The 54,584-nt window shown below is 60.6% G+C and carries 58 protein-coding genes and 1 pseudogene; 23 read left to right on the top strand and 36 right to left on the bottom strand.

Features of this window, described 5'->3' with window-relative positions; all coding sequences use genetic code 11:
* Window positions 1-5 precede the first annotated feature (5 nt).
* Window positions 6-959: a homoserine kinase gene (locus L6D63_RS22485; protein WP_131671845.1), complete on the top strand. Its 954-nt coding sequence runs from the start codon at window positions 6-8 to the stop codon at window positions 957-959.
* Between the two features lie 84 nt (window positions 960-1,043).
* Here L6D63_RS22485 and L6D63_RS22480 read toward each other — a convergent pair whose 3' ends face one another.
* Window positions 1,044-1,964, bottom strand: a complete 921-nt coding sequence (locus L6D63_RS22480) for a zinc ABC transporter substrate-binding protein ZnuA (protein WP_095669264.1) — start codon at window positions 1,962-1,964, stop codon at window positions 1,044-1,046.
* A 66-nt stretch (window positions 1,965-2,030) separates the two neighbouring features.
* Between L6D63_RS22480 and L6D63_RS22475 the strand changes: the two genes are divergently transcribed.
* Genes L6D63_RS22475 through L6D63_RS22460 form a run of 4 tightly spaced genes read left to right on the top strand, consistent with a single transcriptional unit; the run spans window position 2,031 to window position 4,830 of the window.
* The gene (locus L6D63_RS22475; protein ID WP_041073695.1) at window positions 2,031-2,513 is read left to right on the top strand and encodes a Fur family transcriptional regulator; all 483 of its coding nucleotides are present in this window, start codon (window positions 2,031-2,033) and stop codon (window positions 2,511-2,513) included.
* Window positions 2,513-3,298 (top strand): zinc ABC transporter ATP-binding protein ZnuC, encoded by a 786-nt coding sequence (znuC, locus tag L6D63_RS22470; RefSeq protein WP_041073697.1) that lies wholly within the window; start codon window positions 2,513-2,515, stop codon window positions 3,296-3,298. Before L6D63_RS22475 ends, znuC begins: the two co-directional genes overlap by 1 nt.
* On the top strand, window positions 3,291-4,079 hold the full coding sequence (gene znuB / locus L6D63_RS22465) for a zinc ABC transporter permease subunit ZnuB (RefSeq protein ID WP_041073699.1): 789 nt from the start codon (window positions 3,291-3,293) through the stop codon (window positions 4,077-4,079). The genes znuC and znuB overlap by 8 nt, the downstream gene beginning before the upstream one ends.
* 37 nt (window positions 4,080-4,116) lie before the next feature.
* On the top strand, window positions 4,117-4,830 hold the full coding sequence (locus L6D63_RS22460; RefSeq protein WP_041073701.1) for a PA5502 family lipoprotein: 714 nt from the start codon (window positions 4,117-4,119) through the stop codon (window positions 4,828-4,830).
* A 76-nt stretch (window positions 4,831-4,906) separates the two neighbouring features.
* Here the strand turns inward: L6D63_RS22460 and katE are convergent, their stop codons facing one another.
* The gene (katE, locus tag L6D63_RS22455; protein ID WP_131671844.1) at window positions 4,907-7,048 is read right to left on the bottom strand and encodes a catalase HPII; all 2,142 of its coding nucleotides are present in this window, start codon (window positions 7,046-7,048) and stop codon (window positions 4,907-4,909) included.
* A gap of 260 nt (window positions 7,049-7,308) precedes the next feature.
* Here katE and L6D63_RS22450 point away from each other — a divergent pair, with 260 nt between their 5' ends.
* The 3 genes from L6D63_RS22450 (at window position 7,309) to L6D63_RS22440 (ending at window position 9,839) form a co-directional block, all read left to right on the top strand.
* Window positions 7,309-8,316 carry a methionine ABC transporter ATP-binding protein gene (locus L6D63_RS22450; protein ID WP_095667904.1) on the top strand — a complete coding sequence of 336 codons (1,008 nt, stop codon included), beginning with the start codon at window positions 7,309-7,311 and terminating at the stop codon, window positions 8,314-8,316.
* Window positions 8,316-8,990 (top strand): methionine ABC transporter permease, encoded by a 675-nt coding sequence (locus L6D63_RS22445; protein ID WP_041073706.1) that lies wholly within the window; start codon window positions 8,316-8,318, stop codon window positions 8,988-8,990. Before L6D63_RS22450 ends, L6D63_RS22445 begins: the two co-directional genes overlap by 1 nt.
* Before the next feature lie 78 nt (window positions 8,991-9,068).
* Window positions 9,069-9,839 (top strand): MetQ/NlpA family ABC transporter substrate-binding protein, encoded by a 771-nt coding sequence (locus tag L6D63_RS22440; protein WP_095667903.1) that lies wholly within the window; start codon window positions 9,069-9,071, stop codon window positions 9,837-9,839.
* 190 nt (window positions 9,840-10,029) lie between these two features.
* On the opposite strand, the gene L6D63_RS22435 is transcribed toward L6D63_RS22440, so the two are convergent.
* From L6D63_RS22435 to L6D63_RS22415, 5 genes are read right to left on the bottom strand one after another with little or no spacing between them, the layout of a single operon-like run.
* Window positions 10,030-10,665: an SCO family protein gene (locus L6D63_RS22435; RefSeq protein WP_007962772.1), complete on the bottom strand. Its 636-nt coding sequence runs from the start codon at window positions 10,663-10,665 to the stop codon at window positions 10,030-10,032.
* Window positions 10,662-11,561 carry a heme o synthase gene (gene cyoE / locus L6D63_RS22430; RefSeq protein ID WP_047297465.1) on the bottom strand — a complete coding sequence of 300 codons (900 nt, stop codon included), beginning with the start codon at window positions 11,559-11,561 and terminating at the stop codon, window positions 10,662-10,664. Before cyoE ends, L6D63_RS22435 begins: the two co-directional genes overlap by 4 nt.
* Window positions 11,549-12,628 (bottom strand): COX15/CtaA family protein, encoded by a 1,080-nt coding sequence (locus L6D63_RS22425; protein ID WP_047297466.1) that lies wholly within the window; start codon window positions 12,626-12,628, stop codon window positions 11,549-11,551. Before L6D63_RS22425 ends, cyoE begins: the two co-directional genes overlap by 13 nt.
* A gap of 10 nt (window positions 12,629-12,638) precedes the next feature.
* Window positions 12,639-13,232 (bottom strand): hypothetical protein, encoded by a 594-nt coding sequence (locus L6D63_RS22420; protein ID WP_047297467.1) that lies wholly within the window; start codon window positions 13,230-13,232, stop codon window positions 12,639-12,641.
* Entirely contained in the window at window positions 13,198-13,938 is a 741-nt protein-coding gene (locus L6D63_RS22415; RefSeq protein WP_047297468.1) for an SURF1 family protein, read from the bottom strand. Before L6D63_RS22415 ends, L6D63_RS22420 begins: the two co-directional genes overlap by 35 nt.
* A 71-nt stretch (window positions 13,939-14,009) precedes the next feature.
* Here L6D63_RS22415 and L6D63_RS22410 point away from each other — a divergent pair, with 71 nt between their 5' ends.
* On the top strand, window positions 14,010-14,213 hold the full coding sequence (locus tag L6D63_RS22410) for a twin transmembrane helix small protein (RefSeq protein WP_041073718.1): 204 nt from the start codon (window positions 14,010-14,012) through the stop codon (window positions 14,211-14,213).
* A 7-nt stretch (window positions 14,214-14,220) separates the two neighbouring features.
* Here L6D63_RS22410 and L6D63_RS22405 read toward each other — a convergent pair whose 3' ends face one another.
* From L6D63_RS22405 to coxB, 4 genes are all read right to left on the bottom strand, one after another.
* Window positions 14,221-15,108, bottom strand: a complete 888-nt coding sequence (locus L6D63_RS22405; RefSeq protein ID WP_047297469.1) for a cytochrome c oxidase subunit 3 — start codon at window positions 15,106-15,108, stop codon at window positions 14,221-14,223.
* A 25-nt stretch (window positions 15,109-15,133) separates the two neighbouring features.
* Complete coding sequence (locus L6D63_RS22400; protein WP_047297470.1) at window positions 15,134-15,685, bottom strand: cytochrome c oxidase assembly protein; 552 nt, start codon at window positions 15,683-15,685, stop codon at window positions 15,134-15,136.
* 129 nt (window positions 15,686-15,814) lie between these two features.
* A complete protein-coding gene (ctaD, locus tag L6D63_RS22395) occupies window positions 15,815-17,401 on the bottom strand; it encodes a cytochrome c oxidase subunit I (RefSeq protein WP_041074772.1) in 1,587 nt (528 codons plus the stop codon).
* Window positions 17,402-17,483: 82 nt separating this feature from the next.
* Complete coding sequence (coxB, locus tag L6D63_RS22390) at window positions 17,484-18,611, bottom strand: cytochrome c oxidase subunit II (RefSeq protein WP_047297471.1); 1,128 nt, start codon at window positions 18,609-18,611, stop codon at window positions 17,484-17,486.
* Window positions 18,612-18,981: 370 nt separating this feature from the next.
* On the opposite strand from coxB, the gene L6D63_RS22385 reads away from it, so the two are divergent.
* Entirely contained in the window at window positions 18,982-19,632 is a 651-nt protein-coding gene (locus L6D63_RS22385) for a hypothetical protein (protein ID WP_095667899.1), read from the top strand.
* Window positions 19,633-19,756: 124 nt separating this feature from the next.
* On the opposite strand, the gene L6D63_RS22380 is transcribed toward L6D63_RS22385, so the two are convergent.
* From L6D63_RS22380 to L6D63_RS22370, 3 genes and pseudogenes are all read right to left on the bottom strand, one after another.
* Window positions 19,757-21,283, bottom strand: coding sequence for a SulP family inorganic anion transporter (locus tag L6D63_RS22380; RefSeq protein WP_131671843.1), 1,527 nt, complete (start codon window positions 21,281-21,283; stop codon window positions 19,757-19,759).
* Between the two features lie 90 nt (window positions 21,284-21,373).
* A complete protein-coding gene (locus tag L6D63_RS22375) occupies window positions 21,374-22,105 on the bottom strand; it encodes a carbonic anhydrase (protein ID WP_047297474.1) in 732 nt (243 codons plus the stop codon).
* 238 nt (window positions 22,106-22,343) lie between these two features.
* A pseudogene (locus L6D63_RS22370) lies at window positions 22,344-23,377 on the bottom strand (PA0069 family radical SAM protein).
* Between the two features lie 226 nt (window positions 23,378-23,603).
* Here L6D63_RS22370 and L6D63_RS22365 point away from each other — a divergent pair.
* Entirely contained in the window at window positions 23,604-23,906 is a 303-nt protein-coding gene (locus tag L6D63_RS22365; protein WP_095667896.1) for a hypothetical protein, read from the top strand.
* Between the two features lie 72 nt (window positions 23,907-23,978).
* On the opposite strand, the gene L6D63_RS22360 is transcribed toward L6D63_RS22365, so the two are convergent.
* From L6D63_RS22360 to L6D63_RS22350, 3 genes are read right to left on the bottom strand one after another with little or no spacing between them, the layout of a single operon-like run.
* On the bottom strand, window positions 23,979-25,280 hold the full coding sequence (locus tag L6D63_RS22360; RefSeq protein ID WP_131671842.1) for a c-type cytochrome: 1,302 nt from the start codon (window positions 25,278-25,280) through the stop codon (window positions 23,979-23,981).
* A 12-nt stretch (window positions 25,281-25,292) separates the two neighbouring features.
* Entirely contained in the window at window positions 25,293-27,077 is a 1,785-nt protein-coding gene (locus L6D63_RS22355) for a GMC family oxidoreductase (protein WP_041074761.1), read from the bottom strand.
* A gap of 2 nt (window positions 27,078-27,079) precedes the next feature.
* Complete coding sequence (locus L6D63_RS22350) at window positions 27,080-27,826, bottom strand: gluconate 2-dehydrogenase subunit 3 family protein (RefSeq protein ID WP_131671841.1); 747 nt, start codon at window positions 27,824-27,826, stop codon at window positions 27,080-27,082.
* Between the two features lie 305 nt (window positions 27,827-28,131).
* On the opposite strand from L6D63_RS22350, the gene L6D63_RS22345 reads away from it, so the two are divergent.
* On the top strand, window positions 28,132-28,776 hold the full coding sequence (locus tag L6D63_RS22345; RefSeq protein ID WP_131671840.1) for a dual specificity protein phosphatase family protein: 645 nt from the start codon (window positions 28,132-28,134) through the stop codon (window positions 28,774-28,776).
* Between the two features lie 45 nt (window positions 28,777-28,821).
* Here L6D63_RS22345 and L6D63_RS22340 read toward each other — a convergent pair whose 3' ends face one another.
* Both L6D63_RS22340 and prlC read right to left on the bottom strand, forming a co-directional pair.
* Window positions 28,822-29,106: a YheV family putative zinc ribbon protein gene (locus tag L6D63_RS22340; RefSeq protein ID WP_007962808.1), complete on the bottom strand. Its 285-nt coding sequence runs from the start codon at window positions 29,104-29,106 to the stop codon at window positions 28,822-28,824.
* Complete coding sequence (gene prlC, locus L6D63_RS22335; protein WP_236170392.1) at window positions 29,103-31,181, bottom strand: oligopeptidase A; 2,079 nt, start codon at window positions 31,179-31,181, stop codon at window positions 29,103-29,105. Before prlC ends, L6D63_RS22340 begins: the two co-directional genes overlap by 4 nt.
* 62 nt (window positions 31,182-31,243) lie before the next feature.
* Between prlC and L6D63_RS22330 the strand changes: the two genes are divergently transcribed.
* Together L6D63_RS22330 and L6D63_RS22325 are read left to right on the top strand one after the other, a co-directional pair.
* Entirely contained in the window at window positions 31,244-31,789 is a 546-nt protein-coding gene (locus L6D63_RS22330; RefSeq protein ID WP_131671838.1) for a gamma carbonic anhydrase family protein, read from the top strand.
* A gap of 28 nt (window positions 31,790-31,817) precedes the next feature.
* Window positions 31,818-32,468 carry an HAD family hydrolase gene (locus L6D63_RS22325; RefSeq protein ID WP_047297481.1) on the top strand — a complete coding sequence of 217 codons (651 nt, stop codon included), beginning with the start codon at window positions 31,818-31,820 and terminating at the stop codon, window positions 32,466-32,468.
* A 54-nt stretch (window positions 32,469-32,522) separates the two neighbouring features.
* Here L6D63_RS22325 and L6D63_RS22320 read toward each other — a convergent pair whose 3' ends face one another.
* A complete protein-coding gene (locus L6D63_RS22320) occupies window positions 32,523-33,599 on the bottom strand; it encodes an aminopeptidase (protein WP_131671837.1) in 1,077 nt (358 codons plus the stop codon).
* A 58-nt stretch (window positions 33,600-33,657) separates the two neighbouring features.
* On the opposite strand from L6D63_RS22320, the gene L6D63_RS22315 reads away from it, so the two are divergent.
* Window positions 33,658-34,080, top strand: coding sequence for a PA0061/PA0062 family lipoprotein (locus L6D63_RS22315; RefSeq protein ID WP_047297483.1), 423 nt, complete (start codon window positions 33,658-33,660; stop codon window positions 34,078-34,080).
* Between the two features lie 40 nt (window positions 34,081-34,120).
* On the top strand, window positions 34,121-34,540 hold the full coding sequence (locus L6D63_RS22310; protein WP_047297484.1) for a PA0061/PA0062 family lipoprotein: 420 nt from the start codon (window positions 34,121-34,123) through the stop codon (window positions 34,538-34,540).
* Window positions 34,541-34,546: 6 nt separating this feature from the next.
* Here L6D63_RS22310 and L6D63_RS22305 read toward each other — a convergent pair whose 3' ends face one another.
* A complete protein-coding gene (locus tag L6D63_RS22305) occupies window positions 34,547-34,786 on the bottom strand; it encodes a DUF1161 domain-containing protein (protein WP_047297485.1) in 240 nt (79 codons plus the stop codon).
* A gap of 242 nt (window positions 34,787-35,028) precedes the next feature.
* Entirely contained in the window at window positions 35,029-35,460 is a 432-nt protein-coding gene (locus L6D63_RS22300) for an OsmC family protein (protein ID WP_131671836.1), read from the bottom strand.
* Window positions 35,461-35,700: 240 nt separating this feature from the next.
* On the opposite strand from L6D63_RS22300, the gene L6D63_RS22295 reads away from it, so the two are divergent.
* Entirely contained in the window at window positions 35,701-36,702 is a 1,002-nt protein-coding gene (locus L6D63_RS22295) for an LLM class flavin-dependent oxidoreductase (RefSeq protein ID WP_236170391.1), read from the top strand.
* A 166-nt stretch (window positions 36,703-36,868) separates the two neighbouring features.
* On the opposite strand, the gene L6D63_RS22290 is transcribed toward L6D63_RS22295, so the two are convergent.
* Window positions 36,869-37,093: a DUF1161 domain-containing protein gene (locus L6D63_RS22290; RefSeq protein ID WP_047297488.1), complete on the bottom strand. Its 225-nt coding sequence runs from the start codon at window positions 37,091-37,093 to the stop codon at window positions 36,869-36,871.
* 124 nt (window positions 37,094-37,217) lie between these two features.
* Window positions 37,218-37,433 (bottom strand): dodecin, encoded by a 216-nt coding sequence (locus L6D63_RS22285; protein ID WP_027610201.1) that lies wholly within the window; start codon window positions 37,431-37,433, stop codon window positions 37,218-37,220.
* Window positions 37,434-37,590: 157 nt separating this feature from the next.
* On the opposite strand from L6D63_RS22285, the gene L6D63_RS22280 reads away from it, so the two are divergent.
* Entirely contained in the window at window positions 37,591-37,917 is a 327-nt protein-coding gene (locus L6D63_RS22280) for an ElaB/YgaM/YqjD family protein (RefSeq protein WP_003220391.1), read from the top strand.
* Here the strand turns inward: L6D63_RS22280 and L6D63_RS22275 are convergent.
* The gene (locus L6D63_RS22275) at window positions 37,890-38,807 is read right to left on the bottom strand and encodes a LysR family transcriptional regulator (protein ID WP_047297489.1); all 918 of its coding nucleotides are present in this window, start codon (window positions 38,805-38,807) and stop codon (window positions 37,890-37,892) included. The genes L6D63_RS22280 and L6D63_RS22275 overlap by 28 nt on opposite strands.
* Window positions 38,808-38,921: 114 nt before the next feature.
* Here L6D63_RS22275 and trpB point away from each other — a divergent pair, with 114 nt between their 5' ends.
* The 3 genes from trpB to L6D63_RS22260 all read left to right on the top strand — a co-directional run bounded on the left by trpB (window position 38,922) and on the right by L6D63_RS22260 (window position 41,530).
* Complete coding sequence (gene trpB / locus L6D63_RS22270; RefSeq protein WP_121182962.1) at window positions 38,922-40,154, top strand: tryptophan synthase subunit beta; 1,233 nt, start codon at window positions 38,922-38,924, stop codon at window positions 40,152-40,154.
* The gene (trpA, locus tag L6D63_RS22265) at window positions 40,154-40,966 is read left to right on the top strand and encodes a tryptophan synthase subunit alpha (RefSeq protein ID WP_131671835.1); all 813 of its coding nucleotides are present in this window, start codon (window positions 40,154-40,156) and stop codon (window positions 40,964-40,966) included. The genes trpB and trpA overlap by 1 nt, the downstream gene beginning before the upstream one ends.
* 123 nt (window positions 40,967-41,089) lie before the next feature.
* Complete coding sequence (locus tag L6D63_RS22260; RefSeq protein WP_047297491.1) at window positions 41,090-41,530, top strand: anti-virulence regulator CigR family protein; 441 nt, start codon at window positions 41,090-41,092, stop codon at window positions 41,528-41,530.
* 148 nt (window positions 41,531-41,678) lie between these two features.
* On the opposite strand, the gene L6D63_RS22255 is transcribed toward L6D63_RS22260, so the two are convergent.
* The 11 genes from L6D63_RS22255 to L6D63_RS22205 all read right to left on the bottom strand — a co-directional run bounded on the left by L6D63_RS22255 (window position 41,679) and on the right by L6D63_RS22205 (window position 51,799).
* Window positions 41,679-43,640: a DUF7844 domain-containing protein gene (locus L6D63_RS22255; RefSeq protein WP_131671834.1), complete on the bottom strand. Its 1,962-nt coding sequence runs from the start codon at window positions 43,638-43,640 to the stop codon at window positions 41,679-41,681.
* Window positions 43,637-43,957: a DUF2388 domain-containing protein gene (locus L6D63_RS22250; RefSeq protein WP_007911662.1), complete on the bottom strand. Its 321-nt coding sequence runs from the start codon at window positions 43,955-43,957 to the stop codon at window positions 43,637-43,639. The genes L6D63_RS22255 and L6D63_RS22250 overlap by 4 nt, the downstream gene beginning before the upstream one ends.
* Window positions 43,958-43,999: 42 nt before the next feature.
* Window positions 44,000-44,308 (bottom strand): DUF2388 domain-containing protein, encoded by a 309-nt coding sequence (locus tag L6D63_RS22245; RefSeq protein ID WP_041074725.1) that lies wholly within the window; start codon window positions 44,306-44,308, stop codon window positions 44,000-44,002.
* A 107-nt stretch (window positions 44,309-44,415) separates the two neighbouring features.
* Window positions 44,416-44,733: a DUF2388 domain-containing protein gene (locus L6D63_RS22240; protein WP_007962831.1), complete on the bottom strand. Its 318-nt coding sequence runs from the start codon at window positions 44,731-44,733 to the stop codon at window positions 44,416-44,418.
* A gap of 133 nt (window positions 44,734-44,866) precedes the next feature.
* Window positions 44,867-45,076 (bottom strand): DUF1127 domain-containing protein, encoded by a 210-nt coding sequence (locus tag L6D63_RS22235; RefSeq protein ID WP_047297494.1) that lies wholly within the window; start codon window positions 45,074-45,076, stop codon window positions 44,867-44,869.
* A gap of 254 nt (window positions 45,077-45,330) precedes the next feature.
* Entirely contained in the window at window positions 45,331-45,546 is a 216-nt protein-coding gene (locus L6D63_RS22230; RefSeq protein ID WP_003220409.1) for a DUF1127 domain-containing protein, read from the bottom strand.
* 320 nt (window positions 45,547-45,866) lie between these two features.
* Complete coding sequence (locus L6D63_RS22225; RefSeq protein WP_047297495.1) at window positions 45,867-47,360, bottom strand: acetyl-CoA hydrolase/transferase family protein; 1,494 nt, start codon at window positions 47,358-47,360, stop codon at window positions 45,867-45,869.
* Between the two features lie 214 nt (window positions 47,361-47,574).
* On the bottom strand, window positions 47,575-49,008 hold the full coding sequence (locus L6D63_RS22220; RefSeq protein WP_047297496.1) for an NAD(P)(+) transhydrogenase (Re/Si-specific) subunit beta: 1,434 nt from the start codon (window positions 49,006-49,008) through the stop codon (window positions 47,575-47,577).
* Complete coding sequence (locus L6D63_RS22215) at window positions 49,008-49,328, bottom strand: NAD(P) transhydrogenase subunit alpha part 2 (RefSeq protein WP_003220416.1); 321 nt, start codon at window positions 49,326-49,328, stop codon at window positions 49,008-49,010. The genes L6D63_RS22220 and L6D63_RS22215 overlap by 1 nt, the downstream gene beginning before the upstream one ends.
* A 15-nt stretch (window positions 49,329-49,343) precedes the next feature.
* Window positions 49,344-50,465, bottom strand: coding sequence for a Re/Si-specific NAD(P)(+) transhydrogenase subunit alpha (locus tag L6D63_RS22210; RefSeq protein WP_095667887.1), 1,122 nt, complete (start codon window positions 50,463-50,465; stop codon window positions 49,344-49,346).
* A 434-nt stretch (window positions 50,466-50,899) separates the two neighbouring features.
* On the bottom strand, window positions 50,900-51,799 hold the full coding sequence (locus L6D63_RS22205) for a LysR family transcriptional regulator (RefSeq protein ID WP_047297498.1): 900 nt from the start codon (window positions 51,797-51,799) through the stop codon (window positions 50,900-50,902).
* A 157-nt stretch (window positions 51,800-51,956) separates the two neighbouring features.
* On the opposite strand from L6D63_RS22205, the gene L6D63_RS22200 reads away from it, so the two are divergent.
* Window positions 51,957-53,138 carry an acyl-CoA dehydrogenase gene (locus tag L6D63_RS22200; RefSeq protein WP_003220420.1) on the top strand — a complete coding sequence of 394 codons (1,182 nt, stop codon included), beginning with the start codon at window positions 51,957-51,959 and terminating at the stop codon, window positions 53,136-53,138.
* Between the two features lie 13 nt (window positions 53,139-53,151).
* On the top strand, window positions 53,152-54,372 hold the full coding sequence (locus tag L6D63_RS22195) for a CaiB/BaiF CoA transferase family protein (RefSeq protein WP_047297499.1): 1,221 nt from the start codon (window positions 53,152-53,154) through the stop codon (window positions 54,370-54,372).
* The last annotated feature ends 212 nt before the right edge of the window (window positions 54,373-54,584 follow it).

Raw genomic sequence — 54,584 nt, 5'->3', positions numbered from 1 at the left:
TAACCATGTCTGTGTTCACCCCCCTGGCTCGGCCAGAGCTGGAAACCTTTCTTGACCCTTACGGGCTTGGCCGTCTGCTTGATTTCCAGGGGATCGCCGCCGGCAGCGAAAACACCAACTTCTTTATCAGTCTGGAGCAGGGCGAATTCGTCCTGACCCTGGTCGAACGTGGCCCGGTGCAGGAAATGCCGTTCTTCATCGACCTGCTCGACGTGTTGCACGAGGCTGATCTGCCGGTGCCTTACGCGCTGCGCACCACTGACGGCGTGGCGTTGCGTGAGCTCAAGGGCAAGCCGGCGCTGCTGCAACCACGGCTGTCCGGCAAACACATCAAGGTCGCCAACGCCCAGCATTGCGCGCAGGTCGGCGAGTTGCAGGCGCATCTGCACCTGGCGACCCAGGGCGAGCGCATGATCAAGCGCAAGACCGATCGTGGCCTGGACTGGATGCTGGAGGAGGGCAACGAGTTTCTCTCGCACTTGAGCGACGAGCCGCGTGCGCTGCTGCACAAGGCGCTGGATGAAATCACCGTGCAGAAAGACAAAATTCTCGCGCTGCCACGGGCCAACATTCACGCCGACCTGTTCCGCGATAACGCGATGTTCGAAGGCACGCACCTGACCGGGTTGATCGACTTTTACAACGCCTGCTCGGGGCCGATGCTCTACGACGTGGCGATCGCCTTGAATGACTGGTGTTCAGACGAGGAAGGCTTGATTGACGGGCCGCGCGCCCGCGCATTCCTCGGCGCCTATGCGGCACTGCGTCCGTTCACTGCCGCTGAAGCTGAACTCTGGCCGACCATGCTGCGCGTGGCGTGCGTGCGGTTCTGGCTGTCGCGGTTGATCGCCGCCGAGCAGTTTGCCGGGCAGGACGTGCTGATTCACGATCCGCGGGAATTTGAGTTGCGGTTGGCGCAGCGGCAGCAGGTGCATACGCCGCTACCCTTCGCTCTTTAAGATCAAAAGATCGCAGCCTTCGGCAGCTCCTACAGGGGATCACCATGTAGGAGCTGCCGAAGGCTGCGATCTTTTTCTTTGGGGTTACAACGATTCCAGGCAGCCGGCCAAATCGTTGCCCAGCTTCTCCAGCACCTGCTCATACCCTTGAGCCGTCGCCGGTGTATAACCGCCCAGCGCATCCAGTTCCGCCAGCTTCACTGGCAGGCCCGCCACCAGGGTTTCTGCCAGGCGCGGACGCAGTGGCGGTTCGCTGAACACACAGGTCTTGCCCACTTCCTGCAGACGCTTGCGCATCGCGGCGACATGTTGCGCGCCCGGTTGCACTTCGGCTGCCACGCTGAACACGCCAGTGTGTTTCAGGCCGTAAGCATCTTCGAAATAGTCGAAGGCTTCGTGGAACACGAAATACGGCTTGCCTTCAACGCTGGCCAGACGCTGCTTCAGCCGCGCGTCCAACGCATCGAGACGCTCATCGAAGGCCTTGGCGTTGCGCTGATAGCGTTCGGCGTTGGCCGGATCGGCAGCGCTGAGGTCGGCAGCCATTTTCCCGGCAATGACTCGGGCGTTGACCGGCGATAGCCACAAATGCGCGTCCAGCGTACCCGGACGATGATCGTGATCATGCTCGTCGGCGTCTTCGGCGTGGGAATGGCTGTCTTCGGCAAAGCGGCGCAATTTCATGCCCGGCAGATCCTGCACGGCGACGCTTGGCAGCGTTCGACCGCTGAGCACACGCGGCAGGAAACCTTCCATGTCCGGGCCGATCCAGTACAAAAGGTCCACCGATTGCACCTTGCGCACGTCGGACGGGCGTAGTGCGTAGTTATGCGGCGAAGCACCCGGCGGCAGCAGCACTTCCGGGATGGCCACACCGTCCTGGACCGCTGCAGCGATCAACTGCAACGGTTTGATGCTGGTGAGAACCTTGACCTCGGCCTGAGCCGAACCGATCAGCAGAAAACTGGCGACAAAAGCCACAAAAACAGAAAAAAGTCGGGACACGATGACCACTCAAGGAGGCGAGAACGGGTAACATAATAACGTCTCTATCAAAACTCGTCGCCGCCCATGCCTATTACACCGATTGCCAGCCGTCCCCACGACCACTCTCATTGCGTGCACAGCGCACTGACCGAGGCCGATACCTTGTGCGCCCAGAAAGGCCTGCGCCTGACTGCGCTGCGCCGGCGGGTGCTGGAACTGGTATGGCAGAGCCACAAGCCGCTGGGCGCCTACGACATTCTTGCGGTATTGAGCGAACAGGACGGCCGTCGCGCCGCGCCGCCAACCGTTTACCGCGCGCTGGATTTCCTGCTGGAAAACGGCCTGGTGCACCGCATCTCTTCACTCAACGCCTTCGTTGGCTGTGTGCATCCGGAGCATGCGCATCAGGGCCAGTTTCTGATCTGCCGCGAGTGCCACGCCGCGATCGAGCTGGAACAGAAAGCCATCAGCGACGCGATTATCCACAGCGCCAAAGACGTCGGGTTCATTGTCGAAGCGCAGACCGTTGAAGTGGTCGGCCTGTGCGCCGGTTGCCAGGGGGCTTGATGAGCAACCCGTTGATCCGTCTTCAGCACGTTGCTGTCACGTTTGCCGGGCAGACCGTGCTCGACAACATCGAGCTGAGCGTCGAGCCGGGGCAGATCGTCACCCTGATCGGCCCCAACGGCGCCGGCAAGACCACCCTGGTGCGCGCCGTACTCGGGCTGCTGAAGCCGGACAGCGGCAGCGTCTGGCGCAAGCCGAAACTGCGCGTTGGCTACATGCCGCAAAAGCTGCACGTCGACCCGACCTTGCCGCTGTCGGTGCTGCGCTTCCTGCGCCTGGTGCCCGGTGTAGACCGCCCGCGCGCGTTGGCGGCGCTGAAAGAAGTCGGCGCCGAACACGTCATCGACAGCCCGGTGCAAAGCGTTTCCGGCGGTGAGATGCAGCGAGTGTTGCTGGCCCGGGCGCTGCTGCGTGAACCAGAGTTGCTGGTGCTGGACGAGCCGGTTCAAGGCGTCGATGTCGCCGGGCAAGCCGAGCTCTACAGCCTGATCACCCGCCTGCGTGACCGTCACGGCTGCGGCGTGCTGATGGTGTCCCACGATTTGCACCTTGTCATGAGCACCACCGATCAGGTGGTGTGCCTGAATCGCCACGTCTGCTGCTCGGGGCATCCCGAGCAAGTCAGCGGCGATCCGGCGTTCGTCGAGCTGTTCGGCAAGAATGCGCCGAGTCTGGCGATCTATCACCACCATCACGACCACGCCCATGACCTGCACGGTTCTGTGGTCAAGGCGCCCGGTGCGGGCCACACCCACGTTCACGGAGACCACTGCAAGCATGGCTGATTTTCTGTTGTATGCCCTGCTTGCAGGTCTGGCACTGGCGGTGGTCGCCGGGCCGCTTGGTTCGTTTGTGGTCTGGCGGCGCATGGCCTATTTCGGCGACACCCTGTCCCACGCCGCGCTGCTCGGCGTGGCGCTGGGCTTTCTGCTGGATGTCAGCCCGACGGTCGCGGTGACCGTCGGCTGCCTGCTGCTGGCAGTGTTGCTGGTGACCTTGCAGCAGCGTCAACCGCTGGCCTCCGACACGCTGTTGGGGATTCTTGCACCGAGCACGCTCTCTCTTGGCCTGGTGGTACTAAGCTTCATGCATGAAGTGCGGATCGACCTGATGGCCTATCTGTTCGGCGACCTGCTGGCGATCAGTCCGACCGACCTGGCGTGGATCCTCGGCGGCAGCGCGGCAGTGCTGGTGTTGCTGGTGACACTGTGGCGGCCGCTGCTGGCGATTACCGTGCATGAGGAGTTGGCCAAGGTCGAAGGTCTGCCGGTGGCGGGCCTGCGCATGGCGCTGATGCTGTTGATTGCGGTGGTGATCGCGGTGGCGATGAAAATCGTCGGTGTGTTGCTGATCACTTCGCTGCTGATCATCCCGGCGGCTGCGGCACAACGTCACGCCCGCTCGCCGGAGCAGATGGCGCTGGGCGCGAGCCTGCTGGGCATGCTCGCGGTGTGTGGCGGGCTGGCGCTGTCATGGTTCAAGGACACCCCGGCGGGACCGTCGATCGTTGTGACAGCGGCCGCACTGTTTCTGCTGAGTTTTGTTCTGCCCCGTCGAGGGGTGTAGACTTGCTCGCTTTTTGCGCAATTAGAGAGTCGCAGGAATGAAGCCGTTCGCCTCCCGTTATCTGCTCCTTGTCGCATTTTCCGTGCTGCTGGGCGCCTGCCAAAGCACGCCGCCGGTGGCCGAAGCCCCCGACGCGCGGGCCACGGCCATCGCACAGCTGGAGCAAAGCCTGGCCAGCAGCGAACTGGCCACCGCCGAAGACCAATTGGCCGCCTTGCAGGCACAGAACCCCAACGATCAGTCCCTTGAGCAATACCAGCGCCAGCTGGCCGAAGCCTACTTGCGCCGCAGCCAGATCGTATTGCAGAAAGGTGATGTGAATGCGGCAGCCACCGCGCTGAGCCGCGCCCGTGCCCTGATGCCCAAAGCCCCGGCACTGACCGGTGGCGTCAATGGCGCCATCACCGAAGCTCGCAAAGCCGAGCTGGAAAAAGCCGAAGCGGCGCTGCTGGCGGCCGAAGCCAAACCGAAAGCCAAGGTCATTGATCCGACTGCCGAAAGCACCACGGTGGCGTTGAACATCAACGATAGCCGCAAACTTCGCCGGCAACTGGATGCGATCGCCGCCGACGTGGTGAATTATGAGTGCGCTGTCAGCATTCAGGCGCCGCGGACCCAGGATTACCCTTGGCTGGCGACGTTGCTGAAAAAACGTGTGAAGAAATTGAATCCGGATTTCGAGCTGAAGATTGAGAAACAGATCCTGCGTACAGTGCCGGCGCAGATGGTCTTGATTCCAGCCAAACCCTAAAAGATCGCAGCCTCCGGTAGCTCCTACAGGTGCAAGTAAACCCTGTAGGAGCTGCCGAAGGCTGCGATCTTTTGCTTTAGGCTGGAATGGCCTTGGCCTTAGACTCCCGCGCCCAGACCCGATGCTGCCCGATCGCCGCAAAGAACGGCTTGGTCAATCCCGGCACATCCTTGCCCTGCAGCAACCCTGCATCCGCCTCCAGCTTCAGCAGATCCTGCAACTGCTTGGCATCGCCGTGCAGCGCAATCGCCTTCAGGTGCTTGTACGCCTCCAGCAGATAATGCAGCGCCACGCCGTCGCCACTCAACGCCTTGATCGACGCCGCGCCACCGGGCACGAACACCGCATCGAAGATCACTGAAGGCATGCCTTCCATTGATGCGTCCACTGGCAGGGCTTTGCCGTCGGCAGTCTTCACCGGTGCCGAAGTCGGGCCGAGCAGCTTGGCATGTGCGCCTTCAGCCGCCAAAGCCTTTTTCATCGCATCAATCGCCGCACCATCGACGCCGTTAGCGGCAAGAATCGCCACTTTGCGGGTTTTGATGTCCTCTGGCAGCAGATTCGCCTGACTCAGCGCTGGCGAATGATCGAACGAGGTTTTACGCACCTCGACCGTGCCTTTGCTTGGCGCTGGCAACCCGAGGTTGGCCGCCACGCGCTTGGCCAATTCCAGGTCAATGTTGGCGAGAATGTCATTCACCTGCCGTGCACGGATGAACTCGCGTTCGACCTTGCCCAGCTCGAAGCTGTAAGCGGCGATGATGTGTTCCTTCTCGTGCTCACTCATGCTGTTGAAGAACAGCCGTGCTTGCGAGAAATGGTCGCTGAACGACTCGCTACGCTGGCGGATCTTGTTCGCATCGATGCGTTCCGGGTAGCTCTCGAAGCCGCCGTCCTGCGCGGCTGGTGGGGTTTCTTTCGGCCAGCCGCCATCGATCGAGTTCGGCTCGTAGGAGGCGCGACCCTTGTCGATCACCGTGCGGTGCTGCGCGTCGCGCTGGCCGTTGTGGAATGGCGCCACCGGGCGGTTGATCGGCAGCTCATGAAAGTTCGGCCCACCCAGTCGGCTGATTTGCGTATCGGTGTAGGAAAACAGCCGGCCTTGCAGCAATGGATCGTTGGAGAAGTCGATGCCGGGCACGATGTGGCCCGGGCAAAACGCGACCTGCTCGGTCTCGGCGAAGAAGTTGTCCGGGTTGCGGTTCAGGGTCATTTTGCCCAGCGGGGTGATCGGCACGATTTCTTCGGGGATCAGCTTGGTCGGGTCGAGGATGTCGAAATCGAAGTCGTGTTCGTTTTCCTCCTCGATGATCTGTACGCCCAGCTCCCATTCCGGGTAGTCGCCCATCTCGATGGCTTCCCAGAGGTCGCGACGGTGGTAGTCGGTGTCTTTACCGGCGAGCTTCTGCGCTTCGTCCCATACCAGCGAACAGGTGCCGGCGGTCGGGCGCCAGTGGAATTTGACGAAGCGTGATTTGCCCTCGGCGTTGACCAGGCGGAAGGTGTGCACGCCAAAGCCCTGCATGCTGCGCAGGCTTTTCGGGATTGCCCGGTCAGACATGGCCCAGATCACCATGTGCGCCGATTCCGGCACCAGCGAAACGAAGTCCCAGAAGGTGTCGTGGGCCGAACCGCCGGTGGGGATCTCATTGTGCGGCTCGGGCTTCACCGCGTGGACGAAGTCGGGAAACTTGATCGCGTCCTGAATGAAGAACACCGGCATGTTGTTGCCGACCAGGTCGAAGTTGCCCTCGTCGGTGAAGAACTTCACCGCGAAACCGCGCACGTCACGCACGGTATCGCCGGAGCCGCGTGGTCCCTGCACCGTGGAAAAGCGCACGAACACCGGCGTCTTTTTCCCTGGGTCCTGCAGGAAACCGGCCTTGGTCAGCGCCGAATGGTTCTCGTAGGCCTGAAAGAAACCATGCGCGCCGGTGCCGCGGGCATGGACGATGCGCTCCGGAATGCGTTCATGGTCAAAGTGCGTGATTTTCTCACGCATGATGAAGTCTTCCAGCAACGACGGCCCCCGCGGGCCGGCCTTGAGGGTGTTCTGGTTATCGGCGACCTTCACCCCCTGATTGGTGCGCAGGGCCTGGCCGGTAGCGTCGGAGCGAAACTTCTCCAGGCTGTCGAGTTTGGCGTTGGTGTTGGCGCGATCCTTGGTATCGGTTCCGGCCAGCTGGCTTTTGTCGGTGGTAGGTTTCTTGCTGCTCATCAGACGTAAACTCCTCGGTTGACCCCGTTTCAACGGGGACTCTTGAGCGTTTCCGGGCACGGTTACCCAGGGTTTCAAGTCGCTTAACTAGTGACCAATGAGCAGGAACGGGCGTTCCTTTTTTATGACCTTTGATCTTGTTATTGCCAAATCGAAGGTTAATTGCGAAATAAATGCTAAGAACCTCTATACGGACAGGCTAAAATGCGCGCCCGGCTAACCGCTGATCCTTTTCTAACGCGCCCCACAAGGTTCGCTACGTGATCGAGTTTCAAAACGTCCACAAAACTTACCGCGTCGCCGGTAAGGACATCCCCGCCCTGCACCCGACCAGTCTTTCGATTGAAAACGGTCAGGTCTTCGGCCTGATCGGCCATTCCGGTGCGGGAAAAAGTACCCTGCTGCGTCTGATCAATCGCCTGGAAGACTCCAGCGGCGGCAAGATCATCGTCGACGGCGAAGAAGTCACCGCGCTGGACGCCAACGGCCTGCGCCGTTTCCGCCAGCAAGTCGGGATGATCTTCCAGCACTTCAACCTGCTTGCCTCCAAGACCGTGGCCGACAACGTCGCGCTGCCGCTGACCCTGGCCGGCGAACTGTCGAGCAGCGAGATCAACCAGCGTGTCGCCGAATTGCTGGCGCGGGTCGGTCTGTCCGATCACGCCAGGAAATACCCGGCGCAGCTGTCCGGCGGCCAGAAACAGCGCGTCGGCATCGCCCGCGCCCTGGCGACCAAGCCGAAGATTCTGCTGTGCGACGAGGCCACCAGCGCCCTCGACCCGCAGACCACCGCGTCGGTTTTGCAACTGCTGGCCGAGATCAACCGTGAGCTGAAACTGACCATCGTCCTGATCACCCACGAGATGGACGTGATCCGTCGCGTCTGCGATCAGGTCGCGGTGATGGACGCCGGGGTGATCGTCGAGCAAGGTTCGGTGGCCGATGTGTTCCTGCATCCGCAGCACCCGACCACCAAGCGTTTCGTCCAGGAAAGCGAGCAGATCGACGAAAGCGAACAGCGCGATGACTTCGCTCATGTGCCGGGTCGCATCGTGCGTCTGACCTTCCAGGGCGAAGCGACCTACGCGCCGTTGCTCGGTACCGTTGCCCGGGAAACCGGGGTCGACTACAGCATCCTTGCCGGTCGCATCGACCGCATCAAAGACATTCCGTACGGGCAGTTGACCCTCGCCGTCACCGGTGGCGACATGGAGGCGGCCTTTGCCCGCTTCACCGCCGCTGACGTTCATATGGAGGTGCTGCGTTAATGGAAATGCTCAAGGCTTTTTTCGAAAACATCGATTGGCTGGAAATCTGGCTGGCCACGGGCGACACCCTGCTGATGCTCGGTGGTTCGCTGCTGTTCACCGTATTGCTCGGCCTGCCGCTGGGCGTGCTGCTGTTCCTCTGCAGCCCGCGGCAGTTGCTGGAAAACCGTGGCTTCTACGCCTTCATGTCGTTGGCGGTGAACATCCTGCGTTCGCTGCCGTTCATCATTCTGCTGATCGTGATGATTCCGTTCACCGTGCTGATCACCGGCACTTCGCTGGGCGTGGCCGGTGCGATTCCGCCGCTGGTGGTGGGTGCGACCCCGTTCTTCGCGCGTCTGGTGGAAACCGCGCTGCGTGAAGTCGATCGCGGCATCATCGAAGCCACTCAATCGATGGGTGCGACCACCCGGCAGATCATCATGAACGCCTTGCTGCCTGAGGCCCGTCCAGGCATCTTCGCCGCGATTACGGTGACTGCGATTACTCTGGTGTCCTACACGGCGATGGCCGGTGTGGTCGGCGCCGGTGGTCTGGGTGACCTGGCGATCCGTTTCGGCTACCAGCGTTTCCAGACTGACGTGATGATCGTCACCGTGGTGTTGCTGCTGATTCTGGTACAAGTGCTGCAAATGGTGGGCGACCGTCTGGTCGTGCATTTCTCGCGCAAATAACCGGTTTTTGTAATCAAGAGATGAGCCGGCCATTCGCTGGCAGGCGCCACACGGGCGCTTTGAAAAGGAGTTAGCTGAATGAAAAAACTGATCGCTGCTTTCGCTGCCGTAGCCGCTTTTTCGGCCCACGCTGAAACCCTGACCGTTGCCGCCACCCCGGTGCCGCACGCGGAAATCCTCGAGTTCGTGAAGCCGGCCCTGGCCAAGGAAGGCGTGGATCTGAAGGTCAAGGTCTTCACCGACTACATTCAGCCGAACGTACAGGTGGCCGAAAAGCGCCTGGACGCCAACTTCTTCCAGCACCAGCCGTACCTCGATGAGTTCAACAAGGCCAAGGGCACCAGCCTGGTGGCGGTGACCGGCGTGCACCTGGAGCCGCTGGGCGCGTACTCGAACAAGATCAAGGATCTGAAGGACCTGCCAAGCGGCGCCAACGTGGTGATTCCGAACGACGCCACCAACGGCGGCCGTGCGCTGTTGCTGCTGGCCAAGGCTGGCCTGATCACCCTGAAAGATCCGACCAACATTCTGTCGACCCCGAAAGACATCGCGCAGAACTCGAAAGACGTGAAAATCCGTGAACTGGAAGCCGCGACCATCCCGCGCGTGCTGACCCAGGTCGATCTGGCGCTGATCAACACCAACTACGCGCTGGAAGCCAAGCTCGATCCGTCCAAGGACGCGCTGGTGATCGAAGGCAACGACTCGCCGTACGTGAACATCCTGGTGTCCCGTGCGGACAACAAGGACAGCGACGCGATGCAGAAACTGGCCGCTGCGCTGCACAGCCCGGAAGTGAAGAAATTCATCACCGAGAAGTACAAAGGCGCGGTATTGCCGGCGTTCTGATACAGGACGGGACAGGCGCAATAAAAAGGCGATCCCTCGGGATCGCCTTTTTTATGGGGCAAATTCCCCTGTAGGAGCTGTCGAGTGGAACGAGGCTGCGATCTTTTGATCTTGCTGTTGAAGATCAGAGCAAAAGATCGCAGCCTTCGGCAGCTCCTACAGAGAAATGTTTACCCCTGCAGGTACTGCATTATTTGCGGTTGAGCATTACTGGCAGCTGCGCCACCAGTTTGGCGTTGTTCAGCGGCGCCCGGATGAACCCGCGTTGCGTGCCGTCCGGGCCGATCACCGCGAGATTGCCGCTGTGATCCACCGTGTAATTCGGCTTGCTGGTGTCGGCCGGAATGAACGGAATACTCACCGCATTCGCGACTTTCTGCAGCTCTTCGATCGACTTCGGCGTCAGTCCCACGAACTGCGGATCGAAGTAGCCCAGGTACTGCTTCAGCTGCTGCGGGTTGTCGCGGTTCGGGTCGACGCTGACCAGCACGATCTGCAATTTATCCACAGCATCCTTGGGCAATTCGCTCTTGATCTGGCGCAGCTGCGCGAGGGTGGTCGGGCAGATGTCGGGGCAGAAGGTGTAGCCGAAGAACAGCAGGCTCCATTTGCCTTTCAACTCGTCGATGGCGACCGGTTGGCCGTCCTGATTGGTCATGGTCACGCCCGGCAGGGTGCGGCTCTGCGGCAGCAGGATGATGCCGGCGTCGATCAGTGCGGTGGGGTCGCCCTGGCCCTTGCCGCTCAGCACTTTGTTGACGGTCAGTCCCAGGATCAGCGCGATCACGGCGACGAGGATGAAGACGGTTTTCTGGGTTCGAGTCATAGGTTCAACAGTAAGTAGTGGTCTACGAGCAGGGCGATGAACAACAGGAACAAGTAATAAATAGAGTACTTGAAGGTGTTGATCGCCGCGTGCGGCCGAGTGCCACGGTACAGCACCACGGCCCATTGCAGAAACCTTGCGCCGAGGGCGAGGGCGCAGATCAGGTAGAGCACGCCGCTCATGTGAATCACGTACGGCAGCAGGCTCACCGCGAGCAGGGCGAAGGTGTACAGCAGAATATGCACCTTGGTGTAGTGCTCGCCGTGGGTCACCGGCAGCATTGGGATGTCGGCCTTGGCGTATTCCTCCTTGCGATGAATCGCCAGCGCCCAGAAGTGCGGCGGCGTCCAGGCGAAGATGATCAGCACCAGCAGCAACGGTTCGGCGCTGACATGGCCGGTAGCGGCAGTCCAGCCGAGCAGCGGTGGGGCGGCGCCGGCGAGGCCGCCGATGACGATGTTCTGAGGCGTCGCGCGTTTGAGAAAACCGGTGTAGATCACCGCGTAACCCAGCAGCGAAGCCAGTGTCAGCCATGCCGTCAGCGGATTGGTGAACGTCAGCAGCATCGCCTGCCCGAGCAGCGCCAGCACCAGCGCAAAGGTCAGCGCCGCCGCCGGTGAAACCCGGCCCTCGGCCAACGGTCGTTTGTGCGTGCGCGCCATCACCGCGTCGATGCGCCGGTCCACCACATGGTTGACCGCTGCTGCTCCGCCGGCACACAGCGCGATCCCCAGGTTGCCGAACACCAGCACCGTCCATGGCACCCCGGCGCGGGTCGCGAGGAACATGCCGACCAGCGAGGTGATCAGCATCAGCACCACCACTTTTGGCTTGGTCAGCTCCAGATAGTCACGCCACAGCGCTTGCGCGGGACGTTCGCCGATCAGAAGCGCCATGGCGTTTCTCCTTTTATCGTGATGGGCGCAGCCGAATGTTTACGCGGGCTCAGACGCCAGCGCGCCATCATCGGCTGTTTGACCCGAACCAGACTGGTGCGCGCGTGGTAATTGACCAGCACCATGGTCAGCAGCAGCGCGGCGCCACCGGCGTTGTGCGCCACGGCCACCGGCAGTGGCAGATGGAACAGCACGTTGCTGATGCCAAGGGTGATCTGTGCGCCGAGGGCGATCAGCACCAGCCCGGCGAGCCGGGTCATGCCGACGGCTCTCAGTTGCCAGGCCAGACCGAGCAGCACCAATGTCACCAGCAGTGCACCGATACGGTGAGTCAGGTGAATCGCCGTGCGCGCATCGCTGTCGAGTTGCCCGCCGAGGTAGTTCGGGCCGATGTGCTGGGTCAAGTGAAAGCCGTTGGCAAAGTCCGCCGGCGGCAGCCATTGGCCGTGGCAGGTCGGGAAATCGATGCAGGCCACTGCCGCGTAGTTGGAGCTGACCCAGCCGCCGAGGGCAATCTGGCCGATCACCAGCAACAGCCCCGCCGTCGCCCAATACTGCAAGCGCTTGGGCACGGTCAGCGCCGGCAGTACGCCGGACAGCCTCAACGTCAGCAGGAACAGCAGACTCAAGGTCGCAAAACCGCCGAGCAAGTGCCCGGTGACCACTTGCGGCCAGAGCTTGAGCGTCACCGTCCACATGCCGAATGCCGCTTGCGCGAACACCACCGCCAGCAGAAACAGCGGCAGCTTCAGCGGCTGTCCCGGATGGCTGCGATTGACCCAGGCGCGCCCGGCCAATACCGAAATCAGCAGGCCGAGGGTGCCGGCGAAGTAGCGGTGGATCATCTCGTTCCAGCCCTTGTGCGCCACCACTGGCGAGTCGGGGTAATGCAGTTCGGCATGGGCCAGTTGGGCTTCGCTTTTCGGCACGCTGATAAAGCCGTAGCAGCCCGGCCAGTCCGGACAGCCCAGGCCGGCGTGGGTCAGGCGGGTGTAGGCGCCGAGCAGCACGACGATCAGTGCCAGCAGGGTGGCAAACAGCGCGAGGCGAAATCCAGGTTTGGCCATGACGATGCCCTTATCCGATGTTCGACAGTTTCAGCAGGTGGCGCAGGTCGTTGAGCAGATCCTTGCCCTTCACGCTCGGGTCGTAGCGCAGTACGAGGTTGCCGTGCGGGTCGATGATCCACAGCTGCGGCACGGCCTTGTCGCCAGTGGCTTTGCTCAACGCTGCGGTGTCCAGCGGGTAGCGTTGCAGTTGCGGGTATTCGCGGCTCAGTTTTGCTTCGTAGTCGCTGCTCAACGGTTGGGCAGTGGCGAGGGCATGGCTGGCGCGTCCGGCATCGCGACCGAGACCGATCTGAATCTGCCGGGCGAGGTACACCAGTTGCTGACAGTCCACTGCGCAATCTTTCGGCGCGGTCACCAGCATCTGCCAGCGCTGCTCATCGGCCTGCACGCCGAGGTCGGCGCGGGTCTGGCCATTGCCGATCAGTTCGCCGTGATAGCTGCGACCTTCCGGCACCCAGAACTGCAATTTGTACATGCCGGTGGCAAGGATCATCGGGCCCACTACGCCGAGCACAATCAGCAACAGCTGGATCCGTCCACGGCGGCGGGTGGCCGGGGTTTTCGCCTCAGACATGCTGGGTGGATTCATGGCCGTTCCCATGGTGATTCTCCTTTGCGTTGTGCAATCCAAGGTAGAGGTAGAGACCGAGCAGGGCGGTGGCCATGGCGAACCACTGCACGGCGTAACCGAGGTGTTTTTCCGGACCCATGGCCACGACCGGCCAGTCGGCCTCATAACTGGCGGGACCGGGTTCGGCGCGCAATTCATAGGCGAAGCCCTCGCGATCGAGGGTTTGCCACAGTTTGGCCGGCTCCACGGCGGTGACGGTTTGCGGCCAGGTGCTGCTGGCCGGGTCGGCGTGCAACTGGAAGGTCGCGCCGGGGGCGACGTACACCCAGGCGTCCAGACTCACGGCATCGACGGGGGTGGAGAATTGCGGCGTTACCCGACGGTCCGGCCACGACAGCCAGCCGCGATTGACCAGCAGCCACAGGCCGCTGGCCCGATCCTGAAACGGTTGCAGCAACTCGATGCCAACCTTGCCGTTACGCTGACGGTTGTCCAGCAACAGGCTGTGAGCGCTATCGAACTGACCATATAGATGAACGCGGCGAAAGGCCGGGTCGGCGCTGTGCAGTAATTCGCTGCTGGCCATCGGCTCGGCTGCGCGCCGCTCGGCATAACTGGCGAGCAGGGCGGTTTTCTCCGCGCCCCGTCCTAGTTGCCAGAAGCCCAGCGACACCAGCAACGGCAGCAACAGCGCCACCACCACGGTCGGTATCACGCCCGGGCGGAAGCGCTTCATGGCCGCGCCATAAAGGCAGTCGTCGCGATCGCTATACTCAACTGCATCGCCTGTCCCCCGGAGTTCTTCCCATGCTCAAAGCAGCCATTGTCGTGCTGCTGATTGCCACGGTGATCAGCCTGTTCAGCGGCCTGTTTTTCCTGGTCAAGGACGACAGCAGCTCCAATCGTCTGGTGATCGCCTTGAGTGTTCGGGTGGCCCTGGCCGCTGCTACCGTCGGCTTGATTGCCTGGGGCTTCTACAGCGGCCAACTGGTGTCGCACGCGCCTTGGTGATCAGTGCTCAAAGCACATAAACGAAGATGAACAAGCCGATCCACACCACATCGACGAAGTGCCAGTACCAGCTCGCCGCTTCGAAGCCGAACTGATGCTCGGCATCGAAATGGCCCTTCATGATGCGCATCAGCATTACGAACAGAATGATCGTGCCGATGGTCACGTGGGCACCGTGGAAACCGGTGAGCATGAAAAACGTCGCGCCGTAGATGCCCGAACCCAGGGTCAGGCCCAGTTCGTGGTAGGCGTGCATGTATTCCTCGGCCTGCAAGGCAAGGAAGCCGCAGCCCAGCAGCACAGTGATCGCCAGCCAGACTTTCAGCGCGCCGCGATGGCCCTTCTTCAAGGCATGGTGGGCGATGGTGATGGTCACACTGGAGCTGACCAGCAGAATCGTGTTGATCAGCGGCAGGCCCCACGGGCTGATGACTTCTTTGGGCGGCGGGAACAGTTTCGGGTCAGGCGTGTGCAGTAGCGGCCAGGTGAACTGGAAGTTCGGCCAGAGCATGTGGGCGATGCCTTTCGGCCCTTCGCCCCCCAGCGCCGGGCCGGAAATATGCCGCACGTAGAACAGCGCACCGAAGAAGGCGATGAAGAACATCACCTCGGAAAAGATGAACCAACTCATGCCCCAGCGGAACGAGCGATCGAGCTGCGGGCTGTACAGCCCGGCGCGACTTTCCTTGATCACCGCGCCGAACCAGCCGAACAGCATGTACGCCAGCAACAGTCCGCCGACGAAAAAGATCAGTGGCCCGTGGGATTCAGGGCGCGCGGCCTTCAGATCGTTGAACCAGGTCGCCAGGCCGTACACGGTGACGAACATCCCCACCGTGGCGACGATCGGCCATTTGCTCTGGGCCGGAACGTAATAGTGCTCATGAGTTGCCATTTATTGTTCTCCTTATCGGGCACGCTTAACCGCCAGTGTTTGCAGCCACCGGAGGATGTCGGGCGGTGATATCGAACAGCGTGTAGGACAGCGTCAGGTGCTTCACGTCCTTGGGCATGTCGCGGTCAACGATGAAACGCACCGGCATCTCGATCTGCTGACCGGGCTGCAGCACCTGCTGGGTAAAGCAAAAGCATTCGGTCTTGTGGAAATACGCTGCCGCATTGCTTGGCGCGATGCTCGGCACGGCTTGCGCACTCATCGGTTTATCGGTGGGATTGCGCGCGACGAAAATCATCTCGTTGACCGCGCCGGGGTTGGCGGTCAACTCATCGTGTTTGGGGTAGAACTCCCACGGCATGTCGATGTTGTTGGTCGACAGAAACTGCACGCGCACTTGCCGCGAACTGTCCACCACCTGCTCGCCCTCGTACTGCCCGGCAGTTTTGCCATTGATGCCGAAGGCCTTGCACATCACGTCGTAGATCGGCACCAGGGCAAAGCCGAAGACAAACATCGCCACCACCACGCCGAGCAGGCGGGTGACCAGTTTCTTCATCGAGATCGAGTCAGCCATGATTTTTGCCCTCGGCCGAAAACCCTGTGGGAGCTGGCTTGCCAGCGATGCAGCCGACGCGGTGTTTCAGGCAGGCCGCCATCGCGGGCAAGCCCGCTCCCACAGGAGTTTCCACAAGGCAGAAAGTGTTCATTTCACTTCCGGCGGCGTGGTAAAGGTGTGATATGGCGCCGGTGACGGCACGCTCCATTCCAGACCTTCGGCGCCATCCCATGGCTTGGCCGGGGCTGGCGCGCCGCCACGAATGGTCTTGATCACGATGAACAGGAAGAAGATCTGCGTGGCGCCGAACATGAACGCGCCGATCGAGGAGACCATGTTGAAGTCGGCGAACTGCAGGTTGTAGTCCGGAATCCGTCGCGGCATTCCCGCCAGTCCCACGAAGTGCATCGGGAAGAAGGTCAGGTTCATGCCGACGAATGACAGCCAGAAATGCAGCTTGCCGAGGGTTTCGTCGTACATGTGCCCGGTCCACTTCGGCAGCCAGTAATAGGCCGAGGCGAAGATGCCGAAGATCGCCCCCGGCACCAGCACGTAGTGGAAGTGCGCGACCACGAAGTAGGTGTCCTGGTACTGGAAGTCCGCCGGAGCGATAGCGAGCATCAGCCCGGAGAAACCGCCGATCGAGAACAGGATCACGAACGCCACGGCGAACAGCATCGGCGTCTCGAAGGTCAGCGAGCCTTGCCACATGGTGCTGGCCCAGTTGAACACCTTCACCCCGGTGGGGACGGCGATGAGCATGGTCGCGTACATGAAGAACAGCTCGCCCACCAGCGGGATGCCGACCACGAACATGTGGTGCGCCCAGACGATGAACGACAGGAACGCGATGCTCGCCGTGGCGTAGACCATCGAGGTGTAGCCGAACAGCGGCTTGCGCGAGAAGGTCGGGATGATCTGGCTGACGGCACCGAAGGCCGGCAGGATCATGATGTACACCTCGGGATGCCCGAAGAACCAGAACACGTGCTGGAACAGCACCGGATCACCGCCACCGGCGGCACTGAAGAAACTGGTGCCGAAGTGGATGTCCATCAGCATCATCGTCACGCACCCGGCCAGCACCGGCATCACCGCGATCAGCAGGAACGCGGTGATCAGCCAGGTCCAGACGAACAACGGCATTTTCATCAGGGTCATGCCGGGGGCGCGCAGGTTGAGGATGGTGGCGATCACGTTGATCGCGCCCATGATCGAACTGATCCCCATCAAGTGGATGGCGAAGATGAAGTAGGTGACGCTTTCCGGCGCGTAGGTGGTGGACAGCGGCGCATAGAACGTCCAGCCGAAGTTCGGCCCGCCACCGGCGGTAAACAGGGTCGAGACCAGCAGCAGGAACGCCGCCGGCAGCAGCCAGAAACTGAAGTTGTTCATCCGTGGCAGGGCCATGTCCGGCGCGCCGATCATCAACGGGATCATCCAGTTGGCGAGGCCGACGAACGCCGGCATCACCGCCCCGAAGACCATCACCAGGCCGTGCATGGTGGTCATCTGGTTGAAGAACGCCGGTTCGACGATCTGCAACCCGGGCTGGAACAGCTCGGCGCGGATCACCATGGCGAACGTGCCGCCGAGCAGGAACATGCAGAATGCAAACCACAGGTACAGCGTGCCGATGTCCTTGTGGTTGGTGGTCAGCACCCAGCGCATCAGGCCTTTGGCGGGGCCGTGGGCGTGGTCGGCGTGACCGTGGTCATCGATGACAGCGCTCATGGCCGGTCTCCTTCATGTGAGTGGAGTGGGCGGGCCGGGGCGCGCGGCCCCGACCGATTGACGAAGTACGCAATGGACCGGCTCATTTGCTTTCCGCCTGTTTGAGCTCAAGCACTTCTTTTGGTGTGACCATGTCGCCTTTGTTGTTGCCCCAGGCGTTACGTTCGTAGGTCACGACCGCTGCGATATCGACTTCCGACAACTGCTTGCCGAATGCGGCCATGGCGGTGCCGGGTTTGCCGTGGAAGACAATGCTCAAGTGGCCTTCTTTCGGCCCGGTGGCGATTTTCGAGCCCTTGAGCGCCGGGAACATCGGCGGCAGGCCCTGGCCTTCGGCCTGGTGACAGGCCACGCAGGTGGTGTGGTAGATCTTGTCGCCGCGTTCCTTGAGTTCGTCGAGGGTCCATTCCTTGCTGGTCAGCTCCTTGAGCTGCGCGGCTTCGGCTTTGCGCTCGGCGAGCCACTTGTCGTAGTCGGCCTTCTCCTTGACGTCGACCACGATCGGCATGAAGCCGTGGTCCTTGCCGCACAACTCGGCGCACTGCCCGCGGTAGAGGCCGGGCTTGTCGATGCGCGTCCAGGCCTCGTTGACGAACCCGGGGATCGCATCGCGCTTGACCGCGAAGGCCGGCACCCACCACGAGTGGATGACGTCGGCGGAAGTCACGAGGAAGCGCACCTTGGCGCCGACCGGCAGCACCAGCGGCTTGTCGACTTCGAGCAGGTAGTGCTCGCCCTTGGCTTCCTTGTTGTGAATCTGTTCGGCGGGGGTGGCCAGGTTGCTGAAGAATTCGACGTCCTGGCCGAGGTATTTGTAGTGCCACTTCCACTGATAACCGGTGATCTGGATATCGATATCCGGCTCACTGGTGTCGTACATGCGGATCAGGGTAGCGGTCGCGGGAACGGCCATCGCCACCAGGATCAGCAGCGGCACGACAGTCCAGAGAATTTCGACGGTGGTACTTTCGTGGAATTTTGCGGCGACCTGCCCGGTCGAGCGGCGATGCACGATCATCGACCAGAACATGGCACCGAAGACGATGATCCCGATCACCACACAGATCCAGAAAATGGTCATGTGCAGGTCGAATACTGCGTGACTGATTTCAGTCGCTCCAGGCGCCATATTCACAGTCCAGGCCGCCTGGGCCGGGCTGAAAATCGACCACAACAGGAGGCCCATCCAGACGTGTGGATGTCGCATCATTGCGGGTTCCCCTTATCGTTCTTGTTATCCCGTAGGCGCAACGCCTTCGGCAAGGGAGCGGCTGCATCAGACTACGAACTTGAATCGCCGGGCCTTGCTGCGTGGGCAGTCGGGCGTCATCAGCTAACTCCATTCAATGGCGAGTATAGACAGCCGTCGGAAATTGCAATGTCGTGGCGTTAATGTTCTGAAACAGCCGGGACTTGCGCTAAAGGGCACGAATGGAGAAGGATGCAGACGAGTGGTGGCGAACCGATATAACGCTGCTGCATCAAGGATGAAATAATTATGACAAATGCGTCTTAGCATTTTTCGTAAGCCAGCTAACTTATGTCTTCCCTATTTCATTGCCTTGTTCCCTGGAGTTTTCATGAACACCGCCGCATTGCGCGAGCAGATCCAAAAAGCCCAACAACACGAGAAGGAAACCGGCCTGCTGACCCGTCAGCTGGAAAGCAAACTGCCTCATTTACACCCGGCGATCCAGTTGCCGGAAGCCGACGCCCAAGGTGTGCTGACGCGTTTTGTCGCCGCCTACATCGATGAAGTGCCAGATCTGCTGGATGCAGCCAATGAAGTCGCCAGGGAAGCGGGAATCGAATCGCAGATCAAGCCGGTGCTGAAAATAGCCGAGCAGTATTTCCTCCAGCCGCCGGCGATCATGTCCGGGCATGTTGGTCTGGACAGCCTGCTGGACGAAGCCTATCTGGCGCACCGCTTTGTTGAAGAGGTCAACGATCTGTACATCAAGCATTTCGGCCAGCCACTGATCCCCTTGGACATGACGGTCGCCAATCTGATTGCTCACCAACTGATCGGTGAGGAATTTGCCAATCAACTGGACGAAGCCGTGCATCACGCCATCGACGAGATGCTCGACGACGAGAGTTTTGCGCTGGAATCGGTAGAAGCCTACCGCGACAAACTGAGCAGCCCGGACACCGGTGCCGCCTGGAAGCGCTGGCCGTGCATGGGCCGCCGCCTGGGCGTTGGCCTGGAGCTGGATCAGCCCGCTGCCTGAGTTACCCACAATCCAATGTAGGAGCTGCCGCAGGCTGCGATCTTTTGATGTTGTTTCTAACAATCAAGAGCAAAAGATCGCAGCCTGCGGCAGCTCCTACAGGGGTTGAGTTCACCCCGGAGATTTAACCGGCAGCGCCGATGCCTGTTGTTGTGCGAACCCGTCCCTCCAACCGCCGCTTCAACCCGCGCGACTCGATCAACAACTTCGACCCCTTCGCCGCATTCGCCCGGCCCCATTCCTCCAGCAACTCCAGACACGAATGGTCGATGTAGCTCAGGTGATTGAGCGGCACATGCACCGTTGTGCCCGCTGGAATGCTGCCCAGCACCTGAGTCAGTGCCGGTACCTTGAGAAAGGTCGCCGCGCCTACCAGACGCAATTCCATCTCACCGTCCTGCGGCAGGTCGATCAGGCTGATCTTCAGGCGCGAAGCCTTGAACGCCAGTTTCAACATCGTCAGACCGAAACCGATCAACACACCGGTCAGCAGGTCGGTGAAGATGATCGCCAGCGCCGTGGCGGCGTAGGTGAACATCGGCATCCGCCCGTAACGGCCCAGCCCGCGAAAGGCCTTGAGATCCACCAGTTTGAAACCGGTGTACACCAGCACGCCTGCCAGACTCGCCACCGGAATGCTTTGCAGCACGCTCGACAACAACAGCACGAACGCCAGCAGCCACAAACCATGGAAGATCGTCGAATAGCGGGTGGTCGCGCCAGCCTGGACGTTGGCCGAACTGCGCACGATCACCCCGGTCATCGGCAGCGCGCCGACCAGTCCGCAAAGCATGTTGCCGACGCCTTGCGCTGAGAGTTCACGGTCGAAGTCCGAGCGCACACCGCTGTGCATGCGATCTACTGCTGCTGCAGACAGCAGGGTTTCGGCGCTGGCGATGAACGCCACGGCAAAAGCCGCAATCAGCAGGGTTGGATCAGTAAGGCTGAGCAAATCCGCCGGTTTCAGCCAGTCGATGGCTTCGGCCAGATTCTCCGGCACCTCGACCCGTTTCACCTGCAACGCCAGCAGCAGGCTGGCACCCGTGGCCAGGCCAACGCCGAGCAACGCACCGGGAATGAAGCGCAGCGAATGCGGACGGAATTTTTCCCAGAGCCACATCACCGCAATGGTCGCCAGCCCGAGCAATCCGGCCTGCCAGCCAAATGACGGCAAGGCTTGCGCCACCGCGCCGGGGAACGCTGTGAGGTTATCCAGACCCGAGGGCTGCGGCTTGGCATCCAGCATCACATGCACCTGCGACAGAACGATCAGCACACCGATCCCCGCAAGCATGCCGTACACCACCGCGGGCGCCGTCACCCGAAACCAGCACCCAAGCTTCAAACGCCCGGCCACCAGCTGCAGGAAACCGGCGAGCAGCAGAATCGGCCCGAGCATCTCGATCCCGTGCTGGCGCACCAGCTCGAACACCAACACCGCCAGCCCTGCCGCCGGCCCGCTGACCTGCAACGGCGAGCCCGCCAGCCAACCGACCACCAGACCACCAATGATCCCGGTGATCAGGCCTTTGGCCGGTGGCAACCCGGAAGCAATCGCAATACCCATGCACAGCGGCAGGGCGACCAGAAACACAACCACCGAAGCCAGCAACTCCCGTGGCAGAACCGCTTTCAATTGAGCAGCACGCATGGTGACTCTCCCGAAGTTTTCTTCAGGCGTGGCTTCGCCGCACCGCTGAAACAGCGGCCGGCGTCAAACCACACAGATTTTTAGGAGGATTTAGAAGCGCGCTTTGGGCGTCGCCACCGGAATCGGATGGCTGCCGTCGAGCGGCAGGAAGCGTCCCTGATCCGCGTCGTAAGCTTTGATTTCGCTGGTTTCGATGTTGTAGACCCAGCCATGGATGAACAGATGACCGTTCGCCATGCGTGAGGCTACCGAAGGATGGGTACGCAAGTGCTGCAGTTGGGCGATGACGTTCTCCTCGGTGAGGATCGGCATGCTTTCTTTTTCGTCGGTGCAGTTGCAGTTGTCATGCACCATGGTCTTCGCCACTTCCGCATGACGCAACCAGGCTTTGACTGTCGGCATTTTTTCCAGGCTGTCGGGGTTGAGCACCGCGCGCATGGCGCCGCAGTCGGAGTGGCCGCAAATGATGATGTGTTGCACGCCCAGCGCCAGTACCGCGTATTCGATGGCGGTGGAAACGCCGCCGTTCATCTGGCCATAGGGCGGTACGACGTTGCCCACGTTACGGGTCACGAACAGATCGCCCGGCGAGCTCTGGGTGATCAGCTCGGGCACGATGCGCGAGTCGGCACAGGTGATGAACATCGCCCGTGGCGATTGCGCCGTGGCGAGTTTCTTGAAGAGTTCTTCCTGTTGCGGAAAGACCTCATGATGAAAATGCAAAAAGCCGTCAACGATCGTTCGCAGCGCTGCATCGGCGGATTGCGCCCCAGGGACGGCTTGCGCCGACGCAGCCAACGGCTGTTTATCCTTGTCACTCATGATTCATCCTCTTTGGCGGATTCGGGGAGTCATTCCCGTGTATTCCGGTATGAAGCCAGTGGCTGTTTAAAACATCCGGGCCATCCCGACCCGTCAGTCACTCGATGAACAAGGTAGCCGCCGAAACTTAACTGAAACTGAATCAAGCGCTCTAGAACGTGTGTTCCAGGTCACAAAAAACGTGACTGAGGGTTACGGCGGAAGGATTCCAGCCCCTCAACCACAGGGCCAATTGTCGCTAAATCAACGACATCTGGCGACCCGGTGGACAGAAGGCGCTGCAGTCGAGGTCATAGCCCTCGCGATGATTGAGGTCGAGACGCTTGATCGTTTTGGCAAAGCGTTGCGCGAGCAAGTCGGCGAACGGCCCTTCGCCGCGCATCCGTGCACCGAAACGGCTGTCGTAGAGCTCGCCGCCACGGCTCTGGCGGATCAGGCTCAGGACATGGGCCGCGCGCTGCGGATAGTGCGCGTGCAGCCACTCTTCGAACAGCGGCGCCACCTCCAGGGGCAGGCGCAGCATCATGTAGGCGGCACTTTGCGCACCCGCCGCATGCGCCTCGGTCAGCAGGCTTTCGATTTCGCTGTCGTTGATCATCGGAATCATCGGCGAACACAACACCCCCACCGGAATGCCCGCAACCGGGCCTTGGGTGCCGCGGCACGGGGTTCGAGGATGCGTTTGAGTTCATCGTCCAGCGTCGTCAGGCTGATCATCACCGCCACCAGCCGTTGTTGCGCCAGTTCCGTGAGCAGATCGAGGTCACGCAGGATCAGCGAGCCCTTGGTGACGATGGTCACCGGGTGCCGGTAGCGCAGCAGCACCTCGAGGGTCTGGCGGGTGATCCGGTGTTCACGTTCGATGGGTTGGTACGGGTCGGTATTGGAGCCGAGGTTGATCGGCGCGCATTGATAACCTTTTTTCCCAAGCTGTTCTTCCAGCACCTGGGCGGCGTTGGTCTTGGCGATCAGCCGGGTTTCGAAATCCAGTCCCGGCGACATGTCCCAATAAGCGTGGCTGGGCCGCGCGTAGCAATAGATGCAGCCATGCTCGCAGCCGCGATAGGGATTGATCGAACGATCGAAGGGCAGGTCCGGCGAGGTATTGCGGGTGATGATGGTTTTCGCGGTCTCGATCATCACCTCGGTGTTCTGTGTCTCGGGCACTTCCTGATACCAGCCGTCGTCCTCGGCTACCGAACGATTCGGCGCGAAGCGGTTGTGCGGGTTGGTCGCAGTGCCGCGACCACGAGGAGGCAAGGGCGTGTGCATCGCAAGTGTCCTGATTGCTGTATGTGCATACAGTATCGCTGGATCGAGGAAACAGCCAGTGCCGTTCGGCGATTCGGCGCACCAACACCAGTCCGTGGTTCATGGATTGATATATATATTTATCGCAAACCGAAGACACATCTTTCAACTGGAAGTACAACTTGCAATGTCGTTATTATTCGTCTTGTTGTCTTTCTGTTATTCAATATTTTAAAAGGAATTAAACGTGTCTTACTTTAACCATCGCGGCATCTTTTTGCAGAAACTTGGTCCGACTCCGGTTGATCCGGATGAAGTACTGGTGTCCATGCAGTTTGCGCAGAAGCAATCTGGCTGGGACGCAGAAAACGCCGTGCCGACCGACTCTCTGCTGGATTCGCGGATCATCATTGCATCGTCCTATGACGGTGGCGAAACGTTCGATGTCAGTAATGAAAAAGATGTCGATGGGGATGGTGATATTGATGCAGATGATAAAGCCAAGTTGCTGGCGCTGGCCAAGGCTTATGTCAGTATCATGAATCCATAATCTGGTCAGGCGTCAGCTTAGTTGTGATCTGAACAAAAAGCCCTGCCCGTATTAAATACGGGCAGGGCTTTTTTAGTTGCTGCGGGTTACCTGACCAAGATCATCAGCCGAGGTGGTGGTCATGTCGCTGGTGCGTAGATGACGGACCTCGTCTGCGCTCACCGGGGCGCCTTTGTTGCCCCAACTGCCACGGATAAAACTCACCACGTCCGCCACTTCCTGATCCGACAAGCGCCAGGCGAAGCCCGGCATGGTGAAGGTCGATGGCGCGGTATGGGTGGCCGGCAGGGTGCCGCCCTTGAGCACGATATGGATCAGCGAGGTCGGGTCTTCCGATTGCAGCACCGGATTGCCCGCCAGCGCCGGGAACACCCGGGTGTAGCCGTGGCCGTCGGTACGGTGGCAGGCCGCGCAGTTGTCGATGTACACCGCTGCGCCGCGTTGACTGTCGTCGCCGTTCCACAGGGCTTTGGCGGCTTTCTCGTCGTACTGGTGCGGCTGATCGTTCGGATCAACTGCCGGCAGTGACTTGAGGTAGCGGGCAATCGCAGTGAGGTCGGCGTCGGTCATGTATTGCATGCTGTGAGTCACCACATCGCTCATGCCGCCGAACACTGCGCTGCGGTCGCTGCGTCCGGTCTTGAGGAACTGCACCAGCTGCGCTTCGCTCCAGCTGCCCAGGCCATCCTTGTGATCACCGCGCAGACTTTTGGCGATCCAGCCTTCCAGCGGTGCGCTGCCGGCGAGGAAGCTCTTGCCATCTGCCGCGCTCAGGGATTTCTCCTGCATGGTCAGGGCCCGTGGCGTATGGCAGGCGCCGCAATGGCCGAGGCCTTCGACCAGATAGGCGCCGCGGTCGATCACCGGGTCGTCCGAAGTGGCCTTGTAGTCCTCGACTTTCGGCGCAAACAGCCAGCGCCAGCCCATCAGCGGCCAGCGCATGCTCAGCGGCCATGGGATGTCGCTGGCCTTGTTCTCCTGCGCCACCGGTTCAACGCCGTGCATGAAGTAGGCGTACAGCGCCTGCATGTCGGTTTCGCTGATCCGGGCATAGGACGGATACGGCATCGCCGGGTACAACGTACTACCGTTTTTGGCGATGCCGTGGCGCACCGCTTGGTCGAAGTCCTCGAAGCTGTAATCACCGACGCCGGTTTTGTCCGGGGTGATGTTGGTCGAGTAGATCGTGCCGATCGGCGTTTCCATCGGCAGGCCGCCGGCGAACGGTTTGCCGCCCTTGGCCGTGTGGCAGGCCACGCAGTCACCCGCGCGGGCGAGGTATTCGCCTTGTTTGATCAACGCCTGATCGACGTCGGCGGCGTGCACGGCAGCACTGCCGAGCAGGGCCAGGGTGGCGATAACGAGATTGTTCATGGTCATCGCTCCTTAAGCCTGAACCAGCGGGCCGGGGTTTTTCAGGTACTGCTCGCGGATCGCCTTGGCCGACCAGTAGGTCAATGCCGCCACCAGTCCGGTCGGGTTGTAACCCAGTCCTTGCGGGAACGCCGACGCGCCTGGCACAAACACGTTGTGCACGTCCCAGCTCTGCAGGTAACGGTTCAGGGCGCTCTTTTTCGGATCGGTGCCCATGATTGCGCCACCGTTGAGGTGGGTGGTCTGGTAGGCCGCAGTGTTGAAATGATCACCGACCTGCTTGCCGATCACCGCAATGGCTTTCGGGCCCATGGCTTGGGCGACCTTGCCCATTTTCTCGACCATGAAGCGGTTCATCTTGATGTCGTTTTCCTGCCAGTCGAAGGTCATGCGCAGCAGCGGCAAACCGTAGGCATCGCGGTACACCGGATCCAGATCGAGGTAGTTGCCTCTGTAGGACTGGTGCGCGCCGTGGGCGTCCATCGATACCTGGTGGGTGTAGTAATCGGCGGTCGCGCGTTTCCACTGGCTGCCCCAGGCCGGCGTGCCGGGCGGGTTCGAGGTGCCGGCAATCGGCCGGCTGCCGGCCTGGTTGACCCACATTGGCGAGCCACCGACGAAGCCGTGCGGGCCGTGGTCGAAGTTGTCGGCGTTGAAGTCATCCAGCGCCACACCGTTGCCGCCCGCCCCGATGAAGTTGTTGGTGTGGGTGTCCTTGTCGAAGAACGCCTTGATGGTCGCCATGTTCTGGTAGGCGAAGTTACGCCCGACCACGCCTTCGCCGCTGATCGGGTCGTACGGTTTGCCGATGCCCGAGAGCAGCATCAGGCGCACGTTGTGCAGCTGGAAGGCGCCGAGGATCACCAGATCCGCCGGTTGCTCGATCTCGCGGCCCTGGCCATCGATGTAAGTCACGCCGGTGGCCTTGGACTTGGTGCTGTCGAGATTGACCCGCAGCACATGCGAGTTGGGCCGCAGTTCGAAATTCGGCAGCGGCTTGAGCGCCGGCAGAATGTTCACGTTCGGCGACGCCTTGGAATACATGTAGCACACGTAACCGCTGCAGAACCCGCAGAAGTTGCAAGGGCCCATCTGTGCGCCGTAGGGATTGGTGTACGGGCCTGAAGTATTCGCCGACGGCAGGTTGTAGGGTTTGTAACCGACTTCTGTCGCCGCTTTGCCGAACAGTTGTGCGGAAACGGTGTTTTTCTGCGCTTCCAGCGGGAACGGATTGGAGCGATCCGGTGCGTAAGGGTTGCCGCCCTTGCCCTGTCCGACCAGTTGACCTTTCACGGTCCAGGCCTGGCCCGAGGTGCCGAAGACTTTCTCGGCGAAATCGAAAAACGGTTCCAGCTCTTCATAGCTGACGCCGAAGTCCTGGATGGTCATGTCCTTGGGGATGAAGCGTTTGCCGTAGCGTTCTTCGTAATGGCTGCGCATACGCAGTTCGATCGGATCGACGCGAAAATGCACGCCCGACCAGTGCAAACCGGCGCCGCCGACGCCATTACCCGGCAGGAACGCGCCCAACTGGCGGTTCGGCAGGGCAATGTCATTGACGCTGTGGCGGATGGTGACGGTTTCTTTCGAGATGTCCTGAAAGAGTTTTTTGCGCACGCTGTAGGTGAGTTCGTCGATCACCTGCGGATAGTTGCCGTCAGGGTAGGTGTCCTGCATCGGCCCGCGCTCCAGCGCCAGCACGTTGAGCCCGGCTTCGGTCAGCTCTTTGGCCATGATCGCGCCAGTCCAGCCAAAACCGACGATCACCGCGTCGACCTTCTTCATTACGGTTGCCATGCTCAAGCCCTCTCGCCGCGAATCGACACTGCCGGGAAGGGGTACTGCTCGTTGCGTTCCACCCAATCCATGAAATCGGCGCGGGCGCCGGGGAAGCCGATCATGGTCCAGCCGACCATGCCTTTATTGCCGCCGTGGATCGGGTCGCAGAAGAACCCTTCCTTGGTGTTTTGCAGCAGCAGGCTGAAGAAAATCTTCGCTGGAACCGCATCGAACTGCGGTTTTCCCGCTTCGAGTTGCTTGAGCAAATCGTCTCGGGTAGCGCTGTCTTGCTCGGCAAATGTTTTACCGTTGAGGGATTTTGCCCACTGATCCGTGGCGGCGATGCCCAGGCGATAGATCTCTTTGGGCACCAGTTTGCTCTGCCAGCCCATCTCCGGCGCAGCGTCGGCGTTGAACGGACCCTGCATGTACCACAGGGCACCGGCGGCGTACGGGGTGTTCATCTGGCGGTCGATGTATTCCGGCACGCCGGCTTCCAGGGCACCCGGGCCTTGCTCGTCATTGGGGATCAATTGCGCCACGGCGGCGTTGATGAAGGCCCATTCCTCGGCGGTGAAATAGCTCGGCTGATAAGCGCTGGCGTCAGCCTGGGCCGGTGTTGCTGCGGGCGTCGTCGGGGCGGCTTCAGGGGCAGCTTGCAACACGCTGCTGCCCAAGCCGGTGCCGGCGAGGGTAACCACGGGAATCAGGGTCAGGGATTTGCGCAAAAACTCACGCCGCGGGTTGTCTCGATCTGCATCAGACATGGGGTGCACCTCATCAGGCATTGATGGTTGTCCGTTTCTGCGAACGGCTTGAGCATTTTTTCGTCGCGGCGCGCGGCCCGTTTGACCGGGAAAAGGGGGACGCCTGCAACATCGTGTGACAAATGGTAGCAGGCTAATCATCGGGATGAACCGATTCGGTAGGAAAAAGCCTCGGTTTTTACCCGGCGCTCAATGAAATCGCCCGGATTCACAATTCTTTGACAAGAGCCTCACAGGGCTTTGACCGTCAGACGTGGAAGCTGCGAGGCCTTTCATTGATGAATTCCGATTACGGTCAGCCCAGCATGTCTCGAGTGCGTCTTTTTCCTGTTTTGTGTTTGTCGTTTGTCGCTCTGCTGCACTTGATGCCGGCCCAGGCTGATGCCGCTGTCACATCGCGCCCGCCGGAGTGGGCGCAGCCGGTGGAAGTGCAGTACAACCTGTTCCAGATGTCGCCAACGCTGTACCGCAGTGCCTTGCCGGATGGCGGCGCGGTGCCGTTGCTGAAAAATCTCAAAGTGGCGACGGTGATCAACTTCCTGCCGGAAGCCGACAGCAATTGGCTGTCCGAACCGGGCATCAATCAAGTGCAACTGCCTTATCGCACCAACCACGTCGATGACGCCGATGTGCTCAAGACGCTGCGCGCGATTCAGGCTGCCGAAGCCAACGGCCCGGTGCTGATGCACTGCAAACACGGTTCCGACCGCACCGGCCTGATGGCGGCGATGTACCGAATCGTGGTGCAGGGCTGGAGCAAGGAAGACGCGCTGAATGAAATGACGCAGGGCGGTTTTGGTGAAAGCGGCCATTTCAAGGATGGCGTGCGCTACGTGATGCAGGCCGATGTCGACAAACTGCGCACCGCGCTGGCCAACGGCGACTGCAGCACCAGTGCCTTTGCCACTTGCTCGATGAAGAGCTGGTTCCAGTCAGTCAACCTCAAGTAAGCCGCACCCTCCACGGCATTGCACCGTGGAGGGTTATTTGCCGGCTCAGTCTTCGGACTTTTTCTTCAGCTTCGGATTCGGAAAGAACTGCACGGCCTGGACCGTCTTGTCCGGCGCCGGCTTGAGCGCGCTGGTATTGACCCGCGTGCCCAGTTCCTTGGGAACCGACAGCCCTTGCTCGTTCAGCGTATCCGAGTAACCGCAGGCCACGCACTCGCGGTGCGGCACGCTGTCCTCGTTCCACATCATCAGTTTGTCCGGCTCGCTGCACGCCGGGCAGACAGCCCCGGCGATAAAGCGCTTCTTGGTAATCACAGGTGCCTCACTCATGCTGCTGCGTCCTCACTCAGGCCGCTATGGCGCAAGAGTGCGTCAATCGATGGCTCACGGCCACGGAAGTCGACGAACAGCACCATTGGGGCCTGCGAACCGCCACGCGCCAGAATCGCTTCGCGGAAGGCGCGACCGGTGTCGGCGTTGAGCACGCCATCCTCTTCGAATTTGGAGAAGGCATCCGCCGACAGCACTTCCGCCCACTTGTAGCTGTAATAGCCCGCCGCGTAACCGCCGGCGAAGATGTGCGCGAAGCTGTTGGGGAAGCGGTTGTACGCCGGTGGACGCATCACCGACACCTCGTCGCGCACGCCTTCCAGCACTTGCGCCACGCTGCGGCCATCACCGTGAGTGGCGTGCAGTTCGAAGTCGAACAGCGAGAATTCCAGCTGACGGACCATCATCAGCCCGGACTGGAAGTTCTTCGCCGCGAGCATTTTTTCCAGCAGGTCCTGTGGCAGCGGTTCGCCGGTTTCGTAGTGACCGGAGATCAGCGCCAGGCCTTCCGGCTCCCAGCACCAGTTTTCCATGAACTGGCTCGGCAGCTCGACCGCATCCCACGCCACGCCGTTGATCCCGGAAACACCGGCGTGATCAACGCGGGTCAGCAGGTGATGCAGGCCGTGGCCGAATTCGTGGAACAGGGTGGTCACTTCATCGTGGGTCAGCAGCGCAGGCTTGCCGCTGTCGGCCGGGGTGAAGTTGCACACCAGGTTGGCCACCGGGCTTTGCAGCACGCCGTCGACGGTGCGGCGACGGTCGCGGGCGCCGTCCATCCACGCGCCGCCACGCTTGTTGGCGCGGGCGTAGAGGTCGAAGAAGAAGCGCCCGACGTGCTGGCCGTTTTCCTTGATTTCGAACAGGCGAACATCCGGGTGCCAGGTGTCGAAGCCTTTCAGCTCGGCGATCTCGATGCCGTACAGACGCTGAACGATGGCGAACAGGCCGCCGAGGACTTTATCGATCGGGAAGTAGGCGCGCAGGGTTTCCTGGGCGACGCTGTAGCGCTGCTCGCGGAGTTTTTCCCCGTAGAAACCGCTGTCCCAGCTCTGCAGATCGGCGCAGCCCTGTTCGGCGGCGAAGGCGCGCAGCTGCTGCAGATCCTGCGCGGCAAACGGTTTGCTGCGCTTGGCCAGGTCGCGCAGGAAGCTCAGCACCTGATCGCTGGACTCGGCCATTTTCGTGGCCAGGCTCAGCTCGGAGAAGCTGGCGAAGCCCAAGAGTTTTGCCAGTTCCTGACGCAGGTCGAGGATCTCTTCCATCACCGGGCCGTTGTCGTTCTGCCCGGCGTTCGGGCCTTGATCCGACGCACGGGTGCAGTAGGCGGCGTAGACCTCTTCCCGCAGGGCACGATCCTGGGCGTAGGTCATCACCGCGTAGTAGCTCGGGAATTCCAGGGTGATCAGCCAGCCATCAAGGCCTTTGGCCTGTGCGGCAGCGGCCATTTGCGCCTTGGCCGAGTCGGTCAGGCCGGCGAGGGCGGCTTCGTCGGTGATGTGCTTGGTCCAGGCTTGCGTGGCGTCGAGCAACTGGTTGGAGAAGCGGCTGCCCAGCTCGGACAGTTTGCTCTGCACTTCGGCGTAACGCTTCTGTTCGGCTTCCGGCAGGTCGATACCCGACAAACGGAAATCGCGCAGGGCGTGTTCCAGAATGGTTTTTTGCGCCACGTCGAAATTGGCGGCTTCCGGGCTGTTGGCCAGCGCTTCATAAGCCTGGAACAGCTCGCGGTTCTGACCCATCTCGGTGGAGTAGGCGCTCAGGGCCGGCAGGCACGACTCGTAGGCCTCGCGCAGTTCAGCGCTGTTACACACGGCGTTGAGGTGGCTGACCGGGCTCCAGGCAGCGCCGAGGCGATCGTTGAGTTCGTCCATCGCCAGTACCAGGCCGGCCCAGGTCGGGTTTTGAACCTGGGTCTTGAGAATTTCGGCGATGGCGGCGCGGTTGTCGGCCAGGATCGTTTCAATGGCTGGCAGCACGTGTTCGGCACGGATCGTGGAGAACGGCGGCAGGTCGTAGGACTGCAGAAGAGGGTTGTTCACGCTCACGGTTGGCACCTTGGCTGGGAGAAACATGCGCCCATCTTAATTACAATCGGCACTCACCGCAGCTATCGGCGACAGAGAGAGAAATTATCGTGTCCGTTCGCAAGTACCAGAATCACACCCCGCAGCTCGGTAAAGGCGCGTTTGTCGACGCCTCCGCGGTGGTGATCGGCGACGTCGAAATCGGCGAAGACAGCTCCGTGTGGCCGCTGACCGTGATCCGTGGCGACATGCACCGCATCCGCATCGGTGCGCGCACCAGCGTGCAGGACGGTTGCGTGTTGCACATCACCCACGCCGGGCCGTTCAACCCGGACGGGTTTCCGCTGCTGATCGGCGATGACGTGACCATCGCCCACAAGGTCATGCTGCATGGCTGCAGCGTCGGCAGTCGCGTGTTGATCGGCATGGGCAGCATTGTCATGGACGGCGCGCAGGTCGAGGATGAGGTGATCATCGGCGCCGGCAGCCTGGTACCACCGGGCAAGCGCCTTGAAAGCGGCTTCCTGTACGTGGGCAGCCCGGTGAAACAGGTCCGTCCGTTGACCGACAAGGAACGCGCCTTCTTCACCTACAGCGCGGCGAACTACGTGAAGCTCAAGGACCTGCATCTGGCCGAAGGCTACGACCGGCCCTGAATCGACCTACACCTGCTCAGGATTTCTCATGCATTATCAGACTGTACTGTTCGACCTCGATGGCACCCTGACCGACCCGCGAGAGGGCATCACCCGATCCATCCAGTTCGCTTTGAGCAAGCTCGGCATCGACGAGCCGGACCTGAGCAAACTTGAACACTTCATCGGCCCGCCGCTGTTGCAGGCGTTCATGCAGTTCTATGGCTTCGACGAGGCCAAGGCCTGGGAGGCGGTGAATTTCTATCGCGAGCGCTTCAAGGTCACCGGCCTGTACGAGAACCGTGTGTTCGACGGCGTCACGCCGCTGCTGGAAACCCTGAGCGGCCAAGGGCGACAGCTGTATATCGCGACGTCCAAACCGTGGGAGTTCGCCCGGGAAATCGCCCGGCACTTCGACTTCGCCAAACACTTCAAGGTGATCTACGGCAGTGAGCTGGATGGCACGCGGACCAACAAGGTCGAGCTGATTGCGCACCTGATCGCTGAGGAAGGGCTGGATCCGCGCAACACGCTGATGATCGGCGATCGCAAGCATGATCTGATCGGCGCGCGCAGCAACGGCGTGGACGCGGCGGCGGTGGGGTATGGGTTTGGCAGTTTTGAAGAGTTGAGTGCCGAGGCGCCGGCTTATCACTTTGAGACGTTGGCCGAGTTGCATCAGGCGTTTTTGCGGCGTTGATCATAGCGCCATCGCTGGCAAGCCAGCGATGAGGCCGGATCAGCCGACATCAGTTCAAGATCCGGCCAAAGTTTTCAAGGCCGCTTTACGCTCCGCGACAGGTAACCCGCCTAGCTTCTCGACCTCAACATAAAACCGCACCCAATCCCCGCCAACCTGCCTGAACAGCGCCGCAAACGCCGGCACCCACTGGTCATACAACCCAAACGGCAACAACCGCGCATTGTTCAGTGGCAGATTCACCCAAGCGTCATAACGCTTGTCCCCAGCCCACTGGCTGTCGCGCATGACCCGGTAATCGCGGCGAAACTGCTCGAACGTCGCCGCTTTGCATTCGCGCATCTGCTCGGCCGGTAGCGGCTGAGCGTAGAGCTTTTCCAGGCGTGAGCGTGTTTCCAGCACCAGCTCAATGAACTGATCACGCTGCTTTAGCCGCGAGTCGGTATCCGCAGGCAGGCCACGAAACGCCCGCCACTGGCGGGTGCCTTCCTGCTCGACAAACGTGGCAAAGGACTCGTTGAACTCGGTGTCGTCCTTCACATAGAAGCGCTGATGCGCCAGTTCGTGAAAGATCAGCGTGGCCAGGCGCTCATCGCCCCAGCCCATCATCGAATTGAGGATCGGGTCATTGAACCAGCCGAGGGTCGAATAGGCCTCGACGCCGCCAATCGACACATCCATGCCTTGCAGACGCTGGATCGCCGCTTCGCCGCGCGCGGCGCTCTGGCTGTAGTAGCCGCGATAGGCCACGCATCCGGCGATCGGGAAGCAATGGTTCTGCGGCTTCAGGGAAAACTCCGGGGTGGCGAACACGTTCCACACCACATAGGGCCGGCCAATGTCGGCGTACAGCCGATAGCTCTGGTTGTCCGGCAGGTGCAGGTGTTCGCTGGCAAAGCTCCGGGCCTTCTGTGACTGGCTCAGGTGCGTGCGCAGCTTGGCGTCGCGGCTCGGGTCGGCGATCACCTTGGCCACTGGCTCGCGCGCGCGCAGCAACTGCAATTGGCCGCTCGCCAACTGGCTGTAATAGCTGACGCTGGAACAACCGTTGAGCAACAAAAACATCACACCCGGAAACAAAATCCGAAAAACGCGATCAAGTAACCCATGGTTTGGAAGCGGCCTGCTCAAAATAAAAATCCTTTGGAAAGTCTGCCCGCAAGACTATCCCGCCATTTGGAGCTTCGCTATGCGCATGTTGTTGCTGACAGGAGGCCTGCTGACGCTGGCCGGATGTGCCGGATTCGGAATGCCCGACCCTGACCCCTCGCAAGCCTGGATCGATCTCGATGCCCGGCAACAGGACACCGCGCTGCAAGCGCTGCAGGTCGATAGCCGGGCCACGGTCGACAAACGTTATTTCGAAGTGCAGCCCGGCAGCCACGAATTGAAGGTGCGCTACCAATTCCCGGTCGAAGCCACCAACATCGGCCCCGACGCCGAGCCTCTGTGGCGCGACTGCCAGTTGAAGCTGACATTCAAGGAATTCAACGCCGGACAGCGTTATCAATTGCAAGCTGGCAGCATCGGCTTCCGGCCATGGGCGAAGCTCTATGACGAGCAGCGCAACGTGGTCGGCCAAGGCACGCCGGCAGGCTGTCAGCGCACGTGATCAGCGCTATGCTGGAGGTCTGAATCCTTGGACATCCATCATGCGCAAGTTGATGTTGTTGCTCGCAGTCGGCGCTATTGCCGGCTGCCAGACGCCACTGCCACCGGTCGATCCGCAAATGGCCTGGGTCGATTTCTCAACCCCGACCCCGGGCGGCAAATTGCTGATGGCCGAGCGCCTGGACAATCAACGGCTGACCGATGGGCGTTTCTTTCAGGTCACGCCTGGTAGCCACGAGCTGCGGGTGCGGTTTGACTTCGAGGTGTTTGGAGGCGGCGGTGCGCTGATGACTGGCCCGGTCGAGCGCCTGTGCTACCTGTACATCCGCTACGACCATTTCGAAGCCGGCCAGCGTTATCTGCTGGAAGGTCGTTCGCTAGGGTTCACACCGAGTGCCCGACTGTACAACGCCAAACGCGAAATCGTCGCCGAGGATCGCGACTACAACTGCATTAACTGAGACGACTCAGCTGTCGTTCTTCTGATAGATGATCGCCTTGCTGCCGTTCTCACATGAACCGACCACCATGGCGATGTCATGTTTTGCGGCTTCTTCCTTGCTGACGATTTCCAGTGTGTAGGACGGCACTGCTTTAGCCTGAATCTTTATTTCGATCTCTTTCCTGAGTTCTTCGCAGTCTTTCGGTGCCGCAAAAACCGAAGTGGCCAGTGCACTGCAGAGGATCGCCAAGCCAATACGTTTCATATCCTGAAGCTCCATGGGGCAGCGCGCACGGGCGTGCGCTGAAGCTGCTGTCACTTATTCGACCATATTCTTGCAGCGCAGGTTCTGATGTCGCTCACATCTTCAGCAATTGCGGTGCTATTCAAATCGCCTTCGCGGGCAAGCCCGCTCCCACAGGTCAGGGGCCGACCCAAATCCTGTGGGAGCGGGCTTGCCCGCGAAGGCGTCTGTGCCAGCAACGCCTTTGTCGAAGACTGCGCAAATCAGCTGACCAGCGAAGCCTCAAGGGTAATCTTCGCATTCAATACCTTGGACACCGGGCACCCTTCCTTGGCCTTGTTGCTCAGTTCTTCAAACTGCGCCTGAGTCGCCCCCGGGATTTTCGCCTTGAGAATCAGCTTGACTGCAGTGATAGCAAAGCCGCCATCCACTTGGTCCAGTGTGACCTCTGCCTGAGTATCGATGCTCTCGGCCTTCAGACCCGCATCACCGAGAATCATCGAAAACGCCATGGAAAAACAGCCGGCATGCGCGGCGCCGATCAGTTCTTCCGGGTTGGTGCCCTTACCGCCCTCGAAGCGGGCCTTGAAGCCGTAAGGCGCTTCTCTGAGGACGCCGGTCTCGGTAGAGATCGAGCCGATGCCGGTTTTCAGATCGCCTGCCCAATGTGCGGATGCTTTCTTCACGATAGCCATGTCTGCCTCCTCAAGAACTGGCGCGGAACGCCGCGCCGTAGTGGTTTTTGCTTGCAAGGCTTCTGAGGATAGACGCCGGGACAAAGTTCAGCTCAGGTGAATCGTTGACTTTTTTAGTAGGATTTTTCCCTCAGCTATTGAAACTCGGGTATATGCCCTCATTGCACAGAACACGCTTATGAATTCGGCAGGTTTTCGTTCGCAAGAAAAAACCTGCACCCCACTCGGAGACGCAGGTTTATGAAGCAACTGTCCGACGTAAAGTTTTCCACCCTCGATCTGGTGCCGGTGCGCGAGAACGGTAGCCCGGCGCAATCGCTGCGCAACTCGCTGGACCTGGCGCAGCACGTCGAGAAATTCGGCTACACCCGCTTCTGGGTGGCCGAGCACCACAACATGGACGGCATCGTCAGCTCCGCCACCTCGGTGCTGTTGGGATATCTGGCCGGGGGGACTTCGACGATTCGCGTCGGCTCTGGCGGAGTAATGCTGCCCAACCACGCACCGCTGGTGATCGCCGAGCAGTTCGGCACTCTTGAAAGCCTGTACCCGGGACGCATCGATCTGGGGCTGGGCCGCGCGCCCGGCTCCGACCAGATGACGGCCCGCGCCCTGCGCCGCGAACGTTCCGGCAGTGCCGATGATTTCCCGGAAGACGTTGCCGAGCTGGCGCGTTTCCTCGGCCCGCGTACCCCGGACCAGCGGGTGATCGCGATGCCCGGCACCGGCACCCATGTGCCGATCTGGCTGCTCGGCTCCAGCCTGTTCAGTGCGCAACTGGCCGGTGAGCGCGGCTTGCCTTACGCCTTCGCCTCGCACTTCGCTCCACGTTTCATGCATGAGGCGATTCGCGTCTATCGCAACCACTTCAAGCCTTCGGCGGTGCTCGATAAACCGTACGTGATGCTCGGGGTGCCGCTGGTGGCGGCGGATACCGATGAGCAGGCCGATTATCTGGCGACCTCGGTGTACCAGCGAATCCTCGCGTTGATGCGTGGGCAGAGTCTGGTGCAGCGTCCGCCGGTTAAAACCATGGACGGCCTGTGGCTGCCCCATGAGCGCGAGGCGGTGGGGGATTTCCTCGGCCTGGCGATGGTTGGCAGCCCGCAGAAGATTCGCGCGAAACTGGAAGTGCTGGTCGAGCAGACCCAGGCCGACGAGCTGATTTTCACTTGCGATCTCTATGAACACGCCGATCGCGTACATTCCTACGAACTGCTGGCGCAGGTCATGAAAGGATAAACGCGGCGCCCTGTAGGAGCTGTCGAGTGAAACGAGGCTGCGATCTTTTGATCTGATTTTTCAAAGCCACGATCAAAAGATCGCAGCGTGCCGCAGCTCCTGCATGTAAATCATCGCCCACAAAAAAGCCGACGCCTTCGCGTCGGCTTTTGCATTTCAGGCGCAATCAACCGCGTTTGTAGACGATTTCCTTGGCGCCGCCTTCACAGGTGCCGACGACTTTGCCGTCTGCGGCCGCACCCTTGTCGACGACTTCCAGCGAATACCCGGAAACGTGCTTGGCATCCAGTTTCGCCGCAATCTCGCTTTTCAACTCTTCACAAGGCTTGCCAGCAGCCAACGCGCCACCCGCAAGGCTCAACAAACCTACTGCCAATATGAACTTCTTCATCGGTCGCACTCCCTGGTCGGATTAAAAGAGGCGGGCACCGGCTATGCCGATGCGCTCACCTTGTAGCGCTTTGCCATTCCTATGGCACTCGGCCAGCGCGCAAGTTCAGAAGCGTAGCCCAAACTCAGCTGCTGGCAATGCGGAAGCCGACTTTGAGGGTTACCTGGAAATGCGCAGCCTTGCCGTCCTTGATGTGGCCACGCGTCTCGACCACTTCAAACCACTCCAGATGCTTGATGCTCTTGTTGGCTTCGGCCAGCGCGTTGTTGATGGCGTCTTCGATGCTGCTGGTGGACGAGCCGACCAGCTCGACTTTCTTGTAGGTGTGATGGTCACTCATGGCGATCTCCTTGACGTGTGGATTTGAGACTAGCAGTGAATCTGCACTGTTGATTTCGGCGGCTCGATGCAAGCGAAGTTCAGATTTTCTGCACTTTCTCAAACTGCTGAAGTCCCAACCAACACACGCCACTCATCACCAATGCAGGAGAGCCACCATGGCCAACACCTCTTTACGTAAAGCCTCGTTGCAAAGCATGGAAGCCGAGATCGAGAGTCTGCTCAAATCGTTGGAAAGCCTCAAAGACGATGCTTCGGACGAGTCGCGCAAGACGCTCAAGGCACTCAAGAGCAACGCTGAAAGCGCGCTGAAACATTCGCGCAGCCTGCTCAGCGACGCCTATGAAGAAGTCAAAGTGAAAACCCGCGAGACCGGCATCGCCACCCGCGATTACGCTCAGGAACATCCTTGGACCACTGCCGGTGTGGCCGTCGGTGCAATCGGTCTGCTGGCCGCTTACCTGCTGTTCAAGCGCGGCGAGTGATCCGTCTGGCGCAGCTCGTTCTTGAGCCATTGCGCCAGTTGCCGGGCGCGCCCGTCTGCGGCGCGCTTGGGTAGCCACAACGCCAGTTGCGCCGGGGTTTCGCAGAAGCCCCACGGTGCAACCAGGCGACCGGCCTTCAGGTCTTCGGCCACCAGCGGCTCGGGCGCGATTGCCACGCCAAGTCCGGCCACTGCGGCTTCCAGCAGATAATACAAATGCTCAAAACCTTGCCCCAACTTCAACGCCTTGGCGTCGAGGTGATTTTGCTGTGCCCAGCTCGGCCAGGCTTGCGGACGCGATGTGGTGTGCAGCAGCGGCTCGCTGAGCAAGGCTGACGCCGGCGCTGCCTGCAGGCGTTGATGACCGCTGAACAGCGGGCTCAGCACCGGGCCGATGCGTTCTGCGGCCAGTTCGTAGACCTGCATGTCTGCCGGCCATGGTGGCTCGGCGAAGAGCAGCAAGGCATCGAGACCCGGGCGCCGTGGATCGAGATCACCTTCGCCAGCCGACAGGTGCAGACGCAAGTCCGGCAGGTCGGCATTCAGCCGGCCCAGGCGTGGAATGAACCAGCGCGCCAACAGGCTTCCCGAGCAGCCAAGCACGAACGGCGCGTCAGCGGTGCTCTGCGTCAGCTCGGCACACACACTGCGCAAGCGATCAAAGGCCTCGCCGCTGGCATCGCGCAGACGAGCTCCGGCATCTGTGAGTTTCAAGCCGCGACCATCCTTGACGAACAGGCTCACGCCCAGATGCGCTTCAAGCACTTTGAGCTGCCGGCTGACTGCGCCATGAGTGACGTGCAGCTGCTCGGCCGCCTGACTGACGCTGTTCAGTCGGGCGGTGGCTTCGAATGCGCGCAAGGCATTCAGCGGGGGAAGGTCATGGCTCATGGTATCTGTGAGTTTTCCTGACAAGTTGTGGCGATCTTATCGGTTTTCAGCCTGGAAGGTCAGGGGTAGAGTGGGCGCCATTGTCTTCTCACCCGAATTCACCTGGAGCACATCATGACCCAGACTTCGAACACCTCCAACCTGCGCAGCGGCCCTGACGATAACGGCCTGTTCGGCGCGTTCGGCGGCCGCTACGTGGCGGAAACCCTGATGCCGTTGATCCTCGATCTGGCCCGTGAATACGAAGCGGCCAAGGAAGATCCAGCGTTTAAAGAAGAGCTGGCCTACTTCCAGCGTGATTATGTCGGGCGTCCGAGCCCGCTGTACTTCGCCGAGCGTCTGACCGAGTTCTGCGGTGGTGCGAAGATTTACCTCAAGCGCGAAGAGCTGAACCACACCGGCGCGCACAAGATCAACAACTGCATTGGCCAGATCCTGCTGGCGCGGCGCATGGGCAAGAAACGCATCATCGCCGAGACCGGTGCCGGCATGCACGGCGTGGCGACTGCTACCGTGGCCGCACGTTTCGGCCTGGATTGCGTGATCTACATGGGCACCACGGACATCGAGCGGCAGCAGGCCAACGTGTTCCGCATGAAGCTGCTGGGCGCCGAAGTGATTCCTGTGGTGGCCGGCACCGGGACGCTGAAAGACGCGATGAACGAAGCGCTGCGTGATTGGGTGACCAACGTTGACAGCACCTTCTACCTGATCGGCACCGTGGCCGGCCCGCACCCGTACCCAGCCATGGTGCGCGACTTCCAGGCCGTGATCGGCAAGGAAACCCGCGAGCAGTTGCTAGCCCAGGAAGGTCGTCTGCCGGACAGCCTGGTGGCGTGCATTGGCGGCGGTTCCAACGCCATGGGCCTGTTCCACCCGTTCCTCGACGACCAGAGCGTCGAGATCATCGGCGTCGAAGCTGCCGGTTACGGCATCGAGACCGGCAAGCACGCGGCCAGCCTCAACGGCGGCGTGCCGGGGGTGCTGCACGGTAACCGTACCTTCCTGCTGCAGGACGACGATGGCCAGATCATCGACGCCCACTCGATTTCCGCCGGTCTCGATTATCCGGGCATTGGCCCTGAGCACGCCTGGTTGCATGACATCGGCCGCGTTCAGTACACCTCGGTCACCGACGACGAAGCCCTCGCTGCGTTCCACCAGTGCTGCCGCCTCGAAGGCATCATCCCGGCACTGGAAAGCGCTCATGCGTTGGCTGAAGTGTTCAAGCGCGCGCCGAAACTGCCGAAGGATCACCTGATGGTGGTCAACCTGTCCGGCCGTGGCGACAAAGACATGCAGACCGTCATGCATCACATGGAACAGTCCAAGCAGGAGAAACACTGATGAGCCGCCTGCAAACCCGTTTTGCCGACCTCAAGCAACAGAATCGCGCCGCGCTGGTGACCTTCGTCACCGCCGGTGATCCGGACTACGACACCTCGCTGGCGATCCTCAAAGGCCTGCCCGGCGCTGGCGCCGACGTGATCGAGCTGGGCATGCCGTTCACTGACCCGATGGCCGACGGCCCGGCAATTCAACTGGCGAACATCCGTGCCTTGGGCGCCAGGCAGAATCTGGCGAAAACCCTGCAGATGGTGCGTGAGTTCCGCGAAGGCAACAGCGACACGCCGCTGGTACTGATGGGCTACTTCAACCCGATCCACATGTATGGCGTTGAACGTTTCATCGCTGATGCCAAGGAAGCGGGCGTCGACGGTCTGATCGTGGTCGACATGCCGCCAGAGCACAATAATGAACTGTGCGACCCGGCACAGGCTGCCGGTCTGGACTTCATCCGCCTGACCACCCCGACCACGGACGATGCGCGTCTGCCGAAAGTGCTCAATGGCAGCTCGGGCTTCGTTTACTACGTGTCGGTGGCCGGTGTGACCGGTGCCGGTGCCGCAACTCTGGAGCATGTCGAAGAAGCGGTGGCTCGCCTGCGTCGACACACTGATCTGCCGATCAGCATCGGCTTCGGTATCCGTACTCCGGAGCAGGCGGCGTCCATCGCCCGCCTGGCGGACGGTGTGGTGGTGGGCTCGGCACTGATCGATCACATCGCCAATGCGACCACGCCGGTGCAGGCGGTCGATGGTGTGCTGGGTCTGTGCAAGGCGCTGTCCGAAGGCGTGCGTCAGGCCCGCGTCAGTTGAAGGTAAAGTTCCTGATACAGAGGAATTAGCACCTCGCAACACAGCCTAATTGAGCAAGACCGAGGGATTCAGAACCACGTTCTGAATCCCTTTTTTGCTGTTGGTGCCGTGAGGAAAGACCCGATGAAAATGCCGAAACGTCTGATTGCCGGGCTGGGCGTGCTGATGCTCAGCGCGACGCCGCTGCTGGCCAGCGCCGATCCACGCGATGATCATGACCACGGCGGCCCGCAACCGGGCCACTACGATAACCGTGGTGACGATCACCGTGGTCCGCAGAACGATCACCGTGGTGGCCCGCCACACGACTTCGGCCCGGTGCGGCAGACCATTCGCGACAACCACGGCTACTTCGTACGTGGCGCTCCGCCACCGCCGGGCATCCATCTGGAACGCGGCCGACCGTTGCCGCACGGTTACTATGGCGAGCGGCTGGACGGGCGGGCGCTGAGCCGTCTGCCGGTGTATCCGGGTTATGAGTGGCGCCGGGCCGGTGGGGACATTGTGCTGATCGCGGTGGGTACCGGGATCGTTTACGAAATTCTGGACGGTGTTTTGTACTGATCTGACACGGTCATCTGTAGCGAGGGAGCTTGCTCCCGATGGGGCGCGGAGCGGCCCTGAACATTCGGCAGTCAGCCAATTTGCGACTGCTGCGCAGCCGAGCGGGAGCAAGCTCCCTCGCCACAGGATTCAATTCCAGCCTTCTGTCTCAGGGCAATTCCAGTCCACCGGAGGCCTTGTGCAATTTACGCAGATGCTCGCCGATCTGCTTCACGTTGGCTTCACTGGCGGCAATCTCGGCCGCTCGCTTGGGCTCCAGCAACTTGCGCACTTCCTTGTCCAGATCACCGCTCAGCGCCAGCAGTTGCTTCTGGCGCTGGCTGCTTTCGTCCTGCAGGCGCTTGAACTCGCTCGGTTGCGGCAAACCGTAACCGCGGCTGTCGAGCAGTTCCGCCGGACGACTGAGGAAGCCACTGTTGGCGAGAATTTCCTGCAGGGTTGCGTTGGCCTTGTCCATGCCACCGTTCTCCAGCTCCCGGGCACCGAGGTAGCGTTGCTTGACCTCATCCTGGGCCAGCAGCAACTGGCGGCGATAACTCGCCTGTTCCAACAGCAACAACGCTGCACTGGTGCGCAGGTCTGCGCGCTCGAACCACTGCCGGCGTTCTTCGGCAGACAGCGATAGCCAGTCCTCGACGGTGGTCTGTTTGATCGGCAACTGCTTCTTCAAGACATCGAACATCGCCTGATAGCGATCGCGGAACGAATCGAAGCGATAACCCAGGCGCAGAGCTTCCTTGGGATTGTCGAGCACGCTGGTGTCGGCCAGGCCACGGCCTTTGAGCACTTCAAGCAAACCGTTGGGCATGATGCTGTCCAGGCCAATCAGTTGCTTGTTATTGCTGCCGCTGCGCAACAGCTTGAGGCTTTCCACGGCGCAGTTGTTGGACAGGAAAAAGTAGTTGCCGTCGTAACTCCAGTGCATCTCGGCGGCGTGTTCGACCACCTCTGCAATTTCCTTGCGCGACAGGTTCAGCGGTACCGAAGCGAGGCTGCGCAGTTCGGTCTTGGTGTATTCGTCGATGACCTGGGCGAGTGGCAGCACGAATAGCCGTGACGGGTACTTGCCGACCAGTCCGTCCCAGCTCGACAGCTGCACGTCACCGACAAATGCGCGGTACGACAACACCAGATGCTGGTCGAGGTCGAGCCGGCAATCCGGGCCCCGTGGTCGTCCCGGCGCACAGATCACCAGGCGCAGCATGCTGTGGCCCCAGCGGCTGACCCAATTCTGGTTGGCTTCGGCCAGCAGGTAGTCGACGGCATACACCCGCTCCGGATCGACCTGTCCCAGTGGCTGTTTGGCGAAGTCGTTGCCGGCATTGAGGAAGGCGAAGGTGTTGCTGCAGGTGTCCCTGGCCGGTGGTGCCCAGCCGAAGCGCTCCTTGTAGTAGCGGTAGAGCGCAGGACGGCGGCAGGCGTAGCTCGGGTCGAGGAGGAAATACTCCATGTTGACCGCGACAAACTCTTTCGGACTGGAAATCTCGTACAGATCCGGGCTGCGGGCCACCTGGCGGTTGTGCTGTTCACGCTCGCCGCGCCGCCCGACGTACTGTTGCCAGCCGGCGAGGTCGAGCAGGCGCGGGTCATCGCTGAGGGTGAAGCGGCGTTCGGTCTGGCCGCGACACTCGTCGGGAATGCCGATCAGGCCGGCGCTGTTGCTGCGGCGAGTGCAGCGTTGGATCAGCGTGCGCTCGGCGGTGGGCCACAGGCGCGCGCGGTCATAAATGTGGGTGAGCTCGTGCAACACGGTTGCCAGCAGTTCCTGGCGCACGGTGCCGTGAGGGCGATTGGTTTTTTCTTTGGCCGCGCTGCCGTCGGTGAGGCCGGCGAGCAGTTTGCGGTTCAGGTCGAGTTCGGCAACCAGGGTCGCCTGGCCGTAGGCGTTGCCGGGCATGTCGTCGGACCAGCCGACGTCGATGCGCCGGTCCAGCTGTTCGACGAAGCTGGGCGGCAGCTTCTGCATCGCTTCATCGAGCAGCGCCTGACTGGCCTGTTGCTGGGCGGGGCTCAGGCCGTCGGTCTTGAGCCGCAGTTGCAGGCTGGCGTGGGCGCTGTTGCCAAGCAGCAACAACGCCCCGGCCAGTAGCCAGGCGCCGAGTGACTTCACAGGGCAAGAATGGCTTCGGCGAGCACCTGATCGCTGGCGTCGCGGGCTTCCGGCACTCGCGTGCGCAAGGTGTTGAGGGCGGCTTCCAGGTGCGCACCACGGATATCGCCGTTGGTGGCAACAAAACTGGCGGCATCGTCATGGGCTTCGCGGATGATTTTCGAATCGCGAATCGACGTGGTGGTATCGGAGGTGAAATCGATGGTGCGCTGGGAGGCACGAACGATGATGTTACTGGTGGCTACCAGGGTGTGCGCCTGGGCCACGTCGGCCAATAAAAACAGGCCAAGGGCGGCAGCAATCAGCGGGCTACGCATGGAACGACTCCGGAGGGCAATGATGACTAGGGATCAGGATAACTATTGGACGAGAATTGCCTGTGCCAGTTCAAGGTCGCTGACATGAAGTTTTGGTCGGGATTTGCGCAGGTAATGCAGGGCGGATTCGAGCTGCGCGCCGCGCAATTCGCCGTCACTGGCGACAAACGCCGCCGCGTCATCGTGAGCGGCGATGATCAGTTTACGGTCGAATGGCGCGGAAGACACCATTCCGGTGGCCCATACCGTCACCACAGTATTTTGCGTGGAGACATCAAAGGCATCGACCGACGTCGCCCAGCAGGCGCTGAACAAGGCACAAGGGATAAGCAGGTTGGTCAGAAAACGCATGGGACTCGATAACGGTTAGCGAGTCTCAAGGCTAGCGTAATGCCCGGGCCAGAGCCAGTGGCGAAACATCGGGACACGACTGGCGTGTCCCGTCCGGCAACGTCTGATCAGATCGCCAGAATGGCTTGCGCCAGTTGGAAGTCGGTCGCGTTCAGTTGTGGTGCCTGGTGGCGGATCAGGTCCAGGGCGCTTTCCAGTTTGACGCCGCGGATCTGGCCTTCGCTGGCGACGAAGCTGGCTGCGTCGTCACGGGCGGCGATCACGACCTTGTTGTCACGCAGCGAAGAGCTGACGTCGGACGTGGCGTCCGAGGAGGACTTCAGCGCGCCAACCACGGCGTCGGTGGTGACGATGAAGCTCGAGGCACTGGCGTTGGCAGCCACGGCCAGCAAGGCGGCAGCGCTGAGCAGGCGAAGACGGGACATGGTGTATCTCCTGATAGTAAACCGTATTGAGAGGTGGCTTGTGTCTGAGACTCAGACGCGGGTTACAGAAGATTCGCCACGTTCTGCCATGGATATTAGGCCTGCGCGCAAGGTTCGGACAGTGGGCAGAATGCTAGCGCCAGAAGGGTTTCTCCAGTTCGTTGAGCCGATCGGCGTGGCTCAGACCCAGATCCGCGAGGTCGCGCTGCCCCAGCTGGGCCAACAGACGCCGCGTCCTGGCGCGCTCCAATCCCTGCCACAGGCTACGAACCAGGCGCCGCAGCAGGTGCGAGTGAACGAGGGGTTGAATCGACGCTGTCGAAACATCCTGTAAGTCTTTCATGGCATTTTCCTTAAGCCGAGGAGGGTTAAGGACAGGCTGCGCCCGATGCAGTTTTGCCGACAGATACACCGATGAAGAATTGTACTGGTTCAGATTTTGATTATTTAGAACTGTACCTGTTGTTTGAACAACCTGCTGTACGGGCCTTTCGAACCCTGAAACGACAAGACCCGTCGCGGTTTCCCGCGACGGGTCTTGTGTGTTCAATTCGGGTTGCTGGCGGTGGGTCTAGCGACCAGAGCCAGCGACGCTACTTAGCGCCAGAACGGCTTGCTCAACTCTTCGTAGCGTTGTGCTTCGCTGATACCGGCGTCAGCCAGCAGACGCGAATCCAGACGAGCCAGTTGGTGGCGGCTGGAGATGCGGCGCTGCCACAACATCAGGTTGGCGATAACGCGCAGAGGCAGGGAAGCCTGGGTTTTTGCAGCTTTGTCTTCGAAGAACAGTTCGGAACTGAGTGTACGTTCCATGGTTGACATCCTTCCGCTTGTGGCGGGATCAGGTAGTGGTTTAACTGGTGCCCATGATCCTCTCGTTTGCCTAGTCTCTCTAGATACAGTTCAACTGTATTGTGAGTGACCAGTTAACTGTTTATAGATGGTGTATGGGTCAAAATTGAGCAAACTGTACCTGTCTGCACTTTTGTGGTGCATTTATGCTCAAATTGAGGGAGAGAGTAGGCAAAAGCCGTAGGAAACAACCAGTACAGCAGTACAGTTTTTGTCGAATAGGAAGGATGAAAACACCGCTGACACAAACTGTGTTTGCATCAGCGGTTTGACTGTACGAATTACACCGCGAGCATGCGACCGGTTTCTTCCAGGTTCATGTGCCAGCTCAAGGCTTCGCGCAGGATGTGCGGGGTATGACCGCCGATGGCGCAGGCGGCGGTGAAGTAGTCATTCAGCGCCTTGCGGTAATCGGGGTGTACGCAGTTATCGATAATCACCCGGGCACGTTCCCGCGGGGCCAGGCCGCGCAGGTCGGCCAGACCGATTTCGGTCACAAGGATGTCGACGTCATGCTCGGTGTGGTCGACGTGGCTGACCATCGGCACCACGCTGGAAATCGCCCCGCCCTTGGCGATCGACTTGGTCACAAACACCGCGAGGTGTGCGTTACGCGCGAAGTCTCCGGAACCACCGATGCCGTTCATCATCCGTGTGCCGCAGACGTGGGTGGAGTTGACGTTGCCGTAGATGTCGAACTCCAGCGCAGTGTTGATGCCGATGATGCCCAGACGACGCACCACTTCCGGATGGTTGGAGATCTCCTGCGGGCGCAGCACCAGTTTGTCCTTGTACTTCTCAAGATTGCCGAACACATCACTGTTGCGCCGCTCTGACAGAGTGATCGAGCTGCCCGAAGCGAAACTCAGCTTGCCGGCGTCGATCAGGTCGAAGGTCGAGTCCTGCAGTACTTCGGAATACATGGTCAGGTCTTCGAACGGCGAATCGATCAGGCCACACATTACCGCGTTGGCAATGTTGCCGATCCCGGCCTGCAGCGGGCCAAGCTTGTTGGTCATGCGCCCGGCATCGACTTCTTGTTTGAAGAAGGTGATCAGGTGTTCGGCAATGGCGTTGGTGTCGACATCCGGGGTCGACACCGTGGACGGCGAATCTGCCTGCTGGGTGATGACGATGGCGACAATCTTTTCCGGCGGGATCGGGATTGCGGTGCTGCCGATACGGTCGTCGACTTTAACCAATGGGATCGGCGTGCGCGTTGGGCGGTAGGTCGGGATATAGATGTCATGCAGGCCTTCTAGGTTGGCGTTGTGCGCCAGGTTGATCTCGACGATTACCTGTTTGGCAAAAATCGCGAAGCTTGCCGAGTTGCCCACCGAAGTGGTCGGCACGATGTGGCCCTGCTCGGTGATGGCCACGGCTTCGATTACCGCGATGTCTGGCAGCTTCAGTTGCTGGTTGCGCAGTTGCTCGACGGTTTCCGACAGGTGCTGGTCGATGAACATCACTTCGCCGGCGTTGATTGCCTTGCGCAAGGTGCTGTCGACCTGAAATGGCATGCGTCGCGACAGCACGCCGGCCTCGGTCAGCTGTTTGTCGAGGTCGTTGCCCAGGCTGGCGCCGGTCATCAGGCTGATCTTCAGCGGCGTGACCTTGGCTCGCTCGGCCAGTGCGTGAGGGACGGCTTTGGCTTCGCCGGCGCGGGTGAAGCCGCTCATGCCGACGGTCATGCCGTCTTCAATCAGAGCGGCTGCGTCGGCGGCGCTCATCACTTTATCCAACAACGAAGGCAGGCGAATACGGTCACGGTACATGGATTATTATCTCGGGAAGCGAGTAGCAGGATGCGCAGTCTAGTGAATTTCGCGGGCGTCTGTCCCGCTACCAAGGTCGCAAACGAGGCGTCTATTTAGCGGGTTTGAAGTAAAACACCGTTACCGGATCTGCAACAACGCGGCAAATTGTCCGACGCTTTGCGCAAACGAAAACGCCCCGACAAGTCGGGGCGTCCGGTGCTACTGCGGAGGATTACTCGACCGCTTTGACCATGTCTTCGATGACTTTCTTCGCGTCGCCGAACACCATCATGGTTTTGTCCAGATAGAACAGTTCGTTGTCCAGACCCGCATAGCCGCTGGCCATCGAGCGCTTGTTGACGATGATGGTCTTGGCCTTGAACGCTTCGAGGATCGGCATGCCGGCAATCGGCGATTTCGGATCGTTCTTGGCGGCGGGGTTGACCACGTCGTTGGCGCCGAGCACCAGCACCACGTCGGCTTGGCCGAACTCGGAGTTGATGTCTTCCATCTCGAACACCTGGTCGTAAGGCACTTCGGCCTCGGCGAGCAGGACGTTCATGTGCCCAGGCATGCGACCGGCCACCGGGTGGATCGCGTACTTCACGGTCACGCCACGGTGGGTCAGCTTCTCGGTCAGCTCTTTCAACGCATGCTGCGCGCGGGCCACCGCCAGGCCGTAGCCCGGGACGATGATCACGGTGTCGGCGTTGGTCAGCAGGAAGGTCGCGTCATCCGCCGAACCGGATTTCACCGGACGGGCTTCTTTCGCACCGGCAGGTCCTGCGTCGGCCGTATTGCCGAAACCACCGAGCAGTACATTAAAGAAGGAACGGTTCATCGCCTTGCACATGATGTACGAGAGGATCGCACCGCTCGAACCCACCAGCGAGCCGGCAATGATCAGCATCGAGTTGTTCAGCGAGAAGCCGATACCCGCTGCCGCCCAGCCCGAATAGCTGTTGAGCATCGACACCACCACCGGCATGTCGGCGCCGCCGATCGGGATGATGATCAGCACGCCCATCACGAACGCCAAGGCCAGCATCAGCGCGAACGCGGCAAGGTTGCCGGTGAGCATGAAGGTCACACCCAGCACCAGCGTCGCCAGACCGAGTACCGCGTTCAGTTTGTGCTGACCGGTAAACTGTACTGGTGCACCCTGAAACAGGCGGAACTTGTACTTGCCCGACAGCTTGCCGAAGGCGATCACCGAACCGGAGAAGGTGATCGCACCGATCGCCGCACCGAGGAACAGTTCGAGACGATTACCTGCCGGGATCGAATCACCCAGTTGCTTGACGATGCCCAGCGATTGCGGCTCAACCACCGCAGCAATGGCGATGAACACCGCCGCCAGACCGATCATGCTGTGCATGAAGGCGACCAGCTCCGGCATCTTGGTCATTTCGACGCGCTTGGCCATGATCGAACCGGCAGTGCCGCCGATCAGCAGGCCGACGATCACATAGCCGATACCGGCAGTTGCAAGCTCGGCACCCAGCTTATAGATGAGGCCGATGGTGGTGAGAATGGCCAGCGCCATGCCGAGCATGCCGAACAGATTGCCGCGCCGCGAGGTGGTTGGGTGCGACAGGCCTTTGAGGGCCTGGATAAAGCAGATCGACGCGATCAGGTAGAGCGTCGTGACGAGATTCATGCTCATTACTTCGGCGCCTCTTCTTTTGCTTTCGGGGCTTTCTTCTTGAACATCTCAAGCATGCGGCGGGTGACCAGAAAGCCACCGAACACATTGACCGCAGCCAGTGCCACGGCGAGGGTGCCCATGGTCTTGCCCAGCGGTGTGACGGTCAGCGCAGCAGCGAGCATGGCGCCGACGATTACGATCGCCGAAATGGCGTTGGTCACCGCCATCAGTGGCGTGTGCAGCGCGGGTGTAACGTTCCAGACCACGTGATAACCGACATAAATCGCCAGCACGAAGATGATCAGGTTGTAGATACCGGGGGAGATAAGCTCTTCCATCGTCTGAATCCCTGCTTAGGCGTTTTTGCGGATGACTTGGCCGTCGCGGCACATCAGGCACGCGGCGACGATGTCGTCTTCGAGGTTGACGTCGAACTGGCCTTCTTTGGTGAACACCAGCTTGAGGAAGTCCAGCAGGTTGCGGGCGTACAGCGCCGAAGCATCGGCGGCGACTTCACCGGCGAGGTTGGTCGGGCCGACGATGGTCACGCCGTTCTCGACCACAACCTGATCGGCGACGGTCAGCGGGCAGTTGCCGCCCTGGGCTGCCGCGAGGTCGATTACCACCGAGCCCGGCTTCATCTGTGCCACGGTGTCTGCGCTTAACAGCGTCGGTGCCTTGCGGCCCGGGATCAGGGCGGTGGTGATGACGATATCGGCCTGCTTGGCGCGCTCGTGCACAGCCTGGGCCTGACGCTGCATCCAGCTCGCCGGCATTGGTCGCGCGTAACCGCCGACACCGACCGCGCATTCGCGCTCTTCGTCAGTTTCGTAAGGTACGTCAACGAACTTGGCGCCGAGGGATTCGATCTGTTCCTTCACCGCCGGACGCACATCAGACGCTTCAATCACCGCGCCCAGACGTTTCGCCGTGGCAATCGCCTGCAGCCCGGCCACGCCGGCACCAAGAATCAGCACACGCGCCGCTTTCACGGTACCCGCAGCGGTCATCAGCATCGGCATGAAGCGCGGATAGTAGTGCGCGGCCAGCAACACAGCCTTGTAGCCGGCAATGTTCGCCTGCGACGACAACACATCGAGACTCTGCGCCCGAGACGTACGCGGCGCCGCTTCCAGGGCGAACGCGGTAATCCCGCACTCGGCCATTTTGGCGATGGTTTCGTTATTGAAGGGGTTGAGCATGCCAACCAGCACCGCGCCGCGCTTTATCAGCGCCAGTTCGGCGTCGCTGGGGGCGACTACTTTGAGAATCAGCTCGGCACCGAACGCATCGCTGGCACTGCCAATGGTTGCGCCCGCCGCTTCATAGGCACTGTCGACAACGCTGGCTTTGACGCCGGCGCCGGTTTGCACAGTGACCTTATGACCTTGGCTGATCAGCTTTTTAATGGTTTCCGGGGTTGCAGCAACCCGTGTTTCACCGGTCTGGGTTTCGAGAGGAACACCAATGTGCACGTCAAATCTCCTGCGTGATCTTATTGAGTAAACCCAGGCACTGCGGATGGTGCGACTGGGGCGGCCGATCAGCACGATCCCGCCAAATCAGGGCGGGGCGCGGCATTTTGCAGGCGAACTTTATGCCCTTCAAGGGATTATGACGGGTGACGGAAAATTAACTACAAGTCATCCCGTGACCGAATGTCGCAGATGGCCAGTTGAATCCCTTGTAGGCCGTGCCTTACAAGGATTCTGGCCGAATCTGAAAAAAATTCTCATCGGCGACGTGAATAGGACGTAATGAGTCGTCAATAGGGGCTCAAAGCCACGTCAGCAGGCGCTTGTGGGACGTCTGTACGACTTTCGGATACAGTCTGCGATTTTGCGACAAATACTTATATCTGTAGGGCTTTGGATTTCCTGACTACCGGGTTAGTAATTGTTGTAAGCCTTTATCCTTCTAGGCTGTAGCTGTTTGCCTGATTGACCAGCCAATCGCGAAATGCCTTGAGTGACGCCGATTCGACCTTGCGCTCCGGAATCATCAGGTAATACGCCTTGATGCTGGAGAGTGCATCCGGGTTGGCGATCACCAAGCGTTTCTCGGCCAGTTCGCGTTGAATCAGGAACGGCGGAATCAGTGCGATACCCATGTTGTGCATGGCCGCCTGGGCCAGCATGGAGAATAGCTCGTAGCGTGGGCCTGTCATGTCGCGGGGGATGTTCAGGTGCTGTGAGTTAAACCATTGGCGCCACGCGTAAGGGCGAGTGGTTTGTTGCAGCAACGGCAGTTCGGCGATCTCGTCAGCCGTCAGATGCGTTCTATTGCCGAGTAGGGCAGGGCTGCACACCGGCATCGGATTTTCGCCCATCAGTCTGTGGGATTCGGTACCCGACCAATCGGCGTCGCCGAAGTAGATCGCCGCGTCGAAATCAGTATCGGCAAACAGGAACGGGCGGGTGCGGTTGGTCAGGTTAACTGTCACTTCCGGGTGCTTGAGCTGGAAATCCTTGAGCCGTGGCAGCAGCCATTGCGTGCCGAAAGTGGGCACTACCGCCAGTTCGATCACGTTGGTGCCCTGTTGACCCATGACCGAGAGCGTGTCGCGCTCGACGGCATCGAGTTGCGTGGCCACCCGACGGCTGTAGGACAGCCCCGCTTCTGTCAGCTTCACACCGCGTCGCGAGCGTCGGAACAGTTCCACACTGAGGAACTCCTCAAGGCTGGCAATCTGTCGGCAAATGGCGCCCTGGGTGAGTGAAAGTTCTTCGGCGGCCTTGGTAAAGCTTTCGTGGCGAGCGGCGGCTTCGAAGCTAATCAGGGCTGTGGTGCTGGGTATCTTCCTGCGCATGTACGTCAACCTCACTAATGCGCCGCATAAAAGGCATTCAGCGACGTTTCGGAGTGAGAAATTAGCACAACAGGATGCGAAATCCTCGTTTGCCGCGTTGGCGAAGCGGGCCTAGGATCAATGCCACGTTAATTCACCGATTTGCGAGGACACACTCATGGGCGGTAAAGCTAGCTTCAACTGGATCGATCCCTTGCTGCTGGATCAACAGCTCACCGAAGAGGAGCGCATGATCCGTGACACCGCCGCCCAGTTCGCTCAGCAGAGCCTGGCGCCACGCGTGCTTGAAGCTTTCCGCCATGAGAAAACCGATCCGGCGATCTTTCGCGAAATGGGCGAAGTCGGTCTGCTCGGCGCGACCATCCCTGAGCAATACGGTGGCAGCGGTCTGAACTACGTCAGCTACGGTCTGATTGCCCGTGAAGTGGAGCGCGTCGACTCCGGCTACCGTTCGATGATGAGCGTACAGTCCTCGCTGGTGATGGTGCCGATCAACGAATTCGGCACCGAAGCGCAGAAACAGAAATACCTGCCGAAACTGGCGTCCGGCGAATGGATCGGCTGCTTCGGTCTGACCGAACCCAACCACGGTTCCGATCCGGGTGCGATGATCACACGTGCGCGCAAAGTCGACGGCGGTTACAGCCTGACCGGCGCCAAGATGTGGATCACCAACAGCCCGATCGCCGACGTATTTGTAGTCTGGGCCAAAGACGATGCCGGCGACATCCGTGGCTTTGTCCTGGAGAAAGGCTGGAAGGGCCTGAGCGCACCGGCGATTCACGGCAAGGTTGGCCTGCGCGCATCGATCACCGGCGAAATTGTCATGGACAACGTTTTCGTACCGGAAGAGAACATCTTCCCCGACGTGCGTGGTCTGAAAGGTCCGTTCACTTGCCTCAACTCGGCGCGCTACGGCATCTCCTGGGGCGCGTTGGGCGCTGCCGAATTCTGCTGGCACACCGCTCGCCAGTACACCCTTGATCGTCAGCAGTTCGGTCGCCCATTGGCCGCGACTCAGCTGATCCAGAAGAAGCTGGCCGACATGCAGACCGAAATCACCTTGGCACTGCAAGGTTGCCTGCGTCTGGGGCGCATGAAAGATGAAGGCACTGCGGCGGTCGAAATCACCTCGATCATGAAGCGTAACTCCTGCGGCAAGTCGCTGGATATTGCCCGGATGGCCCGTGACATGTTGGGGGGCAACGGTATTTCCGACGAGTTCGGTGTGGCCCGTCACCTGGTCAACCTGGAAGTGGTGAATACCTATGAAGGTACTCACGACGTTCACGCGTTGATCCTGGGGCGCGCGCAAACCGGTCTGCAGGCGTTCTATTAACAGGAGAGCGACCATGGGCGCGCTGTCGCATCTGCGGGTACTGGATTTATCGCGCGTGCTGGCCGGGCCGTGGGCCGGGCAGATACTTGCCGACCTTGGCGCCGAGGTGATCAAGGTCGAGCGTCCGGGCAATGGCGATGACACGCGCGCCTGGGGGCCGCCCTTCCTCAAGGACGCTTATGGGGAGAACACCAGCGAGGCGGCTTACTACTTGTCGGCCAACCGCAACAAGCAATCGGTGACGATCGACTTCACTCGGCCTGAAGGTCAACAGCTCGTGCGTGAGCTGGCGGCGAAGTCGGACATCCTGATCGAGAACTTCAAGGTCGGTGGGCTGGCCGCCTACGGTCTGGACTACGAGTCGCTGAAGGCGATCAATCCGGACCTGATCTATTGCTCGATCACCGGCTTCGGTCAAACCGGGCCGTATGCCAAGCGCGCCGGTTACGACTTCATGATCCAGGGGCTGGGCGGGCTGATGAGCCTGACCGGTCGCCCTGAAGGTGATGAAGGCGCCGGGCCGGTAAAGGTGGGGGTAGCGCTGACGGACATCCTTACAGGTCTGTATTCGACGGTGGCGATTCTGGCAGCGCTGGCTCATCGTGATCACGATGGCGGCGGGCAACACATCGATATGGCTTTGCTGGATGTGCAGGTCGCCTGCCTGGCCAATCAGGCGATGAATTACCTGACTACGGGCAATGCGCCCAAGCGTCTGGGCAATGCGCATCCGAACATCGTGCCTTATCAGGACTTCCCGACGGCTGATGGTGATTTCATTCTTACCGTTGGCAATGACGGCCAGTTCCGCAAGTTTGCCGAGGTGGCTGGACAGCCGCAGTGGGCGGACGATCCGCGTTTCGCGACTAACAAGCTGCGGGTGGCTAACCGCGCGGTGTTGATTCCGCTGATTCGTCAGGCAACGGTATTCAAGACCACCGCCGAATGGGTGGCGCAGTTGGAGCAGGCGGGCGTGCCGTGTGGGCCGATCAATGATCTGTCCCAGGTGTTTGACGATCCGCAGGTGAAGGCGCGTGGGTTGGCGATAGAGCTGCCGCACGCACTGGCAGGAATGGTCCCGCAGGTGGCAAGTCCGATCCGGCTGTCGCAAACGCCTGTCGAATACCGTCGCGCGCCTCCTTTATTGGGCGAGCATACGCTGGAGGTTCTGCAGCGGGTGTTGGGTATGGGCGCTGGCGCCGTGGAGTTGCTCAAGGCTGATGGGGTCCTTTGAAATACTCCTCTATATAGAGGGAGTGGTTTTTCCAACTTATATAGGCGCAGCTGTGTGTTTTTTAACCGGTCTGTAAGTTGTTGAAAGAAAACTGAAATTAACGGTTGACGGCAGATTCTGGAGGTCTATAATTCGCCCCACTTCCGGCGCAGTCGAAACGGAAAACTCCTTGAGATTCAACGAGTTACGCAGTTTTCGACGGCAGATCGCTT

Origin of the sequence: Pseudomonas parakoreensis, assembly GCF_021602155.1 — a bacterium.
GTDB classification, from domain to species: domain Bacteria; phylum Pseudomonadota; class Gammaproteobacteria; order Pseudomonadales; family Pseudomonadaceae; genus Aquipseudomonas; species Aquipseudomonas parakoreensis.
Note: the sequence above shows the minus strand (reverse complement) of the source record. Positions and strands in the feature narration are given on the sequence as shown.

Excerpts from the sequence above, each read along its gene's own strand:
- L6D63_RS22485 (WP_131671845.1), top strand. The coding sequence starts at position 6 with ATGTCTGTGTTCACCCCCCTGGCTCGGCCAGAGCTGGAAACCTTTCTT.
- L6D63_RS22475 (WP_041073695.1), top strand. The coding sequence starts at position 2,031 with ATGCCTATTACACCGATTGCCAGCCGTCCCCACGACCACTCTCATTGC.
- znuC (WP_041073697.1), top strand. The coding sequence starts at position 2,513 with ATGAGCAACCCGTTGATCCGTCTTCAGCACGTTGCTGTCACGTTTGCC.
- znuB (WP_041073699.1), top strand. The coding sequence starts at position 3,291 with ATGGCTGATTTTCTGTTGTATGCCCTGCTTGCAGGTCTGGCACTGGCG.
- L6D63_RS22460 (WP_041073701.1), top strand. The coding sequence starts at position 4,117 with ATGAAGCCGTTCGCCTCCCGTTATCTGCTCCTTGTCGCATTTTCCGTG.
- katE (WP_131671844.1), bottom strand. The coding sequence starts at position 7,048 with ATGAGCAGCAAGAAACCTACCACCGACAAAAGCCAGCTGGCCGGAACC.
- L6D63_RS22445 (WP_041073706.1), top strand. The coding sequence starts at position 8,316 with ATGGAAATGCTCAAGGCTTTTTTCGAAAACATCGATTGGCTGGAAATC.
- L6D63_RS22440 (WP_095667903.1), top strand. The coding sequence starts at position 9,069 with ATGAAAAAACTGATCGCTGCTTTCGCTGCCGTAGCCGCTTTTTCGGCC.
- L6D63_RS22435 (WP_007962772.1), bottom strand. The coding sequence starts at position 10,665 with ATGACTCGAACCCAGAAAACCGTCTTCATCCTCGTCGCCGTGATCGCG.
- cyoE (WP_047297465.1), bottom strand. The coding sequence starts at position 11,561 with ATGGCGCTTCTGATCGGCGAACGTCCCGCGCAAGCGCTGTGGCGTGAC.
- L6D63_RS22425 (WP_047297466.1), bottom strand. The coding sequence starts at position 12,628 with ATGGCCAAACCTGGATTTCGCCTCGCGCTGTTTGCCACCCTGCTGGCA.
- L6D63_RS22420 (WP_047297467.1), bottom strand. The coding sequence starts at position 13,232 with ATGGGAACGGCCATGAATCCACCCAGCATGTCTGAGGCGAAAACCCCG.
- L6D63_RS22415 (WP_047297468.1), bottom strand. The coding sequence starts at position 13,938 with ATGAAGCGCTTCCGCCCGGGCGTGATACCGACCGTGGTGGTGGCGCTG.
- L6D63_RS22410 (WP_041073718.1), top strand. The coding sequence starts at position 14,010 with ATGCTCAAAGCAGCCATTGTCGTGCTGCTGATTGCCACGGTGATCAGC.
- L6D63_RS22405 (WP_047297469.1), bottom strand. The coding sequence starts at position 15,108 with ATGGCAACTCATGAGCACTATTACGTTCCGGCCCAGAGCAAATGGCCG.
- L6D63_RS22400 (WP_047297470.1), bottom strand. The coding sequence starts at position 15,685 with ATGGCTGACTCGATCTCGATGAAGAAACTGGTCACCCGCCTGCTCGGC.
- ctaD (WP_041074772.1), bottom strand. The coding sequence starts at position 17,401 with ATGAGCGCTGTCATCGATGACCACGGTCACGCCGACCACGCCCACGGC.
- coxB (WP_047297471.1), bottom strand. The coding sequence starts at position 18,611 with ATGATGCGACATCCACACGTCTGGATGGGCCTCCTGTTGTGGTCGATT.
- L6D63_RS22385 (WP_095667899.1), top strand. The coding sequence starts at position 18,982 with ATGAACACCGCCGCATTGCGCGAGCAGATCCAAAAAGCCCAACAACAC.
- L6D63_RS22380 (WP_131671843.1), bottom strand. The coding sequence starts at position 21,283 with ATGCGTGCTGCTCAATTGAAAGCGGTTCTGCCACGGGAGTTGCTGGCT.
- L6D63_RS22375 (WP_047297474.1), bottom strand. The coding sequence starts at position 22,105 with ATGAGTGACAAGGATAAACAGCCGTTGGCTGCGTCGGCGCAAGCCGTC.
- L6D63_RS22360 (WP_131671842.1), bottom strand. The coding sequence starts at position 25,280 with ATGAACAATCTCGTTATCGCCACCCTGGCCCTGCTCGGCAGTGCTGCC.
- L6D63_RS22355 (WP_041074761.1), bottom strand. The coding sequence starts at position 27,077 with ATGGCAACCGTAATGAAGAAGGTCGACGCGGTGATCGTCGGTTTTGGC.
- L6D63_RS22350 (WP_131671841.1), bottom strand. The coding sequence starts at position 27,826 with ATGTCTGATGCAGATCGAGACAACCCGCGGCGTGAGTTTTTGCGCAAA.
- L6D63_RS22345 (WP_131671840.1), top strand. The coding sequence starts at position 28,132 with ATGTCTCGAGTGCGTCTTTTTCCTGTTTTGTGTTTGTCGTTTGTCGCT.
- L6D63_RS22340 (WP_007962808.1), bottom strand. The coding sequence starts at position 29,106 with ATGAGTGAGGCACCTGTGATTACCAAGAAGCGCTTTATCGCCGGGGCT.
- prlC (WP_236170392.1), bottom strand. The coding sequence starts at position 31,181 with ATGTTTCTCCCAGCCAAGGTGCCAACCGTGAGCGTGAACAACCCTCTT.
- L6D63_RS22325 (WP_047297481.1), top strand. The coding sequence starts at position 31,818 with ATGCATTATCAGACTGTACTGTTCGACCTCGATGGCACCCTGACCGAC.
- L6D63_RS22315 (WP_047297483.1), top strand. The coding sequence starts at position 33,658 with ATGCGCATGTTGTTGCTGACAGGAGGCCTGCTGACGCTGGCCGGATGT.
- L6D63_RS22310 (WP_047297484.1), top strand. The coding sequence starts at position 34,121 with ATGCGCAAGTTGATGTTGTTGCTCGCAGTCGGCGCTATTGCCGGCTGC.
- L6D63_RS22305 (WP_047297485.1), bottom strand. The coding sequence starts at position 34,786 with ATGAAACGTATTGGCTTGGCGATCCTCTGCAGTGCACTGGCCACTTCG.
- L6D63_RS22300 (WP_131671836.1), bottom strand. The coding sequence starts at position 35,460 with ATGGCTATCGTGAAGAAAGCATCCGCACATTGGGCAGGCGATCTGAAA.
- L6D63_RS22295 (WP_236170391.1), top strand. The coding sequence starts at position 35,701 with ATGAAGCAACTGTCCGACGTAAAGTTTTCCACCCTCGATCTGGTGCCG.
- L6D63_RS22290 (WP_047297488.1), bottom strand. The coding sequence starts at position 37,093 with ATGAAGAAGTTCATATTGGCAGTAGGTTTGTTGAGCCTTGCGGGTGGC.
- L6D63_RS22285 (WP_027610201.1), bottom strand. The coding sequence starts at position 37,433 with ATGAGTGACCATCACACCTACAAGAAAGTCGAGCTGGTCGGCTCGTCC.
- L6D63_RS22280 (WP_003220391.1), top strand. The coding sequence starts at position 37,591 with ATGGCCAACACCTCTTTACGTAAAGCCTCGTTGCAAAGCATGGAAGCC.
- L6D63_RS22275 (WP_047297489.1), bottom strand. The coding sequence starts at position 38,807 with ATGAGCCATGACCTTCCCCCGCTGAATGCCTTGCGCGCATTCGAAGCC.
- trpB (WP_121182962.1), top strand. The coding sequence starts at position 38,922 with ATGACCCAGACTTCGAACACCTCCAACCTGCGCAGCGGCCCTGACGAT.
- trpA (WP_131671835.1), top strand. The coding sequence starts at position 40,154 with ATGAGCCGCCTGCAAACCCGTTTTGCCGACCTCAAGCAACAGAATCGC.
- L6D63_RS22260 (WP_047297491.1), top strand. The coding sequence starts at position 41,090 with ATGAAAATGCCGAAACGTCTGATTGCCGGGCTGGGCGTGCTGATGCTC.
- L6D63_RS22250 (WP_007911662.1), bottom strand. The coding sequence starts at position 43,957 with ATGCGTAGCCCGCTGATTGCTGCCGCCCTTGGCCTGTTTTTATTGGCC.
- L6D63_RS22245 (WP_041074725.1), bottom strand. The coding sequence starts at position 44,308 with ATGCGTTTTCTGACCAACCTGCTTATCCCTTGTGCCTTGTTCAGCGCC.
- L6D63_RS22240 (WP_007962831.1), bottom strand. The coding sequence starts at position 44,733 with ATGTCCCGTCTTCGCCTGCTCAGCGCTGCCGCCTTGCTGGCCGTGGCT.
- L6D63_RS22235 (WP_047297494.1), bottom strand. The coding sequence starts at position 45,076 with ATGAAAGACTTACAGGATGTTTCGACAGCGTCGATTCAACCCCTCGTT.
- L6D63_RS22230 (WP_003220409.1), bottom strand. The coding sequence starts at position 45,546 with ATGGAACGTACACTCAGTTCCGAACTGTTCTTCGAAGACAAAGCTGCA.
- L6D63_RS22225 (WP_047297495.1), bottom strand. The coding sequence starts at position 47,360 with ATGTACCGTGACCGTATTCGCCTGCCTTCGTTGTTGGATAAAGTGATG.
- L6D63_RS22220 (WP_047297496.1), bottom strand. The coding sequence starts at position 49,008 with ATGAGCATGAATCTCGTCACGACGCTCTACCTGATCGCGTCGATCTGC.
- L6D63_RS22215 (WP_003220416.1), bottom strand. The coding sequence starts at position 49,328 with ATGGAAGAGCTTATCTCCCCCGGTATCTACAACCTGATCATCTTCGTG.
- L6D63_RS22205 (WP_047297498.1), bottom strand. The coding sequence starts at position 51,799 with ATGCGCAGGAAGATACCCAGCACCACAGCCCTGATTAGCTTCGAAGCC.
- L6D63_RS22200 (WP_003220420.1), top strand. The coding sequence starts at position 51,957 with ATGGGCGGTAAAGCTAGCTTCAACTGGATCGATCCCTTGCTGCTGGAT.
- L6D63_RS22195 (WP_047297499.1), top strand. The coding sequence starts at position 53,152 with ATGGGCGCGCTGTCGCATCTGCGGGTACTGGATTTATCGCGCGTGCTG.